Origin of the sequence: Streptomyces sp. NRRL S-646 (assembly GCF_000720765.1) — a bacterium.
Classification (GTDB): domain Bacteria; phylum Actinomycetota; class Actinomycetes; order Streptomycetales; family Streptomycetaceae; genus Streptomyces.
In genome coordinates this window covers 340005-396621 of the sequence record NZ_JODC01000013.1, presented here as the reverse complement: position 1 = coordinate 396621, position 56617 = coordinate 340005, and the positions used below count along the sequence as shown (strand labels likewise).

Here is a 56617-nt window from a genome sequence, read left to right as displayed (position 1 = left end):
GTAGCACGCGAAAGGGGCCGCCCCGAAAGGACGGCCCCTCACCGCACGAACAACGTCAGCCCAGCTTCGAAACGTCCCGCACCGCGCCCTTGTCCGCGCTGGTCGCCATCGCCGCGTAGGCCCGCAGCGCCGCCGACACCTTCCGCTCGCGGTTCTTGGGCGCGTACACGCCCCCCAGGGCCTGCTCGCGGCGGGCGAGTTCGGCGTCGTCGACCAGGAGCTCGATCGTGCGGTTCGGGATGTCGATGCGGATGCGGTCGCCGTCCTCGACGAGGGCGATGGTGCCGCCGGCCGCCGCCTCCGGGGACGCGTGGCCGATGGAGAGGCCGGAGGTGCCACCGGAGAAGCGGCCATCGGTGACCAGGGCGCAGGCCTTGCCCAGGCCGCGGCCCTTCAGGTACGAGGTCGGGTAGAGCATCTCCTGCATGCCGGGCCCGCCCTTGGGGCCCTCGTAGCGGATGACGACGACGTCGCCCTCCTTGACCTGCTGCGTGAGGATCTTCTGGACGGCCTCCTCCTGCGACTCGCAGACGACCGCCGGGCCCTCGAAGGTCCAGATCGACTCGTCGACGCCGGCCGTCTTGACCACGCAGCCGTCGACGGCGAGGTTGCCCTTGAGGACCGCGAGGCCGCCGTCCTTCGAGTACGCGTGCTCGGCGGAGCGGATGCAGCCCTCCGCCGCGTCCTCGTCCAGCGCCGCCCAGCGCTCGGACTGGGAGAAGGCCTCGGCGGAGCGGACACAGCCGGGGGCCGCGTGCCACAGTTCCACGGCCTGCGGGGAGGGGGAGCCGCCGCGCACGTCCCACGTCTTCAGCCAGTCCGCCAGGGACGGGCTGTGGACCGAGTGGACGTTCTCGTTCAGCAGGCCGGCCCGGTGCAGTTCGCCCAGCAGCGCGGGGATGCCGCCCGCGCGGTGCACGTCCTCCATGTAGTACGTGCGGTTCTTCGCCACGTTCGGGGCGACCTTCGCGAGGCACGGCACCCGGCGCGAGACCTCGTTGATCTCCTCCAGGCCGAACGGGACACCCGCCTCCTGCGCTGCGGCCAGCAGGTGCAGGATCGTGTTGGTCGAGCCGCCCATCGCGATGTCGAGGGCCATCGCGTTCTCGAAGGCCGCGAAGGTGGCGACGTTGCGCGGCAGGACCGTCTCGTCGTCCTGCTCGTAGTAGCGGCGCGTGATGTCCATGACGGTGCGGGCCGCGTCGACGTACAGCTGCTTGCGGGCCGTGTGGGTGGCCAGGACCGAGCCGTTGCCGGGGAGGGAGAGGCCGATGGCCTCGGTCAGGCAGTTCATCGAGTTGGCGGTGAACATGCCGGAGCAGGAGCCGCAGGTCGGACAGGCGTTCTCCTCGATACGGAGGATGTCCTCGTCCGAGATCTTGTCGTTCACGGCGTCCGAGATCGCGTCGACCAGGTCGAGCGTGCGGACCGTGCCGTCGACCAGTGTGGCGCGGCCGGACTCCATCGGGCCGCCGGAGACGAAGACCGTGGGGATGTTCAGGCGCAGGGCCGCGTTCAGCATGCCCGGGGTGATCTTGTCGCAGTTGGAGATGCAGATCAGGGCGTCGGCGCAGTGCGCCTCGACCATGTACTCCACGCTGTCCGCGATCAGGTCGCGGGAGGGCAGGCTGTACAGCATGCCGCCGTGGCCCATCGCGATGCCGTCGTCGACGGCGATCGTGTTGAACTCCCGCGGGATGCCGCCGGCCTCGACGATCGCCTCGCTGACGATCCGGCCGACCGGCTGCAGATGGGTGTGGCCCGGCACGAACTCCGTGAAGGAGTTGGCGACCGCGATGATCGGCTTGCGGCCGATGTCCGCGCCGGGTACACCGGAGGCGCGCATAAGGGCGCGGGCGCCCGCCATGTTGCGGCCGTGGGTGACTGTGCGGGACCTCAGCTCGGGCATCGTCGCTCGCTCCTTCGGAGAGTTCTGACTGAGTCGAGCGTACGCCCGTTGCTCCAAGGGATGGACGCCGTGTCCGGAATGCGGGATGCACGTCTCGTTCAGAGGGCGGTGGACCTCGCGTCGGGGGTCAGGGCCCGGTCAGATGCCCCTGCACCACGGGCGCCACCCGCGCGATGATCTGCTCCACGTCCGCCGACACCAGCGGCTCCACCTTGATCACGTAGCGCAGCATCGCGCACCCCACCAGCTGTGCGGCCGCCAGCTCGGCGCGCAGCTCCGCGTCCGGCCGGTCCAGCTGGGCGGCGACGCGGCGCAGCAGCTGCGAGGCGACCAGACGGCGGAAGACGGCGGCCGCGGCCTCGTTGTTGACGGCGGAGCGCACGATCGCCAGCAGGGGCGTACGGGTGGTGGGGTTCTCCCAGATGCCGAAGATGAAGCGGGTGAGCCGCTCGCCGACGCCGTCCAGCGGACCTTCGGCGAGCGCCTCCGGCGCGTTCAGCGCGGGCGCGAAGGCGACCTCGATAGCGGCCTCGAAGACCTGCTCCTTGGTGCCGAAGTAGTGGTGCACCAGCGCCGAGTCCACGCCGGCCGCCTTCGCGATGCCCCGTACGGACGTCTTCTCGTACCCGCGCTCGGAGAACTCCTCACGGGCCACGGTCAGGATGCGGTCGCGGGTGTCGGCGGACTCCGTACGGGGACGGCGGCCGCGGCGCCGAGCGGTCGGGTCGGGGGCCTCGGTCACGGTCTGGGCACCCTCACCGCGGAGGCGAGGTGGAGGCGGGTGAAGGCCAGCGCCTCCGCCAGATCGGCCTCGCGTTCGGCGCCGGACATGGCACGGCGGGTGTTGACCTCGATGACGACGTGACCGTCGAAACCGGTCAGGGCGAGACGTTCCAGCAGTTCGGCGCAGGGCTGGTTGCCGCGGCCCGGGACGAGGTGCTCGTCCTTGGCCGATCCCCTGCCGTCGGCGAGGTGGACATGGCCGAGGCGGTCGCCCATGCGGTCGACCATGTGCATCGCGTCGGAGCGGGCCGTCGCGCTGTGACTGAGGTCGATCGTGAAGTGACGGTAGTCCTCCTTCGTCACGTCCCAGTCGGGGGCGTACGCGAGCATCTCGCGGTCGCGGTAGCGCCAGGGGTACATGTTCTCGACGGCGAACCGCACGTCCGTCTCGTTCGCCATGCGCCAGATCCCGGTGACGAAGTCACGGGCGTACTGGCGCTGCCAGCGGAACGGAGGGTGGACGACGACCGTGGTCGCCCCGAGCTTCTCGGCGGCCGCCTGGGCGCGCTGGAGCTTGGTCCACGGGTCGGTGGACCACACGCGCTGCGTGATGAGCAGGCAGGGGGCGTGCACGGCGAGGATCGGGATGCGGTGGTAGTCGCTGAGTCTGCGCAGCGCCTCGATGTCCTGGCTGACCGGGTCGGTCCACACCATGACCTCGACGCCGTCGTACCCGAGGCGCGCGGCGATCTCGAAGGCCGTCGCCGTGGACTCCGGGTACACGGAGGCCGTGGACAGCGCGACCTTCGCATCCGGGATGCAGACTGGCTCCGCCATGCCGACAGGTTACGGGGTGCGGTGGGTCGTCTGCGGTGCGCCTATTCGCCGTTGTGGGGTTCGCCATAGGCGAGTGCGGGTTCCTGGGGGCTTGTCGCGCCGCGCGACGGAGTCGCTGATGTCACAGCCCCGCGCCCCTCCGGGGCGCTACACCGACCCCATGTGGTCGAGGCGACGCAGGATGACGCCTTCCCTGAGTGCCCACGGGCAGATCTCCAGGCTTTCCACTCCGAACAGGTCCATGGCGCCCTCTGCCACCAGGGCGCCTGCCAGTAGCTGGCCCGCTCGGCCCTCGCTCACGCCCGGGAGCTCTGCTCGCTGGGACGCCGACATGCCTGCGAGCTGGGGAACCCAGGCCTCCAGGGACTCGCGTTTCAGGTCGCGCTGGACGTAAAGGCCCTCCGTCGACCTCGCCGCGCCCGCGATACGAGCGAGCTGCTTGAAGGTCTTGGACGTGGCCACGACATGGTCCGGGGCGCCGAAGCGGGCGAACTCGCCGACCGTGCGGGCGATCTGGGCCCTTACGTGGCGGCGCAGAGCCCTTATGGACTCCGGGTCCGGCGGGTCGCCGGGGAGCCAGGCGGCGGTGAGTCGGCCGGCGCCGAGCGGGAGGGAGACGGCAGCGTCGGGCTCCTCGTCGATGCCGTAGGCGATCTCCAGGGAACCGCCGCCGATGTCGAGGACGAGCAGCTTGCCCGCGGACCAGCCGAACCAGCGGCGGGCGGCGAGGAAGGTGAGCCGGGCCTCCTCCGCACCGGAGAGGACCTGCAGCTCGACGCCGGTCTCGGCCTGCACGCGCGCGAGGACGTCGTCGGCGTTGCTGGCCTCGCGCACGGCGGAGGTCGCGAAGGGGAGCACGTCCTCGGCGCCCTTGTCCTCGGCGGCCTGCAGGCACTCGCGCACAACGGCGATCAGTTTGTCGACCCCCTCGGGGCCGATCGCTCCGCTCTCGTCGAGCAGTTGGGCAAGGCGCAGTTCCGCCTTGTGCGAGTGCGCGGGGAGGGGGCGCGCGCCAGGGTGCGCATCCACCACCAGCAGATGCACCGTGTTCGATCCCACGTCGAGGACACCGAGTCTCATGTACGGAACGCTACTGCCACCTGGGCGGTCCTCCGTATGGGATGGCGCTGCGAGACCCGTACGCTGGTCCTGTGCCAAAGACGAAAAGGGCGAAGAACGACAAGTCCGCCAAGGGTTCTTCGCAGGTGAAGCCACCGCAGTCGGCGAAGCTGTCGAAGAAGGCCAGGGAAGCGGACGAGAAGGGCCTCGACTTCGCGCGCGCGTGGGTGGAGTTCCCGGATCCGGCGGACGACGAGCAGGTCTTCCGCTGCGATCTGACATGGCTCACCTCTCGCTGGAACTGCATCTTCGGCAGCGGCTGCCAGGGCATCCAGGCGGGCCGCGCGGACGACGGGTGCTGCACGCTGGGCGCCCACTTCTCCGACGAGGACGACGAGAAGCGCGTCGCCGGGCATGTGGCGAGGCTCACGCCGGAGATCTGGCAGAACCATGACGAGGGCATGGCGCACGGTTGGGTCTCGGAGGACGAGGACGGCGACCGGCAGACCCGTCCCTTCCAGGGCTCGTGCATCTTCCAGAACCGGCCCGGGTTCGCGGCCGGTGCGGGCTGCTCGCTGCACATCCTGGCCCTCAAGGAGGGCCGCGAGCCGCTGGAGACCAAGCCGGACGTCTGCTGGCAGCTGCCGGTCCGGCGGACGTACGACTGGATCGACCGGCCCGACGACACCCGGGTGCTGCAGGTGTCGATCGGCGAGTACGACCGCCGGGGGTGGGGCCCGGGCGGTCACGACCTGCACTGGTGGTGCACGTCGGCGACCTCGGCGCACGGCGCGGGCGACCCGGTGTACGTGTCCTACCGGGCGGAGCTGACCGAGCTGATGGGCAAGGCCGGCTACGACCGCCTCGTGGAGTTGTGCGAGCAGCGGCTGGCCTCGCAGCTGCCGCTGGTGGCGCCGCATCCGGCCGATCCGGTCGACTAATCGCTCCGCGAGCTGCGCTGATGTGCGGCTCCGCCGCGGGGCGATTGCCCATCGACGTCGATCGTCTGGCGGCCCGTTGTGGCTGGTCGCGCCCGCGCGGCGGAGCCGCACATGTGACAGCCCCGCGCCCCTTCAGGTCGCGGCCGAACCGCAGACCGACCTGCGTGGGGCGGGCTCCGCTCACGACGCCGCAGGGCTCGTGGCTCCGCTGTCGGCGGGCGGTGGTGTCGAGCTCGGGTCGGTCGAGGCCGGGTCGGTGGGGGTGGGCTGCGGGCCCGGCGACGAGGGCGGGGCGCTCGGGGTGGGGTCCGAGGCGGTCGGGGTCGGTTCCGGGGTGGACGAGGTCGGCGGGGTGCCGGGGCTGCTCGGACCGGGGGCGGTCGGGCTGGGCGCGGTGCCGTAGCCCTCGATGGAGACGACGGCGCCGGACGGTGAGACCGCCACCTGTCCGCGCCACGGGCCGGACGGCTCGCGCAGGTGGTCGACGTACACCTTGATCGTCAACGATTCGCCGGGCGCGAGCGTTCCCGACGACTGGCTGAGGTAGAGCCAGGCGGCTCCCGTCGATGCGGACCAGTGCACGGGCGCGGGTCCGGTCGCGGTGAGCGTGACGAGCGTGGTGTCGCTGTCGTGGCCGGCCGACACCTGGAGGTGTCCGGCGCTCTTCCCGCTGATGCCGGTGACGCTGATGACCTCCACGGAGATGTCGGGCCGTCTGTGGCCTCTCCCGAAGGGGCCGCCGGGCCGGTTCCTTGCGTTGCCGGCATTCTCGTATCCGCCGCCGGAGGCCTCGCCGCCGAGGCTGATGGGGCCGTGCGCCTCGCTGGCGGTGGCGGAGCGGCCGTCCGTGCCCTCGGCCGGTGAGCCCCGGTAGGCGGCCCACAGGGCGAACACGGGGGCCGCCACCACGGTGGCGACGACCGTCGTCGTGACGGCACGCGCGCGTAGGCGGTCGCGGCGGGCGGCGCGGTCCTTGGGGTCCATCGGGAAGCCGCGCCGGTCGAACCGGGGAAGAGCGCCGCCACGCGCGCGTGGCTGATGGGTGACCGCCATGTGCAGGGCCGCCCGGGGAGCCTCGAGGACGGGCAGCTCGGCGGGGGTGATCACCGCGCCGGGCCAGCGGCCGGGGATCGCCCGCTCGGCGCTGCGGCGACATCGCGGACAGTCGTCGACGTGCCGGACGAGCTCCTTGCGCAGGGCCGAGCTGAGCACCAGCTGGTTGTCACCGGTGAGCCGGGCGACGTCCGGACAGCCGCCGGTCTCCACGACGGCGAGGGCCGCGCGCGTGCGCTCCACCTCGCAGGCGGCGGAGGCCAGCAGTTCACGGGCGGTGGCGAGGCCCAGGCCCAGTACGGCGGCGACCTCGTGGGCGGCGAGGTGGTGGCGTACGGCGAGTTCGAGTGCCTCGCGCTGCTCGGGGCTGGTGCCGGCGGCCTCCGGCCAGGCCAGCAGGGCGAGTTCGCGGCGGCGCTGCTCCTGGGTCCCGTCGGCGACGGGGGGCTCTGCCGGCCGCTGCTTCTCGGTGCTGTGCCGGCCCGCCGCGTGCATGCCCTGACGTTTCTGCTTGGCCTCCGCCAGCTTGCGCAGACAGGCCCAGCGGGCCAGCGCGTACAGCCAGGCGCGGCGGTCCCCCGGCGCCTGGGGGCCACGGCGCTTCTCGGCGAGCGCGAGGGCCTCGCCCAGGGCCGCGGTCGCCGTGTCGTGGTCGCACAGCACGGACAGGCAGTAGGTGAACAGCCCGTCCAGATACGGCTCGTAACGCCCGGGGGGCCGCTGCGCCAGCGTCTGCGCAGCGGCACGGTCACGTGCCTCCCGGCGCGCCTGGTCTGCGCCGGTGATGCGGGGCGAGGTCTCCGGGCTGCTGCTCATCCGTGGACCGTAGGCGGCTCGGGATGAACCCTTCTTCCCCCTTGAGCACTTTTAATCCATACGGGTGAAACGATCCCTCAATCGGGGACAGGAACCGCTTGTTCCATGGCTGGTTACCGACGGCGGTGGCCGGTTCGCGGAGTGTCGGATCATGTGCCCGGTCGGCGTGCGGCGGGCAGGGGGGAGCTCGGGGTCGCCGCAGAGACGGCGTTGTCAGTGGGCTCGGTTACGGTTCTCGGCATGGCTGCCCGTACCAAGTCCACCAAGGACCGCCCGTCCTACCGCTGCACGGAGTGCGGCTGGCAGACGGCCAAGTGGCTCGGTCGCTGCCCCGAGTGCCAGGCATGGGGGACGATCGAGGAGTACGGCGCGCCCGCGGTCCGTACGACGACACCGGGGCGCGTCACCACCTCCGCGGTGCCCATCGGCCAGGTCGACGGGCGCCAGGCCACCGCCCGCCCGACCGGTGTGCCCGAGCTGGACCGGGTGCTCGGCGGCGGGCTCGTGCCCGGTGCGGTGGTGCTGCTGGCGGGCGAGCCCGGTGTGGGCAAGTCGACGCTGCTGCTGGACGTGGCGGCGAAGTCGGCGAGCGACGAGCACCGCACGCTGTATGTCACGGGTGAGGAGTCGGCGAGCCAGGTGCGGCTGCGCGCCGACCGCATCAGGGCCATCCACGACCATCTGTATCTCGCCGCCGAGACCGATCTGGCCGCCGTCCTCGGCCACTTGGACGCGGTGAAGCCGTCGCTCCTCATCCTCGACTCCGTGCAGACCGTGGCCTCCCCGGAGATCGACGGCGCCCCCGGCGGCATGGCGCAGGTGCGCGAGGTGGCCGGCGCGCTCATCCGTGCCTCCAAGGAACGCGGGATGTCCACCCTCCTTGTGGGCCATGTCACCAAGGACGGGGCCATCGCCGGGCCCCGTCTCCTGGAACACCTCGTGGACGTCGTCCTGAGCTTCGAGGGCGACCGGCACGCGCGCCTCCGGCTGGTCCGCGGCGTCAAGAACCGCTACGGCGCCACGGACGAGGTCGGCTGCTTCGAACTGCACGACGAGGGCATCACGGGCCTCGCCGACCCGAGCGGACTTTTCCTGACCAGACGTGACGAACCGGTCCCGGGCACCTGCCTGACGGTCACCCTGGAGGGCCGCCGCCCCCTGGTCGCCGAGGTCCAGGCGCTCACCGTCGACTCGCAGATCCCCTCCCCGCGCCGTACCACCTCGGGGCTGGAGACCTCCCGCGTCTCGATGATGCTCGCCGTCCTGGAGCAGCGCGGCCGGATCAGCGCGCTCGGCAAGCGGGACATCTACTCCGCGACGGTCGGCGGGGTGAAGCTCTCCGAGCCCGCCGCCGACCTCGCCGTCGCCCTCGCGCTGGCGTCGGCCGCCAGCGACACCCCGCTGCCCAAGAACCTGGTCGCGATCGGCGAGGTCGGCCTCGCGGGCGAGGTCAGACGGGTCACGGGCGTCCAGCGGCGACTCGCCGAAGCACACCGCCTGGGCTTCACCCACGCGCTCGTTCCGGGCGACCCCGGCAAGATCCCTCCGGGTATGAAGGTCCTGGAAGTCGCCGACATAGGGGACGCTCTGAGAGTGCTTCCACGCTCCCGTCGCCGAGAGGCCCCACGGGACGAGGAGGACCGCCGGTAGACTTTGCCCTGGTCTCGCCCGTCCGTACGAACAGAATGTGTGACACGGGGGCGCCCCAGAACCTGCGACCGGAGGAGTGCAGTGGCAGCCAACGACCGGGCGGCAGCTCCCGGAAAGTCCGGCGGGAGTTCCGGTGCCGATGGCCTGATGCGCGCCTCACTGAGCGCCGTGGCTCCCGGCACGGGCCTGCGCGACGGGCTCGAGCGGGTACTCCGCGGCAACACCGGCGGTCTCATCGTGCTCGGCTTCGACCGGACCGTCGAAACCATGTGTACCGGCGGTTTCGTGCTGGACGTCGAGTTCACGGCCACGCGCCTGCGCGAGCTGTGCAAGCTCGACGGCGGCATCGTGCTCTCCTCCGACCTGTCGAAGATCTTGCGGGCGGGCGTGCAGTTCGTGCCCGACGCGACGATCCCGACCGAGGAGACGGGCACCCGGCACCGCACGGCGGACCGGGTCTCCAAGCAGGTCGGCTTCCCGGTCGTCTCCGTCTCCCAGTCCATGCGCCTGATCGCCCTGTACGTGGACGGTCAGCGCCGTGTCCTGGAGGACTCCGCGGCGATCCTGTCCCGCGCCAACCAGGCCCTCGCGACCCTGGAGCGCTACAAGCTCCGCCTGGACGAGGTCGCGGGCACGCTGTCCGCGCTGGAGATCGAGGACCTGGTGACGGTCCGCGACGTGTCGGCCGTGGCCCAGCGCCTGGAGATGGTGCGCCGCATCGCCACCGAAATCGCCGAATACGTGGTCGAACTGGGCACCGACGGGCGTCTCCTCGCCCTGCAGCTCGACGAGTTGATCGCGGGCGTGGAGCCCGAGCGCGAGCTGGTCGTCCGGGACTACGTTCCCGAGCCCACGGCCAAGCGCTCCCGCACGGTCGACGAGGCCCTCTACGAGCTGGACGCCCTCACCCACGCCGAGCTCCTCGAACTGCCCACGGTGGCAAGGGCGCTGGGCTACACGGGCTCGCCGGAGGCGCTCGACTCGGCGGTATCGCCCCGCGGCTTCCGCCTCCTTGCCAAGGTGCCGCGCCTCCCGGGCGCCATCATCGACCGTCTCGTGGAGCACTTCGGGGGCCTGCAGAAACTGCTCGCCGCAAGCGTCGACGACCTGCAGACGGTCGACGGCGTGGGCGAGGCCCGCGCCCGCAGCGTCCGCGAGGGCCTGTCCAGGCTGGCGGAGTCGTCGATCCTGGAGCGGTACGTCTGATAAGCAGGCCGTACAAAGCGCGCTGCGGTTCGGGCGGCGCCCCTTTAGGGGCGCGGGGCTGTGTCGATTTGCGGCACCGCCCAGCGGAGCGCCTAGTCGTCCTTCAGCATGAACGAGATCTGCGACTTCGCGAACCCCGGTGCCGACGCCTCCACCAGATAGGTACCGGCCCCGGCCGACCCCGCCGGAGGCGTGGCGCACTGGGGAGCGCTCGGCTTGCGGTCCCACTTCACCGTGTAGGTGATGCTGCTGCGGTTGGGCACCCGGAACACCAGGCTGCCGGAGCCCTGGGGGCAGTCGGCGGAGGACCAGTAGTCGTTGTCGCTGCCCGCCTCGGTGATCGTCAACACCGCGCTCTTCGGCCCGAGGTCGATCTTGCAGTCGAGGCCCGAGGTGTTCGTCGCGGTCAGCAGCAGAGCGGGCGTCTGACCGGGCGAGTAGGTGTTGTGGAGGCTGCTCACCGTCAACCTCACCGCGCTCGGCGTGCAGTTGGGGATCGTGGAACTCGCCGGAATGGTGTCGCCCCGGCCGACCCCGATGCCGGAGCCGACACCGGCCGTACCGCCGCCGGCGGCCCCGTCGGAGCCCCCGGATCCGGAGTCCGAGCCGGAACCGGACCCCGAACTGCCCCCGGAATCCGATCTGCTGGAGCCCCCGCCGCTCGACTCGTCACGGCCGCCCGGCGCTTGGCTGATCGCGGGACCCGAACTCGACGGCCCCGCAGTGATCGTGGGCGCGGGAGTGTTGCCGTTCGCCCCGTCGTCCTTCTTGCCACCGCCACCGCCCGACAGGACGATCCAAGTGATCAGCAGCGCCAACAAGGCGACCACAGACACGAGTACGGCCCTCCGTCGCCAGTAGATGGAGGAGGGGAGCGGCCCGACAGGATTGCGCAGAGATCCCACGGCGCAAACTGTACGAGAGATCGGGCGGTTCCCTGGCCCCACCCGCCGCCGGTTCGTCAACTTTTCCGGATCATCATTCCGGTCCGCACGACGCACCGCGCGCGGGACGGCGGCCCAACCGACCGGGGCCATGGCAGGATCGGAAACGCCATGACTGCGCCCACGAAGCCCCCGCACAGCAGCCCCGCCGACGGCCCGGCCGACGCCCTTGCCGGCTCCCCTCTCGGCGAGGACCTCCACGCCCCCGTCATCGACTGGTTCGACGAGCACGCCCGCGACCTGCCGTGGCGGCTCCCGGAAGCCGGCCCCTGGGGTGTGATGGTCAGCGAGTTCATGCTGCAGCAGACGCCGGTCAGCCGCGTGCTGCCCGTCTACGAGCAGTGGCTGGCCCGCTGGCCGCGCCCCGCCGACCTGGCCCGGGATGCGCCCGGCGAGGCGGTCCGCGCCTGGGGCCGGCTCGGTTACCCGCGCCGCGCCCTCAGGCTGCACGGCGCCGCCGTGGCCATAACGGAGCGGCACGGCGGGGACGTACCGACCGACCACGCCCAGCTCCTCGCGCTGCCCGGCATCGGCGAGTACACGGCCGCGGCCGTCGCCTCCTTCGCGTACGGGCAGCGCCACGCCGTCCTCGACACCAACGTCCGCCGGGTCTTCGCGCGCGCCGTGACCGGCGTCCAGTACCCGCCGAACGCGACCACAGCCGCCGAACGGAAGCTCGCCCGCGCCCTGTTGCCCGGGGACGAGCGGACCGCCGCGCGGTGGGCGGCCGCCTCCATGGAGCTCGGCGCGCTCGTCTGCACCGCCAAGAACGAGACCTGTCACCGCTGCCCCATCGCCGCGCAGTGCGCCTGGCGGCTCGCGGGCAAGCCCGAGCACGACGGACCGCCGCGGCGCGGGCAGACGTACGCGGGCACGGACCGGCAGGTGCGCGGCAAGCTGCTCGCCGTACTGCGTGAGGCCCACGCACCCGTGCCGCAGTCGGCCCTCGACCGGGTGTGGCACGAGCCGGTGCAGCGCGCGCGGGCGCTCGACGGGCTCGTCGCGGACGGTCTCGTGGAGCCGCTGTCCGGTGGTTTGTATCGGCTGCCGTTGACGTAACCCCTCGTAACGTCACGCCGCATCACACCCCATCGACCCGCCAAATCACCCCATAACCACGTGATTCGGGGTGCCCGTTTACCCCGTTCCTACGTCCGTTACACAACCGACGGACAGCCGAGTGCTAGCCGAGCGCTGCTTCGGACAGCGCCGTGACAACACCTCCGTAGCTTCATTTGCGTGCCCGGCAGAAGCGGGCTGTTACGGAACAGACCGACGGCGATCAAGCCGGCCGGGAACGGGGATCGGGAGGCGGTTCGACATGGCGCAGGGCGAGGTGCTCGAGTTCGAGGAGTATGTCCGCACGCGACAGGACGCGCTGCTGCGCAGCGCCCGCCGGCTGGTCCCGGACCCTGTGGATGCGCAGGACCTGCTGCAGACGGCGCTGGTGCGGACCTACGGCCGCTGGGAGGGCATCGCGGACAAGCGGCTCGCGGACGCCTACCTTCGTCGCGTCATGATCAACACGCGGACCGAGTGGTGGCGGGCCCGGAAGCTGGAGGAGGTCCCCACCGAGCAGCTGCCGGACGCCTCGGTCGACGACTCCACCGAGCAGCACGCGGACCGCGCCCTGCTGATGGACATCATGAAGGTGCTGGCTCCCAAGCAGCGAAGCGTCGTGGTGCTGCGACACTGGGAGCAGATGTCGACGGAGGAGACGGCCGCCGCCCTGGGCATGTCGGCCGGAACGGTCAAGAGCACGCTGCACCGGGCGCTCGCCCGGCTCCGTGAGGAGCTGGAGAGCCGCGATCTGGACGCACGCGCGCTGGAGCGTGGGGAGCAGGAGCGTTGCGCGGTCTGACCGACTCGGGCCGAGGGACCATGCAGGCGGCGTACACGGCGGTGGCCGTGCTCGCCGCCCTCGCCCTTTTCGTCTCCGCCTGCGGTACCGGCGGCACCGGCGCCCGTGACGAGGGCCCGGCGCACGCCGACTCGGTGATGGGCGCCGCTGTCTCGCCCACCGCCTCGCCCACGCCCAGCCTTTCGAAGACCGCGCATGTGGACGCGGTCAAGCTCGTCAAGGACGACCCGATGGTCTCCGCTGAGGTCAAGCACGGCCTGAAGCCGTGCGTCGCGGACGGGTACCCGATCGACGTGTCGTACGGCGAACTGACCGGCGGATACTCCGACGACATCGTGGTGAACGTGCTGACCTGCGGGGACCAGGTCGGAGTCGGCTCGTACGTGTATCGCGATCAAGGCGGTCGGTACGAGAATGTCTTCCGGGTAGAGGAACCCCCGGTCTACGCGGAGATAGACCGCGGCGACCTGGTGGTGACCAAGCAGGTGTACGAGAAGGACGATCCGATGTCGAATCCGTCCGGTGAGATCGTGACCACGTACATCTGGGCCTCGGGCCACTTCGTCAAGCGGTTCAACACGCGCAACGACTACAGCAACTCCGTCGGGGACGACGCGCCGCCGTCTTCGTGAACCGTTCGGACCGCTCGGAGCGATCACCCAGCAGCAGTGCGTACGCCACGACCGACACGAGAACTGAGAGCAGCGGGATGGCAGACCAGACCCATGTCCTGTTCGTCGAGGACGACGACGTCATCCGCGAGGCCACCCAGCTCGCCCTGGAGCGGGACGGCTTCGCGGTCACCGCGATGCCCGACGGGCTGTCCGGCCTGGAGGCGTTCCGGGCCAACCGCCCCGACATCGCGCTGCTAGACGTCATGGTCCCCGGCCTGGACGGGGTCAGCCTGTGCCGCCGTATCCGCGACGAGTCGACCGTGCCGGTGATCATGCTGTCCGCGCGGGCCGACTCGATCGACGTCGTGCTGGGCCTTGAGGCGGGCGCCGACGACTACGTGACCAAGCCGTTCGACGGCGCCGTGCTGGTCGCGCGCATCCGTGCGGTGCTGCGGCGCTTCGGGCACGCCAGCGGCGGCGACCGGGCGGACGAGGCCCCTGCCGAGGTGGCCGGCGGGGTGCTGAGCTTCGGCGACCTGGAGATCGACACCGAAGGCATGGAGGTGCACCGGGCCGGGCAGCCGGTGGCGCTGACACCGACCGAGATGCGACTCCTCCTGGAGTTCTCCTCCGCGCCGGGCACCGTCCTGTCGCGCGACAAACTGCTGGAGCGGGTGTGGGACTACGGCTGGGGCGGGGACACGCGCGTGGTGGACGTCCACGTGCAGCGACTGCGTACGAAGATCGGCCAGGACCGGATCGAGACGGTCCGCGGCTTCGGCTACAAGTTGAAGGCCTGAGCGAGGACACCAGGAACATGCGGGGGATCTTCCGACGCCCGGCCACTGCGCACGCCGCAGAGGGCACGGGCATGCGCACGGGCCTCAGATGGAAACTCAGCGCGGCCATCGCACTGGTCGGCGCGCTGGTGGCGATCGCACTGAGCCTGGTCGTGCACAACGCGGCCCGGGTCTCGATGCTGGACAACGCACGCGACCTCGCGGACGAACGCATCCGGATCGCGCAGCGCAACTACGAGAGCCCGAGCCGGACCCTCTTCCCCAACATCAAGATCGACGACCCGCAGCTGCCTTCGGCGCTGCGGGCGAAGGTCGAGGAGAGCCGGCGGGCGACATATGTGACCGACCGACCGGGCGGCGCGCCGGACATCTGGGCCGCCGTGCCGGTCAAGGACGGGCATGTGCTGTCGCTGCACACCGGTTTCACCGACCGCAGCACGGACATCCTCAAGGACCTCGACCAGGCCCTGGTGATCGGCTCCATCGCGGTCGTCCTCGGCGGCAGTGCGCTGGGCGTGCTCATCGGCGGCCAGCTCTCACGCCGGCTGCGCAAGGCGGCGGCCGCCGCGAACCAGGTCGCCAGGGGCGAGTCGGACGTACGGGTACGGGACGCCATCGGCGGGGTCGTACGGGACGAGACCGACGACCTGGCGCGCGCGGTGGACGCCATGGCGGACACGCTGCAGCAGCGGCTGGAGGCCGAGCGCCGGGTCACCGCGGACATCGCGCACGAGCTGCGCACCCCGGTGACGGGCCTGCTGACGGCGGCCGAACTGCTTCCGCCGGGCCGCCCGACGGAGCTGGTCCTGGACCGCGCGAAAGCCATGCGCACCCTGGTCGAGGACGTCCTGGAGGTGGCCCGCCTCGACAGTGCCTCCGAGCGGGCCGAGCTGCAGGACATCCTGCTCGGCGAGTTCGTCACCCGACGGGTGGCGGCGAAGGACCCGGCCGTCGAGGTGCGGGTGGTGCACGAGTCGATGCTCACGACCGACCCGCGCCGCCTGGAACGCGTGCTGTTCAACCTGCTGGCGAATGCGGCGAGGCACGGCAAACCGCCGATCCAGGTCACCGTCGAGGGCCGCGTCATCCGGGTCCGAGACCACGGCCCCGGCTTCCCCTCCGACCTCCTCGCCGACGGCCCGAGCCGCTTCCGCACGGGCAGCGCCGACCGCGCGGGCCACGGCCACGGCCTCGGCCTCACGATCGCCGCCGGCCAGGCACGTGTCCTGGGCGCCCGCCTGACCTTCCGCAACGTACGCCCGGCGGGCGCACCGGATCACGTACCGGCGGAGGGCGCGGTGGCAGTGCTGTGGCTGCCGGAGCATGCGCCCACGAACACGGGCAGTTACCCGATGCTGCCGTAGGAACTCCGGGGCCAGGCATCGTTCCCAGGGAGAGGCCCACGGCGAGCCGCCACGGCACCTTCCAGCCCGCATCTTCCAGCCCGTCCGGCGTTCGAAGACGCGGCGAGCGGCCTCTTCCAGCCCGTCCGGCGTTTGAGGACGAGGCCGTTCAGGCCGATGGGGGGTCCAGGGGGCACAGCCCCCTGGCGGGGTCGAAGGGGCGGAGCCCCTGGGGACGGGACGGGTAGGGGCGGCGGGGGCGAGGAAACAAGAAGAAGGCCCCCCGGGGCGGACACCGACCGGGGAGCCTTCAGCTCACTCGCAGATCAGACGGCCTCAACGATCGGCGCCTGCGCCACCGCCTCCGCCTCGTCCCCTGACTTGGGCGCAGCCGGCCCCGTCCCCCGCAGCGCAACCTCCTTCACGAAGACCGCCGCCACCAGCGCGCCCACGGCCACCACAGCCCCCAGCAGGAAGGCGGAGTGCGTACCCGCGGACACCGCGTGCTGGTACGCGTCCCGCACCTCGACCGGCAGCTTCGCCAGGCTCTTGGCGTCCAGCGCCGCCGACTTCTCGGTGATCTTCGCTCCCAGCCCCCCGGCCCGCTCGGCCATGACGTGCTGGACCCGGTTGTTGAACAGCGCGCCCATGATCGCGACGCCGAAGGACGAGCCGAGCGTACGGAACAGGGTGGTCGAGGAGGACGCGACACCCATGTCCTTCATCTCCACGCTGTTCTGCGCGACCAGCATGGTGATCTGCATCAGGCAGCCCATGCCGAGCCCCACGACCGCCATGAACACACCGGACGTGAACCGCGAGGTGCCGGTGTCCATCGTGGACAGCAGATAGAGCCCGACGGTCATCAGGACGCTGCCGACGACCGGGAACACCTTGTACTTGCCGGTGTTGGTGGTCACCCGCCCCGCCACCATCGAGGTGACCAGCATCGCGCCGAGCATGGGCAGCAGCAGCAACCCGGAGTTGGTCGCGGACGCGCCCTGCACGGACTGCTGGTACAGCGGCAGGTACAGCGTCGCACCGAACATCACGAAGCCGGTGATGAAGCCGATGACCGACATCAGCGTGAAGTTGCGGCTGCGGAAGATGTGCAGCGGCACGATCGGCTCCGCGGCCTTCGTCTGCCAGAACACGAACCCGATGAGGGCGGCGACGCCGATCCCGATGAGCTCCATGATCCGCGCGGACGTCCAGGCGTACTCCGTGCCGCCCCAGGTGGTGACCAGCACGGTCGAGGTGATGCCGACGGTCAGCAGCGCCACACCGAGGTAGTCGATGCCCGCCTTGGCCCGCTTCTTCGGCAGATGCAGCACGGCACTGATCAGACCGAGCGACACCACGCCGAGCGGCAGGTTGATGTAGAACGACCAGCGCCAGCCCCAGTTGTCGGTGATGGTGCCGCCGACCAGCGGGCCGCCGATCATCGCGAGCGCCATGACGCCGGCCATCATGCCCTGGTACTTGCCGCGCTCCCGCGGCGGTATCAGGTCACCGATGATCGCCATGACACCGACCATCAGACCACCCGCGCCGAGTCCCTGGATCGCGCGGAAACCGATCAGCTCGCCCATGTTCTGGGCCATGCCGCTGAGCGCGGAGCCGATCAGGAAGATCACGATCGACGTCATGAAGGCGCCCTTGCGCCCGTACATGTCGCCGAGCTTGCCCCAGATCGGGGTGGAGGCGGCGGTCGCGAGCGTGTACGCCGTGACCACCCAGGACAGATGCTCGAGTCCGCCGAGGTCGCCCACGATGGTCGGCATCGCGGTGCCCACGATCATGTTGTCGAGCATCGCGAGCATCATGGTGATCATGAGCGCGAGCAGCACGACCCGTACGCTCTTCGGCTGTTTGTCCGGCTTCGTCTCGACCGTCTGCGTGTCCGCCATCGTCCCCACTCCCCTGGGTATTTCCCCCCGGTCGGCCACTTACTTGCCGCCCGGCTAGTTGACTACACTGGGAAGGTAGACCCGTAACTAGCCGGGCGTCAAGTAAGTTTCTCGGGAGTGCGAGGATGGGCGGCACCATGGACGGCACCAAGCAGCAGCGCCGCGGAGACACCCGCCAGCGCATTCAGGACGTGGCGCTCGAACTCTTCGCGGAGCAGGGCTACGAAAAGACGTCGTTGCGCGAGATCGCCGAGCACCTCGACGTCACCAAGGCGGCGCTGTACTACCACTTCAAGACGAAGGAAGAGATCCTCGTCAGCATCTTCGAGGACCTCTCACAGCCGATCGTGGAACTGATCGAGTGGGGCAGGCAACAGCCGCAGTCGCTGGAGACCAAGCACGAGATCATCCGTCGCTACAGCGACACCCTGGCGGGCGCGACCCCGCTCTTCCGCTTCATGCAGGAGAACCAGGGCACGGTGAAGGAACTGCGCATCGGCGAGACGTTCCGCAACCGCATGATGGGCATGCGCGACATCCTCATCGACCCGGACGCCGAGCTGATCGACCAGGTGCGCTGCGTCAGCGCGATGTTCACGCTGCATGCCGGGATGTTCGCGCTGGGCGACATCGAGGGCGACCCCGAGGACAAGCGCAAGGCGGTCCTGGAGGTCGCCACCGACCTGGTGACGCGGGCGCATGAGGCCACCCACCCGTCCTAGGTGCTCAGCGCGCCTCAGACGGTCACACCCTTGGTGCGCAGGAAGGCGACCGGGTCGACGGCCGACCCGTAGTTCGCCGTCGTACGGATCTCGAAGTGCAGGTGCGGGCCACTGGAGTTACCGGTGTTCCCGGACCGGGCTATGTGCTGGCCGGTGGCGACGACCTGGCCGATCCTGACGTCGATCCGCGACAGATGGGCGTACTGCGAGTAGGTCCCGTTGCCGTGCCTGATCACGATGGCGTTGCCGTACGCGGGCCCGTCACCGGCGCCGTTGCCGCCGGCCTTGACGACGGTGCCGCCGTGCGCGGCGACGACGTCCGTGCCGCTCGCCACCGCGAAGTCCTGCCCGCTGTGGGTGGACTGCCACATGCCGCCGGCCTGGTTGAAGCTGGCGGAGAGCCGGTACTTCTTCACCGGGTGCATCCAGGAGGCGGCCTTCCTGGCGGCAGCGGCCTTGGCGGCCGCCTTCTTGGCAGCGGCCGTCTGAGCGGCCTTCTTCGCGCTCGCGGCGGCCTTGGCCTGCGCGGCGGCCTGCGCCTTGACGGCGCTCGCCGCACTGGAGGCGGAGGTGGCATCGGCGGCGGCCGCGACCCCTGCGCCCAGCACGACCGACATTCCCAGACCGGCGGCCAGGACGGCCGCACGGCTGCGCAGCAGGGACGTACGGGAAGAGCGGGACGTGACACGCGAAGACATAAGAACCTCTGTGGTCGGGGGCAGAGAAAACCACCCGACGCACAAGCGGCCACCGGATGGACCATCCCTTGGTAACCCCGGGACCCGCGAAGCCCAAAACCTGTGATCTACGACGTAAGCTAGTACTTCATCCCAAAACTTCCCCCTTCTTGACACAGCTCCAATAACGGACGAATCAATACTTGACGGATGAATTGCCCCTGAGGTTCCAGGAAAGGGACCCTTTTCCAATCCCCTCGGGCGGCCCACTACCCGCGCTAGTACCGGCCGGATGACCTGTGCGTCTTGTCACCGCCCAGCAAGATCCACCCGCTCCACGAAACAACCGTCATGTGACGCACATCTCTGGCCACTTACCGCCCAGTAACCCTACGGTTCCCCTCACGCCACCCTCGGCGCCGAACATGCACAAGACAACGGCATACGGACGTGAGAGGACCCCCCACCCATGACAAGCCGACGCCCCTGGGCGCTCCGCGCAGTGGTCACCGCAGTCTCAGCATCTGCCCTCCTGACCCTGGCCACCCCCGCCGACGCGGCGACGAGCACAGCGGACGTCGATTACGCGACCTGGCAGAAGGACTGCCAGACGGTGATGGACCAGGCCCTGCCGTACCTGAAGGAGCGGATCGCCGCGGCCCGGCCGGGCCAGAAGCAGGCGATCGTCTTCGACATCGACAACACCACGCTGGAGACGGACTTCGGCTTCAGCTTCCCGCAGCCGGCCAACAAGCCCGTCCTGAACGTCGCTCAGTACGCCCAGGAGCACGGCGTCTCGCTCTTCTTCGTCACCGCCCGCCCGGGCATCATCTACGCGCCCACCGAGTGGAACCTGGAGCACGACGGCTACGACGTCTCCGGTCTCTACGTCCGCGGCCTGTTCGACCTGTTCAAGGACGTCGCCGCCTACAAGACCTCCCAGCGCGTCGACATCGAGAACAAGGGCTACGACATCATCGCGAACATCGGCAACAGCGCCACCGACCTCTCGGGGGGCCACGCCGACAAGACCTTCAAACTCCCGGACTACAACGGGCAGTTGTCGTAACCGCGGGCAGACATGACGAAGGGGCCGGTGCTCGAAAGCACCGGCCCCTTCTGGCGTCGCCGTGAGGCCTACGCCTCCTTGCTCAGGTTCGGACCGGCACCGCCGGCCGCCTGCTCGATCGGCGGGACGTCGGGCAGCGCCGACTTCTCCTCGCCGCGGAAGGTGAAGGTCTGGGTCTCGCCCTCGCCCTCGGTGTCCACGACCACGATGTGACCGGGACGCAGCTCACCGAAGAGGATCTTCTCGGAGAGCGTGTCCTCGATCTCGCGCTGGATGGTGCGGCGCAGCGGCCGCGCACCCAGCACCGGGTCGTAACCCTTCTTCGACAGCAGCTCCTTGGCGGACTGGGAGAGCTCGATGCCCATGTCCCGGTCCTTCAGGCGCTCGTCCACCTTGCTGATCATCAGGTCGACGATCGCGAGGATGTCGGCCTGGGTCAGCTGCGGGAAGACGACCACGTCGTCCACGCGGTTGAGGAACTCGGGGCGGAAGTGCTGCTTGAGCTCGTCCGAGACCTTGTTCTTCATGCGCTCGTAGTTGGACTTGGTGTCACCCTGCGCCGCGAAGCCCAGGTTGAAGCCCTTGGAGATGTCCCGGGTGCCGAGGTTGGTCGTCATGATGATGACCGTGTTCTTGAAGTCCACGACCCGGCCCTGGGAGTCGGTCAGGCGACCGTCCTCCAGGATCTGCAGCAGCGAGTTGAAGATGTCCGGGTGGGCCTTCTCGACCTCGTCGAAGAGGACGACCGAGAACGGCTTGCGGCGGACCTTCTCGGTCAGCTGGCCGCCCTCTTCGTAGCCCACGTATCCGGGCGGGGAACCGAAGAGACGCGACACCGTGTGCTTCTCGCTGAACTCCGACATGTCGAGGGAGATCAGCGCGTCCTCGTCACCGAAGAGGAACTCCGCGAGCGCCTTGGACAGTTCGGTCTTACCGACACCGGAGGGGCCGGCGAAGATGAACGAACCACCGGGACGCTTCGGGTCCTTCAGACCGGCACGCGTACGACGGATCGCCTTCGACAGCGCCTTGACGGCGTCGACCTGGCCGATGACCCGCTTGTGGAGCTCGTCCTCCATGCGCAGCAGACGCGAGGACTCCTCCTCGGTCAGCTTGAAGACCGGGATGCCGGTGGCGGTCGCGAGGACCTCGGCGATCAGCTCGCCGTCGACCTCGGCGACGACGTCCATGTCGCCGGCCTTCCACTCCTTCTCCCGCTTGGCCTTGGCGGCCAGGAGCTGCTTCTCCTTGTCGCGGAGGGAAGCGGCCTTCTCGAAGTCCTGCGAGTCGATCGCGGACTCCTTGTCGCGGCGCACGCCCGCGATCTTCTCGTCGAACTCACGCAGGTCCGGCGGCGCGGTCATCCGGCGGATGCGCATCCGGGAGCCGGCCTCGTCGATCAGGTCGATCGCCTTGTCCGGCAGGAAGCGGTCCGAGATGTACCGGTCGGCCAGGGTGGCGGCCTGGACCAGCGCCTCGTCGGTGATGGAGACGCGGTGGTGGGCCTCGTACCGGTCGCGCAGACCCTTGAGGATCTCGATCGTGTGCGGCAGGGACGGCTCGGCGACCTGGATGGGCTGGAAGCGGCGCTCGAGGGCCGCGTCCTTCTCCAGGTGCTTGCGGTACTCGTCCAGCGTGGTCGCACCGATGGTCTGCAGCTCACCACGGGCCAGCATCGGCTTCAGGATGGAAGCCGCGTCGATGGCGCCCTCGGCGGCACCCGCACCGACCAGCGTGTGGAGCTCGTCGATGAACAGGATGATGTCGCCGCGGGTGCGGATCTCCTTGAGGACCTTCTTCAGGCGCTCCTCGAAGTCACCGCGGTAGCGGGAACCGGCGACCAGCGCGCCGAGGTCCAGGGTGTAGAGGTGCTTGTCCTTGAGGGTCTCGGGCACCTCGCCCTTGACGATGGCCTGGGCGAGGCCCTCGACGACGGCGGTCTTGCCGACGCCGGGCTCACCGATCAGGACCGGGTTGTTCTTGGTACGGCGGGACAGCACCTGCATGACCCGCTCGATCTCCTTCTCGCGCCCGATGACCGGGTCGAGCTTGGACTCACGAGCGGCCTGGGTGAGGTTCCGGCCGAACTGGTCGAGGACCAGGGACGTCGAGGGCGTGCCCTCGGCAGGCCCGCCGGCGGCGGCGGTCTCCTTGCCCTGGTAACCGGAGAGCAGCTGGATGACCTGCTGCCGCACCCGGTTGAGATCTGCGCCCAGCTTGACCAGGACCTGGGCGGCGACGCCCTCGCCCTCACGGATCAGGCCGAGCAGGATGTGCTCCGTGCCGATGTAGTTGTGGCCCAGCTGAAGGGCCTCGCGGAGCGACAGCTCCAGGACCTTCTTGGCACGGGGGGTGAAGGGGATGTGCCCGGACGGGGCCTGCTGCCCCTGCCCGATGATCTCCTCCACCTGCTGGCGGACCGCCTCGAGCGAAATCCCGAGGCTCTCAAGGGCCTTGGCGGCGACACCCTCACCCTCGTGGATCAGGCCCAGGAGGATGTGCTCGGTGCCGATGTAGTTGTGGTTGAGCATCCGGGCTTCTTCCTGAGCCAGGACGACAACCCGCCGCGCGCGGTCGGTGAACCTCTCGAACATCGTTAATCGCTCCTCAGAGCGGTCAGGCAGTGGGGGGAACTTCCCCTCCCTGTCCTTCCGCAGCTTAGTCCCGCAAGCGGGGACCGCTCATTCCAACTGCCGACACCGTCGATGGCCTCCTGACCCGTGACGCCGACATCTGCTCCAACCCGATGGTGCGAGACGATGTTCCCGCAGGCCAGGTGGTTACCCTCACCATCAGTACGCCGATGGCGAACGTGAGACCACCTTGCCTGCGTGTCGCCCCCTCCCACTAGGGATGTCTTACCCGCTGGGACTGACACTCCATGCCGCGCGCACCGGTTCCCTCCGCTATGGGCGAACAACCTTGCGCCACCCCGCACCCCCGCACGCCCCTTTTTTCGGCACTCTGCGCATCCGTCAGGACACCCAGCGTAACTTGCAAGCTCTTCGGGCGGTTGCCCTTGGCATGGTTGGCAGCCTCTCCACGGTCCCGCTCCCCCGTCGGCCGCTCGATCCGGGCGATCGGGTCAGCCGGTTCTACGAGAACGAACTGGGCTGGGCGACAGTGCCCGCGCGCGCGGGCAGCTCCGGATCTCCGGTACGGCTCCGCTTGGGCGACCGCTTCGACGTCCTGGACGTCCCGGCCGAGGCGGGCCGGGCGGGCCTGCGCCATCTCGCGCCGGCCTCTCCGGTGGCCGTACAGGGGGACCGGATGCGGCTGCTGGTGGCCGCGGGCAGCGCGGAGGAACTGCCGGGGCTGCTGGACTGGCTGGAGTGGGGCGCGCTGACGCTCGATCTGAGGGCGCTCGGCGCAGGCTGCGTCATGGACGCGCCGCTGCCGCCCGGAGCGCAGTCGGCCGGTGTACGGCCGGTGGGCCGCTCGGGCGTGCAGGGGGCCGCCGTATGGCTGCGGCCCCCCGAGCCGGGGTGCGCGGTCGAGGCCTCGCTGCCGACGCTGTCGGCCGTGAGGGGCGGTGGGGGCGCCCCCGATCTCGTGCGACTTGTGGACACGGTGGCAACGCAGTGCCACCGGCTGCGGCTGCGGCGCGCGTGCGCCCAGCCGTTGGCCCTGCCGTAGACCAGCGATCTGCCGTGGACCAGCGATCAGGCGTTGGCCTTCTCGTAGGCCTCGCGGATGGACGCGGGGACGCGGCCGCGGTCGTTGACCTCGTAACCGTTCTCCTTCGCCCATGCGCGGATCTGCGCGGTGTCCTGGCTGCCACCGGAAGCGGCACGGGCCTTTCCGCGGCCGCCCGAAGCGCGGCCTCCGGTACGACGACCACCCTTCACGTAAGGCTCGAGAAGGCCACGGAGCTTGTCCGCATTGGCAGTCGTGAGATCGATCTCGTAAGTCTTGCCGTCCAACGCGAACGTGACGGTCTCATCCGCCTCGCCGCCGTCGATGTCATCGACAAGAAGGACCTGAACCTTCTGTGCCACCGGATTTCCTTTCATCCATAACTCGAGGGCCGGGGGCCTGCGGCGTCCGCCGTTTCGCCGTCCCCTGTTATATGCAGTACTGCAGTACGTCGGAAAGCAAACCGCTTTTGAGGGAAAAACACAAACCCCTTGGAGAGACTGAGCGAGAGACCGAGCGCGAGACGCCGTGCGGGGCCGACTGCCGGGCAGAGAGCCACTCCGTCCGGAAACATACGCGTTTCGGACATAGGGAACCGGGGCAACGGCGACGGAATACGTCTCGGTGATCGGCGATCACAGATGCAGAAGCATCCGGCTGTTGCCCAAGGTGTTCGGTTTCACCCGTTCGAGACCCAGGAACTCTGCTACGCCTTCGTCATAGGAACGCAGTAGCTCCGCGTAGACATCGGTGTCGACAGGTGTCTCGCCGATCTCGACGAAGCCGTGCTTGGCGAAGAAGTCCACTTCGAAGGTCAGACAGAAAACGCGACGAACGCCCAGCCAGCGCGCGGTGTGCAGCAACTTCTCCAGCAACTGGTGCCCGACACCGGCGCCCTTCAGGCCGGGCTTCACCGCGAGAGTGCGGACTTCCGCGAGGTCTTCCCACATCACGTGCAGCGCGCCGCAGCCGACCACCTCGGCGTTGTCGTCGCGTTCGGCGACCCAGAACTCCTGGATGTCCTCGTAAAGGGTCACCGTCGCTTTGTCGAGCAGGATGCGGCCGCGTACGTACGTGTCAAGGAGACGGCGCACGGCCGGGACATCGCTGGTGCGGGCCCGCCGGACAGTGATGGCTTTAGCGCTGACTTCGGGGCCTTCGGGACCTTCGGGACTCTCTGCTGACATGAGCGGACGCTATCGCCCGTCGTCCTCCTGTGCCGACCCGGGGTTCTCGCCGGCGGTATCGCTGCCGGTATCCGGGGCCGCTTCGGGTGTTTCCGGCCCTTGGACGATGCGCACGGCGTCACTGAGGGCCCCTCGCTGTTCATCGCTCATCATCCCGAAGAAGGCGACGAGAGCGGCTGCGGGGTTGTCGCTCTGCGACCAGGCGTCGTTCATCAGAGCGGCCGCGTAGGCGGCCCTGGTGGAGACCGCCTCATATCGATAGGCCCGGCCTTCCGCCTCGCGGCGTACCCAGCCCTTCTGATGGAGATTGTCCAAAACGGTCATCACCGTGGTGTACGCGATGGACCGTTCCTGCTGAAGGTCTTCCAGGACTTCTCGAACGGTCACCGGGCGGTTCCACTTCCACACCCGCGTCATGACCGCGTCTTCGAGTTCTCCCAATGGGCGAGGCACACCTCAGCACAATAGTGGGAGAACTCCCCATTGGCGCCCCGGACGGGCACTTTCACTGTCAAACGGCAACAAAAGGGGCGTACGGCTCGAAGGCGCGGGCACGCGCGGGAGCCGTACGCCGATGGGGCGTCGTCGGGGAGGAACTCAGCCGTCGGTCCTGGCGGGGCCCTGCCGGGCCCCCTCCGCGTGCGCGATGGCGGCGTCGACGGCCGCGTCCTCCTTGGCCTTGTTGGCCCCGCCCTGGGTCTTCACGATCACCCTGATCACGCCGATGAAGAACACGGCCATGACGACCGGGGGCACAAGCGCGGAGACGTAGTCCATGCGTCCAGGGTAGCCACGGGGTGGCGGGGCGGGCGGGGCGGGGTTGGGGTGGTTCCGGACGGTTCGGGCCCGGTCAGCCGGCGGCGAGGTGCCGGGGCGGGTTGGAGCCGGACGGCGGGGTCGGCTTGCGGCGCGGGAAGACCTCGCCCGGGGTGGGGATCGGACGGGCCGGTTTCGGGGCGGCCGGCGCGGGGGCCGGCTTGGGTGCGGCCGGCTTCTCGGCGGGCTTCTTCTCGGGCTTCCTGGCGGGGTCCCGCTCGACGTCCGGCCCGAGATGCTCACCGGCGCCCTTGAGGCCGCCCTGGAGGGCCGTGAGGCGGTTGCGGGCGGCAGGGACGGTCGGGGCTGCCGCGCGGGCCGGGTCGCGCGTGAGGCGGGCGCGTACGTCCTGCTCGGCGAGCATCCGGCAGCGGCCCAGCAGGACGGAGGCGGCCGGGTTGCCGCGCAGCGCCCGGAGGGCGGCGAGGTCGTCGGGGTCCGGGCGGTACCCGGCGCCCAGCGCCTCCTCGAGGAGGACGAGGTAGTCGGCGGTGGTTCCGGGCAGGGCGGCGCGGTAGCGCGCGAGGTCGGCCACCAGGAAGGCACGCAGTCTGGCGCCCTCGCGCATCGCCTCGTCGAGCGACTCGGCGAGGCGGAGGCAGTCCTGGACGTCCCCGGCAGGAGTGGGGCCTGGCTGAAGGGCGAGGGCGAGGGCGCGGCGGAGCACACGCAGCTCCTCCACGCCGAACGCCATGCCGCCGCGTGATCCGTATGGCGTGGGCATGCGGCGACGATACGCGCTAATCAGACAAATTCGACATATTTCGCAATAGGGGGTGGGTGTGGCGTGGCCGAGCCACCCGGTTGGGCCGTGAGGCCGGCCTCACATGCGCGCCACGTTCCGCTCGTACACCAGCCGCAGCCCGACCAGGGTCAGCCAGGGCTCGTGCTCGTCGATCACCGACGACTCGCCCAGCACCATCGGTGCCAGCCCGCCGGTCGCGATCACCGTCACGTCGTCCGGGTCCTCCGCCAGCTCCCGCGCCATGCGGCTCACGACCCCGTCGACCTGTCCGGCGAACCCGTAGATGATCCCGGACTGCATCGCCTCGACCGTGTTCTTGCCGATCACGCTCCGCGGCCGGGCCACCTCGATCTTCCGCAGCTGTGCACCCCGCACGCCGAGCGCCTCGACGGAGATCTCGATACCGGGCGCGATGACGCCGCCGATGTACTCCCCGCGCGCGGAGACGGCGTCGAACGTCGTGGCCGTACCGAAGTCCACGACGATCGCCGGGCCGCCGTACAGCTCGACCGCCGCCACCGCATTGATGATGCGGTCGGCGCCGACCTCCTTGGGGTTGTCGGTCAGGATCGGCACGCCCGTCTTCACGCCCGGCTCCACCAGCACCGCGGGCACGTCGCCGTAGTACCGGCGCGTCACCTCACGCAGCTCGTGCAGCACGGACGGCACGGTCGCGCAGATCGCGATCCCGTCGATGCCGTCGCCCAGTTCGTCGCCGAGCAGCGGGTGCATGCCCATCAGGCCCTGCAGCAGCACCGCCAGCTCGTCCGCCGTGCGGCGCGCGTCGGTGGAGATGCGCCAGTGCTCGACGATGTCGTCCCCGTCGAAGAGACCCAGGACGGTGTGCGTGTTCCCTACGTCGATCGTCAGCAGCATGGCCGGTACCTACTCCGCCGCTCGCAGGTCGAGGCCGATGTCGAGGATCGGCGAGGAGTGGGTCAGGGCTCCTACGGCGAGGTAGTCGACCCCGGTGTCGGCGTACGCCTTCGCGTTCTCCAGGGTGAGCCGGCCCGACGCCTCCAGGGCTGCACGGCCGTGCACGAGGGCCACCGCCTCCTCGCACTCGCCGGGCGTGAAGTTGTCCAGGAGGATCAGGTCGGCGCCGGCGTCCACGACCTCGCGCAGCTGGTGCAGCGTGTCGACCTCGACCTCGATCGGGACGTCCGGGAAGGCCTCCCGTACGGCCTTGAAGGCCTGCGCGACACCGCCCGCGGCGACCACGTGGTTGTCCTTGACCAGGGCCGCGTCCGACAGCGACATGCGGTGGTTGACGCCGCCGCCGCAGCGGACCGCGTACTTCTCCAGGGAGCGCAGCCCAGGCGTCGTCTTGCGGGTGTCACGCACGCGTGCCTTCGTGCCCTCGAGAAGGTCCGTCCACGCGCGCGTGGCGGTCGCGATGCCCGACAGACGGCACACCAGGTTGAGCGCGCTGCGCTCGGCGGTGAGCAGGTCACGGGTGCGCGTGGTGACCGACAGGAGCTTCTGCCCGGCCGCCACCCGGTCGCCGTCCTCGACGTGCCGCTCGACCTCGAACTCGTCCGTGCAGACCACCGAGATCACCGCTTCGGCGACCCTGAGGCCGGCCACGACGCCCGCCTCGCGCGCGGTGAAGTCGGCGGTGGCGACGGCCTCCTCGGGGATGGTCGCGACGGTCGTCACGTCCACACCGTGGTCGAGGTCCTCCTGGATGGCGAGATTGGCGATGTCCTCGACCTCCACGGGGTCGAGTCCGGCGTCGGCCAGGAGCTGCGCGAGCGCGGGGTCGAGCCCGCACTCCAGGTACTCCGCGTCGGCTTCAGCGCCACAGGCACAGCCGTCGCCGCAGCCTCCGGTCGAGGCGAGGGGAAGGTCGGGGGTGCTCACTTCTGTCACTGCTCCTGGGGACGGTGCTGCTGCCGGGTCGGGGGGAAGTCTGGGGTGTCCGTGGTGTGTACGGCCAGCGTCCGGTCGGGATTGAGCCGTACGACGATGTGGCGCCGCCACGCGGTGTCGTCGCGCTCGGCGCGGTCCTCGCGCCAGTGGCAGCCGCGGGTCTCCTCGCGCAGCAGGGCGGCGGCGACCAGGACGCGGGCCACGCACAGGAGGTTGGTGGCCTCCCAGGTGTCGACGCCGGGCTCGGACGTCTTGCCGTTCTCGTCGAGGGCGTCGCGGGCCTCGGTGTGCAGCTGCTGGAGCTGTTCGGCGGCCTTGGCCAGGGAGTCGCCGGAGCGCAGGACGCCCGCTCCGTCCGTCATGATCCGCTGGATCGCGAAACGGTCCTCGGGGGCGAGGAGCGGGTGCGCGGGCACCTCGGGGTGCTCGACCGGTTCGGGCACGCGCGCGTGGAGACCGTTCTCCGCGTGCGCGGCGACGATGTCCTCCGCGATGCGCTCGGCGTAGACGAGGCCTTCGAGGAGCGAGTTGGAGGCGAGGCGGTTGGCGCCGTGCACGCCGGTGCAGGCGACCTCTCCGCACGCGTACAGGCCGGGGACGGTCGTGCGGCCCTGGGAGTCCGTGCGGACGCCGCCGGAGGCGTAGTGGGCCGCCGGGGCGATCGGGATGGGATCGGTGACCGGGTCGATGCCGTGGGCGCGGCAGGCGGCGAGGATCGTCGGGAAGCGGTGCTCCCACATGTCGGCGCCGAAGTGCCGGGCGTCCAGGAACATGTGCCCGGCGTCCTGCTCCTGCATGCGGCGCATGATGCCCTTGGCGACGATGTCCCGGGGGGCGAGCTCGGCCAGTTCGTGCCGGCCCAGCATGAAGCGCACGCCGTCGGCGTCGACCAGGTGCGCGCCCTCGCCCCGCACGGCCTCGGAGACCAGGGGCTGCTGGCCCTCCGCGCCGGCGCCCAGGAACAACACCGTGGGGTGGAACTGCACGAACTCCAGGTCGGAGACCTCCGCGCCCGCGCGCAGGGCGAGCGCCACGCCGTCGCCGGTGGACACCGAGGGGTTGGTGGTCGCGGAGAACACCTGGCCCATGCCGCCGGTCGCGAGGACGACCGAGGGGGCGTGCACGGCGCCCACGCCGTCGTGCTGGCCCTCGCCCATGACGTGCAGGCTCACGCCCGCCGTGCGGCCGTCGGGATCCGTCAGCAGGTCCAGCACGAGCGCGTTCTCGATCATGCGCACACCACGCGCTCGTGCCGCCTCGACGAGCGCCCGGGAGATCTCCGCGCCGGTCGCGTCGCCACCGGCGTGCGCGATGCGCCGGCGGTGGTGGCCGCCCTCGCGGGTGAGCTGCAGGTCGCCCTCTTCGGACTCGTCGAAGTGCGCGCCGGTCGCGATGAGGCGGCGCACGGCGTCCGGGCCCTCGGTGACGAGGATGCGTACGGCGGCCTCGTCGCACAGGCCTGCGCCCGCCACCAGGGTGTCGTCCAGGTGCTGTTCGGGGGTGTCGCCCTCGCCGAGGGCGGCGGCGATGCCGCCCTGCGCCCAGCGGGTGGAGCCGTCGTCGAGGCGGGCCTTGGTGACCACGACCGTCTTCAGGCCGGCGGCCTCGCAGCGCAGGGCGGCGGTGAGGCCGGCGACGCCGGAGCCGACGACCACCACGTCCGCGGCGATGGACCACCCGGGGGCGGGCGCGTGCAGTCGTATGCCTGTGCTGGTCACGAGGCGGCTCCGGGGGTTCCGAATACGAGTGGGATGTTGTCGATCAGGCGGGTCGTCCCGACCCTGGCGGCGACGGCGAGGACGGCCTCGCCGGTGAAGTCGTCGTCGATCTCGGTGAAGTCGGACGGGTCGACGAGGGCCAGATAGTCCAGTTCGAGCGGCGGCGACAGCCGCGCTGCATCGTCGAGGATCAGCCGGGCGGCCGCGCGGACGGCCGTCGGGGCACCCGGGAGTGCCTTCGCGACGGCGTGCGCGTCGGCGGCCGCGCGGGACTCCCCTATGGCGCTGAGCGCCTCGGCGCGCGCGTGCGTGGCGGGCACTTCGCGGGCCCGTGCGCGCAGCGCCTCCTGGGCCGCGTGCCGGTCGCTGCCCGCGAACAGCGCGCGGGAGAGGCTGAGCGCCGTGCGCCGCTGTTCGGGCGAGAGGTAGCGGTTGCGGCTGGAGAGGGCGAGGCCGTCCTCCTCGCGCACGGTGGGCACGCCGACGATCTCCACGCCGAAGTTCAGGTCCCGCACCATGCGGCGGATCAGGGCGAGCTGCTGGGCGTCCTTCTGGCCGTAAAGGGCGAGGTCGGGGCGGGTGAGGTGCAGCAGCTTGGCGACGACGGTGAGCATGCCGTCGAAGTGGCCGGGCCTCGATGCGCCCTCCAGACGCGTCCCCATGGGGCCCGCGGTGATGCGGACCTGGGGTTCGCCGCCGGGGTAGACCTCGTCCACGGAGGGCGCGAACACGGCGTCCGCGCCGGACAGTTCGGCGAGCTTGAGGTCGGTGTCCAGGGTGCGCGGGTAGCGGTCGAGGTCCTCGCCCGCGCCGAACTGCAGGGGGTTCACGAAGACGGTGACGACGACCTCGCCGTCCGGCCCGGCGAGCTCGCGCGCGGTGCGGATCAGCGTCGCGTGGCCCTCGTGCAGGGCGCCCATGGTCATCACCACGGCGCGGCGGCCGGTACGCGTGCGTGCGTGCAGTTCGTCGGCGGTGCGCAGCAGCGTGGTGGTCATCGGGCGTCTCCCTCGGCGCCGTTGGTCCCGGTGGCGAGTACCCCGAGGAGGTCCTCGGCGAGCTCCGGCTTCAGCAGCCCGTGGGCGAGCGCGCGGTCGGCGGTCGCGCGGGCCATCGCCAGATAGCCGGCGACGGTCTGCGGGGCGTACTTGCGCAGCTCTGCGACGTGCGCGGCGACCGTGCCGGCGTCCCCGCGCGCGACGGGGCCGGTCAGGGCCGCGTCGCCGGAGCGCAGGGCGTTGTCGAGGGCGGCGCCGAGCAGCGGGCCGAGCATCCGGTCGGGGGCCGCGACGCCTGCCTCGCGCAGCAGCTCCATGGCCTGGGCGACCAGCGTGACCAGGTGGTTCGCGCCGAGCGCGAGCGCCGCGTGGTACAGCGGGCGCATCTCCTCGGCGATCCACTCCGGTTCGCCGCCCATCTCGATCACGAGGGCCTCGGCGGCCAGCCGCAGCTGCTCGGGCGCCGTGACCCCGAAGGAGCACCCGGCGAGGCGCTGGACGTCCACATGCGTGCCCGTGAACGTCATCGCCGGATGCAGGGCCAGCGGCAGCGCACCCGCGCGCAGGGCGGGATCCAGGACCTTGGCGCCGTACCGCCCGGAGGTGTGCACGAGCAGCTGCCCCGGCCGTACGGCACCGGTCTCGGCGAGCCCCTCCACCAGGGCGGGCAGGGTGTCGTCCGGGACGGTCAGCAGGACCAGGTCGGCGCGCTCCAGGACCTCGGCGGGCGGCACCATCGGCACGTCGGGGAGCATCTCCGCGGCGCGCCTCCTGGAGGCGTCGGAGACTCCGGAGACGGCCACCGGACGGTGCCCGGCGAGCTGGAGGGAGGCGGCCAGCGCGGGGCCCACACGACCGGCGCCGACGACGCCTACGGTGAGCCGCGCGGGGCGGTCCCTGGGGTCTGGCTGTTGGCTTGTACTCACGCGACGGCGGCCTTCCCGTTCCAGTCCGCTCCGGGTACCGGACGATTTCTCGTCATGTTAACGCGATCGGTTCGAAGGGCGTCCGGTTGTCCACAGGCTGTGGGTTACGCCACGGCGCCGGCGCAGGGGAAAGCCTGTGGAAATCCGAGTGCTCGCCCGGACCCGCGCCAGGCATGATCCGAGGCATGAGCGATGCGGCGCAGCAGGTCGAGCGGCACTCCGACCCGACATCGGACGAAGACCAGATATCAGACGAAGAGCGGCGCAAGCGACGCCGCAAGCGACGCATCGGCGCACACCGGAGCGCGGAGCGCGTCCTCGCACGCCCCGGTTTCCTCGGCACGCTCCGGGGCGCCTGGCGCTGCTGGACGGCGCGCAGGATCTGTACGACCTGGACGAGCCGGCGGACATGTACGGCAACGGCGTCGTCGAGGCCCTGGAGGAGAAGGTCACCGGACTGCTCGGCAAGGAGGCCGCCGCGTTCTTCCCGACGGGCACGATGGCCCAGCAGGTGGCGCTGCGCTGCTGGGCGGGCCGCACCGGCAACCCCACCGTCGCCCTGCACGCCCTGGCCCACCCCGAGGTGCACGAGCGGAACGCGTTCAGCCAGGTCAGCGGGTTGCGTCCGGTCCGGGTGACGAGCGGGCCCAAGCTGCCGACCGCCGACGAGGTACGCGACTTCGAGGAGCCCTTCGGGGCGTTGATGCTCGAACTGCCCCTCAGGGACGCCGGTTTCGTGCTGCCGTCCTGGGAGGAACTCACCGAGGTCGTGGCGGCCGCCCGCGAAAGGGACGCAGTCGTGCACTTCGACGGCGCACGCCTTTGGGAGTCCACCCTCCACTTCGGCCGCCCCCTGGACGAGATCGCGGACCTCGCGGACAGCGTCTATGTGTCCTTCTACAAGTCCCTCGACGGTTTCGGCGGCGCCGCACTGGCGGGCCCGAAGACCCTGGTCGACGAGGCGAAGACCTGGCGGCACCGCTACGGCGGCCAGATCTTCCAGCAGTTCCCGACGGTGCTGTCGGCCCTCGCCGGGCTGGAGCGCGAGCTGCCCCGGCTGCCCGGGTACGTCGCCCACGCGCGCGTGGTGGCCGATGCGCTGCGCGAGGGGTTCGCGGCGGCCGGGGTGCCCTGGATGCGCGTCCACCCCGAGGTGCCGCACACCAACGAGTTCCAGGTCTGGCTGCCGTACGACCCCGACGTCCTCGCGGAGGCCGCCGTCCGGCACGCAGAGGAGACGGGCACCCTCCTGTTCGCGGACGCCTGGGACCCGAAGGGCCCGGGTCTGGCCGTCACCGAGGTGTACGTCCGGGCCGCGGGCCTGGAGTGGACGGCCGACGACGTGAAGACGGCGGTCGCCGGGTTCGTGTCCCGGCTCACCGAGGAGGCCGGCAAGGCGTAAGCGGGCCTTACGGCGGGGGACTTCAGCAAGTAGAGCGCCGTCGCAGATGCAGCCACCGGCCCAGGGCCTGCCGTATCCGCCCGTGGGCCGGACGCCCGGCGACGACCGCACGGAACTGCCGGTGGTCGCGCACCTCACGGACGACCTGCCAGTCCTCGGCCCCGGGCGCGGGCGGGTCCGGCTCGCCCAGCTTCCGGGCCCGGTAGGTGTCGAGGAGGTACTGCTGCGTGATGCTCATGTCTGTTCGCCTTCGCGGGACGTGGAGACGGGAATTCGTGGGCTCCGCGGCTGCCCCGGTGCTCCCAGGCTGCGCCGCATCGGCCGTGAAGTCGCGTCGATTGACGGCCGCCGTCAATCGGCGCCGGCGTTGTCAGTGGCGGGGTGCACCATGAGGTCATGAGCGTGCACATCGACATCACGGGGCTGCGGCCGGAGAGGGTCGCCGTCGTCCCCTCACCCCTGGCCGAGCTCGGCATGGCGCTGCACGCGCTGTCCGAGCCGGGGCACCATCCCGGCCTGCAGGGCTGGGTGACGGGGGTGACGGCCCGGCTCGACTCCCACCTCGCCGACCGGATGTGCGAGGCCGACTTCCTGTGGCGGACGACGTTCTCGGACCTGTTCCTGCCGTACGCGGGCATCCCGGGCGGCGCCGCACTCCCCGGGGCCACGCTCGCCGAGGAGCTGGACCTGCTGGACAAGCTGACGGACGAGCAGTTCGTGGACGCGGCCCTGGAGTTCAGCTGCGCGATGCCCTACGGCGACGGGCCGAGCCCCCTCGTCGACGCCGGGCTGCGCCGACGCGCCCTGGAGCTGGCCGCCGCGCGGGGGCCGGGGCAGGTGCGGTTCAGCGAGCTGCTGCTGACCGATCCGCCCAGGATCCGGGGCTGGCTGCGCCAGTTCCTCCAGGACTGCGACGAGGCGTTCTTCGCGGAGGCCTGGTCCCGGCTGCGCCACCAGCTCACGGCGGACGCCCGCCACAAGACCGACCTCCTGCGCCGCAAGGGCCTGGCGGAAGCGCTGGCCGCGGTGTCCCCGGTGATCACGCTGGACGTGGCGGCCGAACGGATCACGGTCGACAAACTGAGCGTCGGCCGTACGGCCACGCTGGACGGCGGCCTCCTCCTCGTACCGACCAGCTTCGGCTGGCCCCACCTGTCCGTCCTGTACCGGCACGGCTGGCAGCCGGTGCTGCACTACCCGGTCGGCTCCCCCGAACTCGCCGCTCCGCCCTCCGTCGAGCAGCTGGCCCTGCGCATGACGGCCCTGTCCCACCCCGTCCGGATGCGCATCTGCCGCTATCTGGCCCGCAGCGCCTACACCACGAGCGAGCTGGCGCAGACGCAGGGCATGACGGCCCCGGAGATATCCCGGCACCTGAGCGTCCTGAAGAAGGCGGGCCTGGTCACCACGCGCCGCCGCGGCCGGTACGTCCAGCACCAGCTGGACATAGCGGTGGTGGCCCGGCTCGGCAGCGACTTCCTGGAAGGGATACTCCGCTAGGGCCTGTCGTTTGGATCAGGTCGGCTGTAGGGAACGGTGCCTTGAAGCCGCCCCGAGCGGGGTCATGGGGGTCCCCCCGCTCGAGCGAAGCCGAGAGTGGGGGAGTCGGCAACCGACGACAACGCCGCTGGGCGTCCCCCCACGCCCTTAAGGCAGTGGGGGAGTCCGTGCCAGACCCCGCGACGCCGAGCTGATCCAAACGAGAGGCCCTGGGGCCCGTACGGGCCGTCAGCCGTGCCCGCCCGCGCGCACCAGACCCGTCTCGTACGCCAGGACCACCACCTGCACCCGGTCCCGGAGCCCCAACTTGGTCAGGATGCGGCCCACATGGGTCTTCACGGTCGCCTCGGACAGCACCAGCCGGGCCGCGATCTCGCCGTTGGACAGGCCCTGCGCGACCAGGATCATGACCTCGCGCTCGCGTTCGGTGAGCCGCTCCAGCTCCTTGTGCCGGGGCTCCTTCCCGACGCTCGGCAGCATCGGCGCGAACCGGTCGAGCAGACGGCGCGTGGTCGACGGGGCAACCACCGCGTCGCCGCTGTGCACGGAGCGGATGGCGGTCAGGAGTTCGCCCGGCGGCACGTCCTTGAGCATGAAGCCGGAGGCGCCCGCCTTCAGCCCCGAGAAGGCGTACTCGTCGAGGTCGAAGGTGGTCAGGATCAGCACCTTCGGCGGCTCGGGCTCCGAGCAGATGCGGCGGGTGGTCTCCACGCCGTCCAGCTTCGGCATGCGGACGTCCATGAGCACCACGTCGACGGCGGTCGAGCGCAGCACCTGGAGGGCCTCGACGCCGTCCCCCGCCTCCGCGACGACCTCCATGTCCGGCTGGGCGGCGAGCACCATCCGGAACCCGGTGCGCAGCAGCACCTGGTCGTCGACGAGCATCACGCGGATCGTCATCGGGACCTCTTCCGTTCTCTTCCGTTGCGGCGGTTTCCGTTTGCGGGGTTGCTGTCTGCGGATCGTGACAGGTGTCAACGCGGGACGTACGTAGGCGTCAGTGTGCGGGTTTCAGCGGGAGCAGCGCACTGATCCGGAATCCGCCGCCGGGGCGCGGCCCCGCGTCCAGGGTGCCGCCGACCATACCGACCCGTTCGCGCATGCCGATCAGGCCGTGGCCCTGTCCGTCGGCGCCGCCCTCCTCATACAGCTCGTGCGGGGCGCCCTTGCCGTCGTCCTCGACGAGCAGGCCGAGGCCGTCGTCGAAGTAGACCAGCCGCACGCTGGCGCCCGCGTTCGGCCCGCCGTGCTTGCGCGTGTTGGTCAGCGCCTCCTGCACGATGCGGTACGCGGTGAGCTCGACGCCGCTGGGCAGCGGGCGCGGGGTGCCCTCGACCTTGAAGTCGACGGGCAGGCCGGAGGTGCGGCACTGCTCGATCAGCTCGTCGATCTGGTCGACGTCGGGCTGCGGAACGTACTCGCCGACCTCCTGGTGCTCGCCGGTGCGCAGCACGCCAAGCAGGCGGCGCATCTCGGCGAGGGCCTGGCGGCCGGTGGAGGAGATGGTCTCCAGGGCCTTCTTGGCCTGGTCGGGCGCGGCGTCCAGGACATAGGCGGCGCCGTCGGCCTGCACCACCATCACCGACACGTTGTGCGCGACGACGTCGTGCAACTCGCGGGCGATCCGGGCGCGTTCGGCCGCGACCGCGACCTTGGACTGCGCCTCCCGCTCCTTCTCCAGCCGGGCGGCGCGCTCCTCCAGCTGCGCGAAGTAGGCGCGGCGGGTGCGGATGGAGTCCCCGAGCACCCAGGCGAGCGCGAAAGGCACGGTCAGGAAGACCGCCTTCGCGGCATTGCCCAGGGCGCTCCCGTCCAGCGGCCAGCGCATCTGCGCCATCGGCGCCGCACACAGCCCCACGGCCAGCGCGAGCCAGGAGGCCCATCGGGGAGATGTCGCGGCCACTGTGTAGACGATCACCAGCATGGCGAAGTCGGCGGCCATCGTCTGGACGTTCAGCACCAGCTGCGCCACGCCGAGCCCGATCGTCAGCAGCAGCATCTTCTCCGGCATGCGCCGGCGCAGCGCGATCACCAGGCACAGCAGAAACGCGATCGGAACGATCAGCGCCGGGGAGTCGGTGCCCCGGACCGCCGAACTGGCGGTTCCGCTCAGCAGCGAGATCCCGAACAGGAAGACGGCCCAGAAGGTGTCGACCCCTGTCGGGTGTCTGCGGAGGAAGTCATAGAGGCGCTGCACGTAACCCAGCGTAGGGAAGCCAGATGCGTGCAGGGGTCAACCGGAGGACCGATCCGCGCCCGGCGCACATACTCCCCAAGGTGGAGGCCCCCCTCTCCTGCGCGCTTAGCCTGTCCCGGTGACGGAAGTGACATCGGGCCGGTGGCAGGGCTGGCGGGCGGCGGCCGAGGCCGCGCTGTACGGGCCGGGCGGCTTCTATCGCAGGCCGGAGGGTCCGGCCGGCCACTTCCGTACGTCCGTGCACGCGTCCCCCCTGTTCGCCGAGGCCGTGGCCCGGCTGCTGTGCAGGGTCGACGAGGCTCTGGACCGGCCCGGCGCGCTGGCCTTCGTCGACATGGCGGCGGGCCGGGGTGAGCTGGTCGGCGGCGTGCTGACCGCACTGCCCGCCGAGGTGGCGGCACGCACGCGTGCGTACGCCGTCGAGATCGCCGATCGCCCGGCGGGCCTCGACGACCGGATCGAGTGGCTCACCGAGCCGCCACAGCAGGTCACCGGGCTGCTGTTCGCCAACGAGTGGCTGGACAACGTGCCGCTGGACGTCGCCGAGGTGGACTCGGCGGGCGTACCGCGGCGGGTGCTCGTCCGGCAGGACGGGACCGAACGGCTCGGGGAACCGGTCGGCGGTGCGGAAGCGGAGTGGCTCGCCCGGTGGTGGCCGCTGCCGGCCGAGGAGGGGCTGCGGGCCGAGATCGGGCTCCCCCGGGACGAGGCCTGGGCGGCCGCGGTCTCCTCACTCGACCGGGGGCTCGCGGTCGCCGTCGACTACGCGCACACCCTGGATGCGCGCCCCCCGTTCGGCACCCTCACCGGCTTCCGCGCCGGGCGCGAGACGGCGCCCGTGCCGGACGGGTCGTGCGACATCACGGCACATGTCGCCCTGGACGCGTGCGCGGCGCACGGCACGGCGCGGGCATTCTCCAGCCCGCGCCTCCTGCCGCAGCGCGATGCCTTGCGCGCCCTGGGCATCGCAGGCGCACGCCCCCCGCTTTCACTCGCGTCCACCCAGCCCGCCGCATACGTACGAGCCCTCGCGAGCGCCGGTGAAGCCGCCGAACTCACCGCACCGGGCGGCCTCGGCGACTTCGGCTGGCTGCTGCAGCCGGTGGGAATTCCGGACGCACTCCTCGGCTGACCGCGCAGCCACGGCTGCCCGGCCCGCTACTTGTCGATGTCCCCGACCACGAAGAACAGCGACCCCAGGATCGCCACCATGTCCGCGACCAGCGTTCCCGGCAGGAGTTCCACGAGCGCCTGGATGTTGTTGTACGAGGCCGAGCGCAGCTTCAGCCGGTACGGGGTCTTCTCGCCCTTGCTGACGAGGTAGTAGCCGTTGATCCCGAGCGGGTTCTCGGTCCACGCGTACGTGTGCCCCTCGGGCGCCTTCAGGACCTTGGGGAGCCGCTGGTTGATCGGCCCCGGCGGCAGCTCGGCGAGCCGGTCGAGGCAGGCGTCGGCGAGGTCGAGGGCGACATGGGTCTGCTCCAGGAGCACCTCGAAGCGGGCGAGACAGTCGCCCTCCTGCCGGGTGACGACCTTCAGGGTGTCCTGCAGCTCGCCGTACGCGAGATACGGCTCGTCGCGGCGCAGGTCGAAATCGACGCCCGAGGCGCGCGCGATCGGCCCGCTCACGCCGTAGGCGTGCACGGTCTCGGGCGCCAGCGCGCCCACGCCGCGCGTGCGCCCCCGGAAGATCTCGTTGCCGAGCACCAGGTCTTCGTACACGTCCATGCGCGAGCGCACGGAGGCGACGGCGGCACGCGCGCGTGCCGCCCAGCCCGCCGGCAGGTCCTCCTTGAGGCCGCCGACGCGGTTGAACATGTAGTGCATGCGGCCGCCGGAGACCTCCTCCATGACGTTCTGGAGGACCTCGCGCTCCCGGAAGGCGTAGAAGACCGGGGTGATGCCGCCGAGTTCCAGCGGGTACGAGCCCAGGAACATCAGATGGTTGAGCACCCTGTTGAGCTCGGCGAGCAGCGTGCGCGTCCACACCGCGCGCGTCGGCACCTCCATGCCGAGCATCCGCTCCACCGCGAGGACCACACCGAGCTCGTTCGAGAAGGCCGACAGCCAGTCGTGGCGGTTGGCGAGCATGATGATCTGGCGGTAGTCGCGCGCCTCGAAGAGCTTCTCCGCGCCGCGGTGCATGTACCCGATGACCGGCTCCGCGTGCACGATGCGCTCGCCGTCCAGCACCAGACGCAGCCGCAGCACGCCGTGCGTGGACGGGTGCTGCGGTCCGATGTTGAGCACCATGTCGGTGCTCTCCGCGGCGCCGCCGATACCGACCATGGTCTCCGTCGTAGGAGTCATGGACCCAGTCTCTCCTACGTACGCTGGCCCTATGGAGACGGGGAGCCCGCAGAGCACGGGGACGACGGGGGACGAGTCGGCGGAACCGGTGTGGATCGGGCTGCCGCCCGGTCTGCTGCGGATGCGCCGGCTGCTGCTGGTGGTGTGGCTGGGGCTGCTGGCCCTCGCCCTGGGTCTGCTGCTCGGGCTGTTCGCCGGGCCCGTCTGGGCGGCCTTCGCACTGCTGCCGCTCGCACTGGCGGCCTGGGGCTGGGTGCTGCTCGGCCGCAACTGGCGCTCCTGGCGGTACGCCGAGCGGGCCGACGACCTGCTGATCAGCCGGGGTGTGCTGTGGCGTGAGGAGACCGTCGTGCCGTACGGGCGGATGCAGCTGGTCGAGGTGACCTCGGGGCCCGTCGAGCGGCACTTCGGGCTCGCCAGCGTGCAGCTGCACACGGCGGCCGCGGCGACCGACGCGACCATCCCGGGCCTGGACCCGGCCGAGGCGGAGCGGCTGCGCGACCGGCTCACCGAGCTCGGCGAGGCCCGATCGGCGGGTCTGTGACCGCGCCGGGCGTCGACGACGCCGTAGCCGCGAAGGAACCCGTCACCGAGCGGCGGCTGCACCCCGTGACGCCCCTGAGGCGGGCCTGGGCGCCGGTGGCCGTGGTCATCGGGTGGGCCATGCACGATCCCGACCAGGCGCAGCAGCAGCTGACCAGGCTGACGACCACCACCCTCCTGGCAGCGCTCGCCGTCCTGGTCCCGGCCGCCTCCCTGTACGGCTTTTTGACCTGGTGGTTCACGCACTTCGCGGTGACCGAGACCGAGCTGCGGATACGGACCGGTCTGCTGTTCCGGCGCACCGCGCACATCCGGCTGGAACGCATCCAGGCCGTCGACATCACCCAGCCGCTCCTCGCGCGCGTGGCGGGCGTCGCCAAGCTCAAACTCGACGTCGTCGGCACGGACAAGAAGGACGAGCTCTCCTTCCTGGGGGAGCGCGAGGCGCGTGCGCTCCGCGCCGAACTGCTTGCACGCGCCGCCGGGTTCGCGCCCGAGACGGCGCACGAAGTCGGCGAGGCGCCGGTGCGCGAGCTGCTGCGCACGCCGCCGCGCGACCTCGCGATCTCCGTCCTGCTGACGGGCGCCACCTGGTGCTCCCTGGCGGCCGCGCTCGTCGTCCCGCCGGTGCTCTGGCTGGCCACCCACAGCGTGTGGACGGTCCTCGCGACCGGCGTGCCGCTGCTGGGCGCGGCGGGCGCGAGCAGCGCGGGGCGGTTCGTCGGCGAGTACGACTGGACGGTGGGCGAGTCACCGGACGGGCTGCGCATCGACCACGGCCTCCTCGACCGCACGCACGAGACGGTGCCACCCGGCCGGGTGCAGACCGTGCGGATCGTGGAGCCGCTGCTGTGGCGGCGGCTCGGCTGGGTGCGGGTGGAGCTGGATGTGGCCGGTTCGTCCAACTCCGTGCTGGTGCCGGTCGCTCCGCGGGCGGTCGCCGAGTCGGTCGTCGCGCGCGTGCTGCCCGGGGTGACCGTGCCGTCGGCCGAGGAGCTGTCCCGGCCGCCTCGGCGGGCCGGGCGGTGTGTGCCGATGTGGTGGCGGGGCCGGCAAATCGCCGTCACCGACACGGTGTTCGCGGCCCGGCACGGCCTGCTGCGTCGGAGCCTGGCGCTCGTACCGCACGCGAAGGTGCAGAGCGTGCGGCTGGTCCAGGGGCCCTGGAAGCGGCTGTGGCGGCTCGCCGACGTACATGTGGACACGGGAGCCGACAAGACCGTGACGGCCCGGCTGAGGGACGCCCAGGAGGCGGCGGAGCTGCTGCGGGGGCAGGCCGAGCGGTCACGGACGGGACGGCGGGACGCGCTGCCGGACCGGTGGATGGCGCCGTAGGGCGATGACCCGGCGGCGCCGCGAAAGCCGGCGCCCGGGAATCCGGAAGCCCGGGAAGCGAGGATCCCGGGCAAGCGAGAGCCCCGGGCCGTCCGAAACCGCCCGGGGCCGTCAGGAGACCGAAGGTCTCAGGAAACCGCGCTCCGCAGCCCCTGCACGTCGATCTGCTCGGTCTCGTCGTGCGCCGTCAGGTCGATGACCTGGCCGACACCGGAGGCCGCCTCGTCGGCAGGCTTGAACCCCGCCTCCGCCTCGGCCTTGTGGACGGCGAGCGCCTCCTGGCCGACCACATCGGCGAGGTCCTCGTTCTGCACGGCCTGCAGGGCGTCCTGCGCCCCCTCCGCCTTCGTACCGAAGAAGTCGAATCCGCCCTCGACCGTCGGACGCCGCACGGGCGCGGCCGGTACGACGGCCACCGCGGTCGGTGCGACGAAGTGACCGGCGGGCTGCTGCACGGGCTGGGCGCCCGGGACGTGCCTGGCCAAAGTGGTGGCGGCCGCGCGCTCATGCCCGTCGACCGCCTGGGGCTGCCCCTGCGACTCATCCTCCTGGGCCGCGGCCTCGGCCTCACCGGTGGCGACCTCGGTCGCGGTGGCGGCGGGCTCGGCGGCGGCGGGCTCGGTCGACTGAGCTGCCGCCGGGTCCGAACCGGCCTTCACCGTCACTGGCTCGCCCTTCGGCAGGACGTCCTTTGAAGGCTCGTCACCCTTGGGGGAGCCGCCGCCCTTGGGGAAATCGTCGTCCTCGGGGTCGGTGTCGTCCTCGGCCTCGGCGCCAGCGGCGTCCTGCGAGTCCGCTTCACCGTCCGGGCCGCCGTCGTCCTTCGGAGAACCGTCACCGTCCTCGTCGAACTTCGTCAGTGCCACCTTCGCCCGCAGGAACAGCTTGGAGCCCTCCGGGGAGAAGATCGCCGGCGCCGCCGGCTCGTCGGCGATGCCCTCGGAGAGGTCCGCCGAGGCAGCCACAGCCTCGGTCTCCTCCACCAGGGGATCCGTCTCCGCAGCCGCCGCGTCGGCCACCGGCACGGGCGGCAGCGCACGGGCCGGTGCCCCGGCCTCTATCTCGAGCAGGCGGCGGCCCTCCAGGGCGCTCGCACGCTCGGTCTCGGCGGTGGCGTACCGCCGCAGCAGCGCCGCGTGTTCGTTGCGCAGTCCCGCCAGTTCGGCGCGCTTCGCGCGCAGCCGCTGCTCCAGCTTGGCGCGCAGCTCGCGCGACTCCTCGAGGTCGGTCTCCAGCTCGGCGACCCGCTCCTCGTGCCGCCACTCGTCGCTCGCACGCGCGCGCGTGAGATCGGCGACCTGCTTGCCGGCCTGGGTGTCCCAACGGCGCATGACGGCCGCACCGACGACCGCCGTCGCCGCGGCGGCCGCGGCTATCACACGGAGCACGGCCTGTTGTGAGAACACCCACGGACCGAAGGCACAGACGAAAGAGACGCCTGCGATCGCCGACGGTGGCAGCAGTCTGTGCAAGGGCGGGGAATGGCGGTGACGTCCACGTGGCATGGCCAGAAACTTACCGCGCGTAGGCGAGTGTTGGTGCCCCGCCCCGCAAAAACACAGCCATACCGAAACGTTCACAGGGCATCAGGAATAGGCCTTTGCCGAATTCAGCAAGATCATCACCTCTGGGAACCCTGGTCACCGGTCGCTCAGCCGCCCGCTGATCCACTGCAGCGTCGCGGGAATCTCCCGCCGCCAGGTGTTGAAGTTGTGGCCGCCGCTGTCAAGGATGATCGACGAGATCCGCGTCAGGTTCGTGGCCCGCACACCCTCTATGAACTTCAGTGTCGCCTTGTAGTTGGATTCCCCGATCTTGCTGCTGGTGACGAGCAGTGAAGTGTCCGGGGAAGGCAGGTGCTTGATGCACCACCACAGGTCCGCGCGGTTGCGCAGCCGCTTGTCACCGTGGAAGAGATCGCCCGTGGTGGGGTCGATCGGCGCCTTGTAGTACGGCGACAGACCCGCCGCTGCGGCATACACCCGGGGGTGGTGCATGGCGAGCTTCAGCGCGCAGTAGCCGCCCGTGGAATCGCCGATGATGCCCCAGCTGCCCGGCTTTTTGCCCACTCGGTAGTGCGCGAGTACGGCATCGGGCAGGTCCTTGGCGAAGAACGTCTCCGTCTTCGGACCGCCCGGGATGTCCACGCATTCCGTGTCCCGCGGCGGCGCCACCGTCGGCCGCAGCATCACCAGGATCATCGGCTGCATACGGCCGTTCTTCGCAAGGCCCTGGGCCGTACTCGGATAGTGCAGTTTGTCCACGAGCGCCTGCGCGGTGCCCGGATATCCGGTGAGGACGACGGCGGCGGGGAACGTACGCGTGCGGTACTGCGGCTGGAAGTACTCCGGCGGCAGATACACATACGCGGGCGTGGCGATGTTCGTCGTACGGCCGACGATGTCGACCTTCTGGATCTGACCGCCGGCCTGCGGCTGGGAACCGCCGGCTCCACGTACGCGTGCCGTGTCGATCACCTGCAGCGGGCCGCCGGAGCCTCCGAGCGCCGTGTGGTTCACGACCACACCCTGGGCCTTCTCCTGGCCGAACAGGTCCGCCCAGCTGGCGTAGAACCCGAAGGCCTGGTTGGCGGCGAGGCCGACCGACAGGAAGAGGGCGAGCTGGGTGCCGAACAGCAGCCCGACGCGTCCGCTGACGGCCCGCCAGTTGCGCCGTGCCAGGCGGGGCCACAGCCACACCGTGCCCACGAACAGCAGTACGGCGAACATCACTGCCAGCAGCAGCACTTTGTTGCTCGTAAGACCCATGACCTGCTTCCTGCCTGCGGTTTCCACCCGGATCCCGCATACCTTCGCGAGAGCTTGTCCGGGACTTTCCTCGGCCTTTGGACCGGCTTTGAGGAGAGGTTGGAACCTTGCTCCCCGAGACACCGTCCTAGAGGGCGCAATGTCGCCGGATGCCCGAATCGGGCCCGGATCCAAGGTCTCTCGCAGAACTACGGGATGCGATGTCTGTCAGGACAGATGAGGAAATGTCGGGTGGGGTTCCCACCCGATCACGCAGCGCGCGGCGCGTATTCCGTGGTCCGCGCCCCGAGGCCGTCCCCGTCCTCGTCGCCAGAGCCTGCGCACTCGTGGGCGCTCTGGACATCGCCGCGGGCGTCTTCCCGCGCTTCAGGCACAGCCGTATGCACACGATCGCCGAAGTGCTGCCCGGGTCGTTCGGCCCGTTCGCGGCCGCGCTCTCGCTCAGCGCCGGCATCCTGCTGCTGCTGCTCGCACACGGCCTGAGGCGCGGCAAACGCCGGGCGTGGCGCGCCGCGGTGGCGCTGCTGCCGGCGGGCGCGGTGGCGCAGTTCACATACCGGCACTCCATCATCGGAGTGATCATCTCGCTGGCGCTGCTCGCACCGCTGCTGCGACACCGTGATCAGTTCCGAGCGCTTCCCGATCCGCGCAGCAGGTGGCGTGCGCTCGCGAACTTCGTCCTCATGGGCGCCGGTTCCCTCGCCCTGGGGCTGGTCATCGTCAGCGCCCACCCGAAGACCCTCGTCGGCGACCCGAGCCTGGCCGATCGCATCACCCATGTCCTCTACGGCCTGTTCGGCTTCGAGGGCCCGGTCGACTACCAGGGCAACACCTCCTGGACCGTCGGCTTCTCACTGGGCGCGCTCGGCCTGCTGACGGCGGTCACCACGATCTACCTCGCCTTCCGGCCCGAACACCCGGCCGCGCGTCTGACGGAGGAGGACGAGACCCGGCTGCGCGCCCTCCTGGAGAAGCACGGCCGCCGCGACTCCCTCGGCCACTTCGCGCTGCGCCGCGACAAGGCGGTCGTCTTCTCGCCCAGCGGCAAGGCGGCGGTGACGTACCGCGTCGTGTCCGGCGTGATGCTCGCCAGCGGCGACCCCATCGGCGACGTCGAGGCCTGGCCCGGCGCCATCGAGCGCTTCATGGACGAGGCGCGCGCGCACTCCTGGACCCCGGCCGTCATGGGCTGCTCGGAGACGGGAGGCGAGGTGTGGACCCGCGAGACCGGCCTCGACGCCCTGGAACTGGGCGACGAGGCGGTGGTGGACGTAGCGGATTTCTCCCTCGCCGGCCGCGCGATGCGCAACGTGCGCCAGATGGTCAAGCGCATCGAGCGCGCCGGTTACGAAACCCGGGTACGACGTGTACGTGACCTCGGTGAGGCGGAGCTGGAGCGGATCCGCAACGCCGCCGAGGACTGGCGCGGCACCGACACCGAGCGCGGGTTCTCCATGGCGCTGGGCCGCATCGGCGACGCCGCCGACGGCGACTGCCTGATCGCCACCGCCCACAAGGCGGACGACCAGCCCGGCGAGTACGGCGACCTGAAGGCGATCCTGCACTTCGTCCCCTGGGGCACCGACGGCGCCTCCCTCGATCTGATGCGCCGCGACCGTTCGGCCGACCCCGGCATGAACGAACTGCTCATCGTCGCGGCCCTCCAGGCGGCACCGAAACTCGGCATCACGCGCATGTCGCTCAACTTCGCGATGTTCCGCTCGGCACTCGCGCGTGGCGAGAAGATCGGCGCGGGCCCGGTGCTGCGCGCCTGGCGCGGGCTGCTGGTCTTCCTCTCCCGCTGGTTCCAGATCGAGTCCCTGTACAAGTTCAACGCGAAGTTCCAGCCGCGCTGGGAGCCCCGTTTCGTCGTCTACCGGGCATCGGCCGACCTGCCGCGCATCGGCTTCGCCGCCATGCAGGCGGAGGGCTTCGTCAACCTCGCCCTGCCGCTGCCGCGCTTCCTGCGCCGCCGCAGGCCCGCCCCGCGCGTGTGCACGCACGCCGTCGCGGAGCGCGACGTACGCGCGGCATGACCGCCTGACCGGGACACCGGACGCCGGACGCTGTGAGAAGAACAGGCCCGGACGGAAACTCCCCTCCTACAGGGGGCTTCCGTCCGGGCCGTGGCGTCTCCCGGCCACGGCCGGGGCCTACGCTGAACGTATGAGCAAGCAGAGCGGACGCGGGCGCGTCGCGGGCCTTCCGGAGTGGGACCGCTGCGCGGTCATGGGGGTGGTGAACGTCACGCCCGACTCCTTCTCCGACGGCGGCCGCTTCTTCGACACCACGAGCGCCGTCAAACACGGCCTCGACCTGGTCGCCGAGGGCGCGGACCTGGTCGACGTCGGCGGCGAGTCCACCCGGCCCGGCGCCACCCGCGTCGACGAGGCCGAGGAGCTCAAGCGCGTCATCCCCGTCGTCCGCGGCCTCGCCTCCGAGGGCGCCACCGTCTCCGTCGACACCATGCGCGCCTCCGTGGCCGAACGGGCCCTCGCCGCCGGCGCCGCCCTCGTCAACGACGTCAGCGGCGGCCTCGCCGACCCGGCGATGATCCCGGTGGTGGCAGCCGCCGGCGCCCCCTTCGTCGTCATGCACTGGCGCGGCTTCCTGGAGGGCGGCAACGTCAAGGGCGTGTACGGGGACGTCGTCACCGAGGTCGCCGACGAACTGCACGCACGCGTGGAGGCCGTCCTGGCCGGCGGCATCGCCCCCGACCGCGTCGTCGTCGACCCCGGCCTCGGCTTCTCCAAGGACGCCGAGCACGACCTGGTCCTGCTCGCCCACCTGGACCGGCTGCTCGGCCTCGGCCACCCCCTGCTCGTCGCCGCCTCCCGCAAGCGGTTCCTCGGCCGCGTCCTGGCCGGACCGGAGGGCGCGCCCCCGCCCGCGCGCGAGCGCGACGCCGCCACGGCCGCCGTCTCCGCACTCGCCGCGCACGCCGGCGCATGGGCGGTGCGCGTGCACGAGGTGCGCGCTACGGCGGACGCCGTACGGGTCGCGCGCGCCGTGGAGGGCGCGCGCGCTGCCGAAGGAGCCCGGTGAGCGCCCCCCACACCGACGTCGAGCAGGTCGAAGCCGCCAACACGGCCTTCTACGAGGCCATGGAGCGCGGCGACTTCGAGGGCCTGTCCGCGCTCTGGCTCGCCCCGTCCGATCTGGAGGTCGACGAGGAGTACCACGACCCGGCCGACACCGGTGTGATCTCGTGCGTGCACCCCGGCTGGCCGGCGCTCACCGGCCGCGGCGAGGTCCTGAGGTCGTATGCGCTGATCATGGCGAACACCGACTACATCCAGTTCTTCCTCACCGACGTGCATGTCTCCGTCACGGGCGACACCGCCCTGGTGACCTGCACCGAGAACATCCTCAGCGGCGGCCCCGCCCCCAAGGGCAGCGAGGAACTCGGTCCGCTCGTCGGGCAGCTGGTGGTCGCCACCAACGTGTTCCACCGCACCCCGGCAGGCTGGAAGCTCTGGTCCCACCACGCCTCGCCCGTGATGACCGAAAACGACGAGGACGAGGACGGCGACACACCCTCCTGAGTGGGTAGGCGCCCCCTTGAGGACCAAGAAGTGGTTGGAATCACGGACCCCTGGGTAGGGGCGGCTACCAACCCGTGAGCCGCCGGGTTCCCCAGGGGAAACACGCGATGAACCCTCCTGGTCCCGGCATGGGCCACGCCCCCGTGGCCCGGTCCTGTCAGTGCCCGCAGGTAGATTCGTTCGAGGCCGGTGTGCCGCCCGCACACGGCAGTGACCGGCCGTCACCGACGATTGCAGGAGTGATTCGCGTGGATCGTGTCGCGCTGCGCGGCCTCAAGGCCCGTGGGCACCACGGGGTGTTCCCCAAGGAGCGCGAGGAGGGCCAGACCTTCATCGTGGACCTCGTCCTCGGCCTGGACACGCGCCCGGCCGCCGCCGACGACGACCTGGCGAAGACCGTGCACTACGGCATCGTGGCGGAGGAGGTCGTGGCCGTCGTCGAGGGCGAGCCCGTCGACCTCATCGAGACGCTCGCCGAGCGCATCGCCCAGGCCTGTCTGAAGCACGACGGGGTCCAGGAAGTCGAGGTCTGCGTCCACAAACCGGACGCGCCGATCACGGTCCCCTTCGACGACGTGACCGTCACCATCACCCGGAGCCGAGTATGACCGCGTCCTTCACGCAGGGTCCCGTCGACCCGACCGTCCAGCCGGTGCCCGCCTCCGTCGTCGAGCAGGTCGACGCCGCCGACACGACCCTCCAGAACCCGAAACGGGCCGTGATCTCCCTCGGCGCCAACCTCGGCAACCGCCTGGAGACCCTCCAGGGCGCCATCGACGCCCTGGAGGACACCCCGGGCGTCCGCATCAAGGCCGTCTCTCCGGTGTACGAGACGGAGCCGTGGGGCGTCGAGCCCGGCAGCCAGCCCTCGTACTTCAACGCGGTCGTCGTCCTGAAGACCACCCTGCCGCCGTCCTCGCTGCTGGAGCGGGCGCACGCGGTCGAGGAGGCCTTCCACCGGGTACGGGACGAGCGCTGGGGCGCGCGCACTCTCGACGTCGACATCGTGGCGTACGCGGACCTCATCGACGACGACCCGCACCTCACGCTGCCCCATCCGCGCGCCCACGAGCGTGCCTTCGTCCTCGCCCCCTGGCACGACATGGAACCGGAGGCGCACCTGCCGGGCCGCGGCGCGGTCGCCGCTCTCCTCGACGCCGTCACCCGCGAGGGCGTGACACCGCGCAAGGACCTGGAACTCCACCTGCCCGAGTAGTCGTTAAGGTCAGGACGGCAAGGTCGGGACGACCACGGCCCGCAGGGCCCGGGGGAGCTGAAGGGACACCGTGAGAGAGCTGCGCATCAGGGTGCTGGTCGGCGTTTTCGTCGTAGCCGGAATCCTGTCCTGGGCGGGCGCCCGCCTCTGGAACTCGATCGGGACCCTCCCGAGCGTCCCGCTCGCCGCCCCCATCGTCCTCGCCCTGATCGCGGTGGTCCTGCTGGCCACGGCGCTCTCGCTGCGCGGCCGTTTCAAGGCCCAGCGCGAGCGCCGCCCCGAGGCCAAGGGCGTCGACCCGCTGATGGCGGCCCGCGCGGTCGTCTTCGGCCAGGCCAGCGCCCTGGTCGCCGCCCTCGTCGCCGGCATGTACGGCGGCACGGGCGTCTTCCTGCTGGAGCAACTCGACATCCCCGCCCGCCGCGACCAGGCCATCTACGCCGGCTTCTCGGTCGTGGCGGGCATCGCGGTCATAGCGGCGGCCATCTTCCTGGAGCGCGTGTGCAGGCTCCCGGAGGACGACGAGAACAACAACGGGGCGGCGTCGGCGGTCTGAGTTTGCTACCAGGGCCGGCGGGCGAGGTGCCCGTTGGCCAGGAAGCCGGCGTAGAGGTCGAGGCGGTGGCTGCGGGTTATCGCGCCATGATCAGGCTCATTGCCTCATTACGGGTGGCAGGATCGCGCAACTGACCACGCACGGCCGAGGTTATGGTCTTCGCCCCGGGCTTCCGGACACCTCTCATCGACATGCACATGTGCTCACACTCGACAACGACGATCACCCCGCGCGGCTCCAGGATCTTCATCAGCGAGTCGGCGATCTGCGTGGTGAGTCGTTCCTGCACCTGCGGGCGCCGGGCGTAGACGTCCACGAGCCGGGCCAGCTTCGACAGCCCCGTGATCTTGCCGTCGGTGGACGGGATGTATCCGACATGGGCGACCCCGACGAAGGGGACGAGGTGGTGCTCACAGGAGCTGAGCACCTCGATGTCCTTCACCAGGACCATCTCGTCGTGCCCCAGGTCGAACGTCGTCGTCAGCACGTCCTCGGGCTTCTGCCACAGACCCGCGAATATCTCCCGGTACGCCCGCGCCACCCGCGCCGGCGTCTCCCGCAGGCCCTCCCGGTCCGGGTCCTCGCCGACCGCGATCAGCAGTTCGCGTACGGCGTTCTCGGCGCGCTTCTCGTCGAACTCGCCGATCGAGCCCTCGCCGTCCAGCGTCACGGGGTCGGTCATGTGGTGCCTCGTTCCTGTGCGGGTCACGCGTGTGGGCCACGCGCCTCATCTGCGACATGGCTGAAATGCCGCGCCCCCCAGGCTAGAACCTGGGGGGCGCGGCATTCATTCCGGGCCGACGTGGCCGCCGGGAGAGCGATGGTCAGCTCTCCGGGCGGTCTTCCGGGGCCGTCTCGATCGCCGGGGCGGATTCCGTCGCCGTCGACTTGACGGTGCTGATCGCCGGGGTCGCGCCGTTGGCGCCGTTCGTCAGTGCCAGCTCCTTCGGGGAGAGCACCGGCGGGCGGGTGGACGGCGTGCGGCGGGAGGAGCCGGTCCAGGCGGGCCTGGCCGGGCGCTTGACGATGGCGGAGAAGATCTCGGCGATCTCCTCCTTGCCCAGCGTCTCCTTCTCCAGCAGCTGCAGGACGAGGTTGTCGAGGACGTCGCGGTTCTCGACCAGGATCTCCCAGGCCTCGTTGTGCGCGTTCTCGATGAGCTTCTTGACTTCCTCGTCCACCAGAGCAGCGACCTCTTCCGAGTAGTCGCGCTGGTGAGCCATCTCACGTCCGAGGAACGGCTCGGTGTTGTCGCCGCCGAACTTGATGGCGCCGAGCCGCTCGGTCATGCCGTACTGCGTGACCATCGCGCGGGCCGTGGCGGTGGCCTTCTCGATGTCGTTCGCGGCGCCCGTGGTCGGGTCGTGGAAGACGAGCTCCTCGGCCGCACGGCCGCCCAGCATGTAGGCCAGCTGGTCCAGCATCTCGTTGCGGGTCGTGGAGTACTTGTCCTCGTCCGGAAGGACCATCGTGTAGCCGAGGGCACGGCCTCTCGACAGGATCGTGATCTTGTGGACCGGGTCGGAGTTCGGGGAGGCCGCCGCGACCAGGGCGTGACCGCCCTCGTGGTACGCGGTGATCTTCTTCTCCTTGTCCGACATGATCCGGGTCCGCTTCTGCGGGCCCGCGACCACGCGGTCGATCGCCTCGTCCAGCATGGAGTTGTCGATCAGCTTCTTGTCGCTGCGGGCGGTGAGCAGCGCGGCCTCGTTGAGGACGTTGCTCAGGTCGGCGCCCGTGAAGCCCGGCGTACGGCGGGCGACGGCCGCGAGGTCGACGTCCGGAGCGACCGGCTTGCCCTTCTGGTGGACCTTGAGGATCTCCAGGCGGCCCTGCAGGTCCGGCGGGTCGACCGCGATCTGGCGGTCGAAGCGGCCGGGCCGCAGAAGAGCCGGGTCGAGGATGTCCGGACGGTTGGTGGCTGCGATGAGAATCACACCACCCTTGACGTCGAAGCCGTCCATCTCGACGAGCAGCTGGTTCAGCGTCTGCTCGCGCTCGTCGTGACCGCCGCCGAGGCCGGCGCCGCGGTGGCGGCCGACCGCGTCGATCTCGTCGACGAAGACGATCGCCGGGGCGTTCGCCTTGGCCTGCTCGAACAGGTCACGGACCCGGGAGGCACCGACACCGACGAACATCTCGACGAAGTCGGAACCGGAGATCGAGTAGAAGGGGACCCCTGCCTCGCCGGCGACGGCACGCGCGAGGAGCGTCTTGCCGGTACCGGGACGGCCGTAGAGCAGCACGCCCTTGGGGATCTTGGCGCCGACGGCCTGGAACTTCGCCGGCTCCTGCAGGAACTCCTTGATCTCGTGGAGCTCCTCGACGGCCTCGTCACAGCCCGCGACGTCCGAGAACGTCGTCTTGGGGGTGTCCTTGGTGATGAGTTTGGCCTTGGACTTCCCGAAGTTCATGACCCGGGAGCCGCCGCCCTGCATCTGATTCATCAGGAACAGGAAGACGACCACGATCAGGACGAAGGGGAGCAGGGAGAGCAGGATGCCCAGGAAGGGGTTCTGCTTGGACGGCGAAACCGTATAGCCGTCCGGGATCTGCTTGTCCTGGTACTTGGTCTGCAGCGTGTTGGCGAGGTTGACGCCCTGGTCGCCGATGTAGCTCGCCTGGATCTTAGAGCTGCCCTCGACCTTTACGCCGTCCTTGAGCTGGACCTTGACGGTCTGCTCGTCGCCGGTGGTCAGCTTGGCTGATTCGACCTTGTTGTCATTGATCGCTGCCACGACCTGGCCGGTGTCTACCGTCTTGTAGCCGCCGGACGAGCCGACGACCTGCATCAACACGACCACGGCAAGGACGGCCAGCACGATCCACATGACCGGCCCACGGAAGTATCGCTTCACGTCCATCCATACGGAGCGGTGTCGCCCCGTCCCTCCTGCCATAGTGAGTTTGATAAGACAGTTCTTCTGACGGTACCCCAGCATTGTGGCCCGAAGCCGCATGGAGCCGCTCGGACGGCTGTCGTTCCCGTCTCTGCATGCTCCAACGGCGCGAAACCCGCTGGGGTTCCCGATCGTCCTACAAAGACGGCCCTGCTGGCTCAGCCGCCGTAGACGTGGGGCGCGAGCGTACCGACGAACGGGAGGTTGCGGTACTTCTCGGCGTAGTCGAGGCCGTAGCCCACGACGAACTCGTTCGGGATGTCGAAGCCCACCCACTCCACGTCGATGGCGACCTTGGCCGCGTCCGGCTTGCGCAGCAGGGTGCACACCTTGAGCGACTCCGGCTCGCGCGAACCCAGGTTGGACAGCAGCCAGGACAGCGTCAGGCCGGAGTCGATGATGTCCTCGACGATGAGGACGTGCTTGCCCTTGATGTCGGTGTCGAGGTCCTTGAGGATCCGCACCACGCCGGAGGACTGGGTGCCCGCGCCGTACGACGACACGGCCATCCAGTCCATGGTGACCGGGGTGGACAGCGCCCGGGCGAGGTCGGCCATGACCATCACCGCGCCCTTGAGGACACCGACGATGAGCAGGTCCTTGCCCGCGTACTCCGCGTCGATCTTCGCGGCCAGCTCCACCAGCTTCGCGTCGATCTCTTCCTTGGTGATGAGCACCTGCTTGAGGTCGGTGCCCATGTCTTTCGCGTCCACCCGCATCACTTTCGGTCGTCCCACCGGCCGCCCATCACCCCCCAAAGGGGGGCAAGGTTTCAGCCTTGCCGAATCACCAGTCTGCCACCCTGGCGCTGGGCGACGACTTTGCCCGGGAGATTGATGGCTCCCTGGCCTCGCCAGCCGGTGATCAGCCGGTCGACTTCCTCGATGTGGCGGGCGAACAGCGAACCGGCGGGGGCCCCGGCCTCGATGGCCGCGCGGCGCAGGATGCGGCGGCGCACGGCGGGCGGCAGGGCGTAGAGCTTGGCGCACTCCAGGAGGCCCGCGGCGTCGCGTACGGAGGCCTCGGCCTGGCCGGCCCAGGCGTCGAGGGCGTCGGCGTCGTCGCGGGAGAGCTGAGCGGTGCGGGCGAGCGCCTCGACGACGCCCTTGCCGAGCGCCTTCTCGAGGGCGGGCAGGCCTTCGTGGCGCAGCCGGGAGCGGGTGTACGCGGGGTCCGCGTTGTGGGGGTCGTCCCAGACGGGGAGCGACTGGACCATGCAGGCCTTGCGGGCGGTCTGCCGGTCGAGCTGGAGGAAGGGGCGGCGGTAACGGCCGTCGGCCCCCGAGACCGCGGCCATTCCGGACAGGGAGCGGATGCCCGAGCCGCGGGCGAGGCCGAGCAGGACGGTTTCGGCCTGGTCGTCGCGGGTGTGCCCGAGGAGGATCGCGGCGGCGCCGTGGCGGACGGCCGCGCCGTCGAGTGCGGCGTACCGGGCGTCGCGGGCGGCGGCTTCGGGTCCCCCTTCGCGGCCCACGGTCACGGCGACGGAATCCACGGGGTCGAGCCCCAGTTCGCGCAGCCGCAGGGCGACTTCGTCGGCGCGTAGGTCGGAGCCGGGCTGCAGCCCGTGGTCGACGGTGATGCCGCCGGCCCGGATGCCGAGTTTGGGGGCCTCGAAGGCGAGGGCGGAGGCGAGGGCCATGGAGTCGGCGCCGCCGGAGCACGCCACGAGCACGAGCGGCGACGAGGGGCGCCGGTGCGGGGCCTGTTCCGAGAGCACGGGGGCCTCGGAGGTGGTCCGGTGGTCGTTGAGGATGTCGTGGAGGACGTGGCGGACCGCCAGGCGTATCGCCGCGACCGCAGGATGGGGACCCATGTCCGGTTCCCTTCATGAAGTTTTCGGGGGGTGAGCCCGGGGTCGGTCACTCAGAGTGTGTAGATGGTGACAGAACCGGGCCGTTCCCCGAGCATCGCACGCCTACCCATGGCTCACGGTCCCTCGGACGGGTGATTGGAGGGGCGTTCGCCTGCCGTCGGCCGGATTCGTTTCACGACCTTCCCACGGGGTTCACGACTCACTCTTGCGGTGCACCCGCGCGACCCAGTCCGCCGGTTTGGCGATCTCCGCCTTGGTGGGCAGGGTGTTGGGGGACGTCCACACACGGTTGAAGCCGTCCATGCCGACCTGGTCCACGACGGCTCGCACGAAGCGTTCGCCGTCGCGGTACTGCCTGAGTTTGGCATCCAGACCCAGCAGCTTGCGCAGGGCCATGTCCAGTCGGGAGGCGCCCTTCGCGCGGCGCTGCTGGAACTTCTCGCGGATCTCGGAGACGGACGGCACGACGGCCGGACCCACCCCGTCCATCACGAAGTCGGCGTGGCCCTCCAGGAGCGACATCACGGCGGTGAGGCGGCCGAGGATCTCCCGCTGCGCCGGGGTCTGCACGATCTCGACGAAGGACCGCCCGCCGTCGTCCTCCTCGCCCTCGGGGCGCCCGCCGGCAAGCGACTGGGCGGCCTCCCGGATGCGCTCCAGCACGGTCATGGGGTCGACATCGGTCTCCCCCAAGAACGACTGGATTTCGCCCTCGAGGTGGTCGCGCAGCCAGGGCACCGCGCTGAACTGGGTGCGGTGCGTCTCCTCGTGCAGACAGACCCAGAGGCGGAAGTCGTGGGGCTGTACGTCGAGTTCGCGCTCCACGTGCACGATGTTCGGGGCCACGAGCAGAAGCCGGCCGCCGCCGTTCTCACCGGCCGGGAGCTCACGCGTCGCCGGGGCGAAGGTCTCGTACTGGCCCAGCACGCGGGAGGCCAGGAACGACAGCAGCATGCCCAGCTCGACGCCGGTGACCTTGCCGCCGACGGCGCCGAGGACCGCGCCGCCCGGGGAGTTGCCGCGCCGCTCCTGCATCTTCTCCAGCAGCGGTTTGAGGATCTCCCGGAAGCCTGCGACGTTCGCCCGGACCCAGCCGGGGCGGTCGACGACCAGGATCGGGGTGTCGTGGGTCTCCTCCGTGCCCATACGGGTGAAGCCCCGGACGTGTTCCTCCGAGGCCTTGGCATGCCGACGCAGTTCCGCGACGACGGCCCGGGCCTCGTCACGGCTCACGTCGGGGCCCGGCCGCACGAGTCGGGTCGCGGTCGCCACCGCGAGATTCCAGTCGACCATCTCGGCACCACCGATGCTCGTCATGCGTCAACGGTACGTGAGCGCTGCCGCTTGGGGCAGGCCGCGAGAGGTTGCCTGGACTGGACGTCGACCTGGGCTGCACCCGGCGGTGCCGGCTGTGCCCACCCTCCCCCACTCTCGGCTTCGCTCGAGCGGGGGGACCCCCATCGCCCCAGCGGAACGACTGCCCACGGCGGTAGCAACCGGGAACGGCGTCAGGTGCAGCCGCAGGCCGCCAACGCCGTGGCCGTGCGGTCCAGCGCGGACTGGGCCTCCAGGGGGTTCGTCGTGTTCGAGGCCAGGAAAGCGAACGCCAGTAGGCGGCCGTCCTGGTCCACGACCGTGCCGGCCAGGGTGTTCACGCCCGTCAGGGTGCCTGTCTTCGCTCGTACGACTCCTGCCGCGCCGCCCGTGTAGCGGCTGGTCAGGGTGCCGGTGAAGCCCGCCACCGGAAGGCCCGTCAGGACCGGGCGGAGTTCGGGGTGGGTGGGGTCGCCGGCCTTCACCAGCAGGGCGGTGAGCAGGTCGGCCGTGAGTCTGTCGTCCCGGTCGAGGCCGCTGCCGTCATGGAACTCGGCGCCCTTGAGGGGGAGTTGGAGCTTCTTGAGTGCGCCGGCGATCGCGGACGCGCCGCCGTCGAAGCTCGCGGGCTCCCCCGAGGCGGCGGCCGTCTGGCGGGCCAGGGCCTCCGCGATGTCGTTGTCGCTGTTGGTCAGCATGCGCTCGACCAGGGACGAGAGCGGGGGCGAGGACACGGCGGCGAGGTTCTCGGCGCGAGTCGTCGCCTTGGACGGGCCGGGCGAGGTGGTCCTGATGCCGTGGGCCTCCAGGAACGAGCCGAACGTGCGGGCCGCGTCAGCCGCCGGGTCCGTCACGCGCTTGATCGGGCCACTGGTCGAGTCGTTTGTGCGGCCCTCGTCGGCCATCAGGGCGCTCACGGGCGCGAGGTTGACGTTCACGCCGATGGGGTGCAGTTCGGGCCCGGCGTACAGGGTGGTGTCGTAGGAGAGCGTGACCTCCTTGATGCCGCGCTTCTTGAGGGCCGCCGCCGTCCTGTCGGCCAGCTCCCGCAGGCTCGCCCAGCCCTCGGCGTCCTTGTGCGCCGTCAGGGTCGGGTCGCCGCCGCCGACCAGGACGAGTTCCTTGGTGTCGGGTTCCAGGGCCGCCCGGGTGGTCAGGCGGTGGTCGGCGCCCAGCGTCGACA

Annotated in this window: 53 protein-coding genes and 1 pseudogene (2 of these 54 only partly in view); 23 read left to right on the top strand and 31 right to left on the bottom strand. The window is 70.7% G+C overall.

The window, feature by feature from the left end; all coding sequences use genetic code 11:
- Positions 1-4, top strand: the 3' portion of a protein-coding gene (locus IH68_RS0134020) for a serine/threonine-protein kinase (protein ID WP_030942699.1). 2081 nt of this gene lie to the left of the window's left edge; 4 of the gene's 2085 nt are visible here — the last part of the coding sequence; its start codon lies off the left edge, out of view; it ends in the stop codon at positions 2-4.
- Between the two features lie 51 nt (positions 5-55).
- On the opposite strand, the gene ilvD is transcribed toward IH68_RS0134020, so the two are convergent.
- From ilvD to IH68_RS0134000, 4 genes are all read right to left on the bottom strand, one after another.
- The gene (ilvD, locus tag IH68_RS0134015) at positions 56-1909 is read right to left on the bottom strand and encodes a dihydroxy-acid dehydratase (RefSeq protein ID WP_030942698.1); all 1854 of its coding nucleotides are present in this window, start codon (positions 1907-1909) and stop codon (positions 56-58) included.
- 127 nt (positions 1910-2036) lie between these two features.
- Positions 2037-2651: a TetR/AcrR family transcriptional regulator gene (locus IH68_RS0134010; protein ID WP_030942696.1), complete on the bottom strand. Its 615-nt coding sequence runs from the start codon at positions 2649-2651 to the stop codon at positions 2037-2039.
- The gene (locus IH68_RS0134005) at positions 2648-3469 is read right to left on the bottom strand and encodes a sugar phosphate isomerase/epimerase family protein (RefSeq protein WP_030942693.1); all 822 of its coding nucleotides are present in this window, start codon (positions 3467-3469) and stop codon (positions 2648-2650) included. Before IH68_RS0134005 ends, IH68_RS0134010 begins: the two co-directional genes overlap by 4 nt.
- A gap of 147 nt (positions 3470-3616) precedes the next feature.
- Entirely contained in the window at positions 3617-4549 is a 933-nt protein-coding gene (locus IH68_RS0134000) for a Ppx/GppA phosphatase family protein (RefSeq protein WP_030942691.1), read from the bottom strand.
- Between the two features lie 71 nt (positions 4550-4620).
- Here IH68_RS0134000 and IH68_RS0133995 point away from each other — a divergent pair, with 71 nt between their 5' ends.
- Complete coding sequence (locus IH68_RS0133995; protein WP_030942689.1) at positions 4621-5469, top strand: hypothetical protein; 849 nt, start codon at positions 4621-4623, stop codon at positions 5467-5469.
- 180 nt (positions 5470-5649) lie between these two features.
- Here the strand turns inward: IH68_RS0133995 and IH68_RS0133990 are convergent, their stop codons facing one another.
- On the bottom strand, positions 5650-7338 hold the full coding sequence (locus IH68_RS0133990; protein ID WP_030942687.1) for a BACON domain-containing protein: 1689 nt from the start codon (positions 7336-7338) through the stop codon (positions 5650-5652).
- Positions 7339-7578: 240 nt separating this feature from the next.
- Between IH68_RS0133990 and radA the strand changes: the two genes are divergently transcribed.
- Positions 7579-8988 (top strand): DNA repair protein RadA, encoded by a 1410-nt coding sequence (gene radA / locus IH68_RS0133985; RefSeq protein ID WP_030942685.1) that lies wholly within the window; start codon positions 7579-7581, stop codon positions 8986-8988.
- 81 nt (positions 8989-9069) lie between these two features.
- Positions 9070-10194 carry a DNA integrity scanning diadenylate cyclase DisA gene (gene disA / locus IH68_RS0133980; RefSeq protein WP_030942684.1) on the top strand — a complete coding sequence of 375 codons (1125 nt, stop codon included), beginning with the start codon at positions 9070-9072 and terminating at the stop codon, positions 10192-10194.
- Between the two features lie 92 nt (positions 10195-10286).
- On the opposite strand, the gene IH68_RS0133975 is transcribed toward disA, so the two are convergent.
- Complete coding sequence (locus tag IH68_RS0133975) at positions 10287-11099, bottom strand: hypothetical protein (protein ID WP_078912737.1); 813 nt, start codon at positions 11097-11099, stop codon at positions 10287-10289.
- Positions 11100-11249: 150 nt separating this feature from the next.
- Between IH68_RS0133975 and IH68_RS0133970 the strand changes: the two genes are divergently transcribed.
- The 5 genes from IH68_RS0133970 to cseC all read left to right on the top strand — a co-directional run bounded on the left by IH68_RS0133970 (position 11250) and on the right by cseC (position 15777).
- Positions 11250-12197, top strand: coding sequence for an A/G-specific adenine glycosylase (locus IH68_RS0133970; RefSeq protein WP_030942679.1), 948 nt, complete (start codon positions 11250-11252; stop codon positions 12195-12197).
- A gap of 262 nt (positions 12198-12459) precedes the next feature.
- A complete protein-coding gene (locus IH68_RS0133965; RefSeq protein WP_030942678.1) occupies positions 12460-12999 on the top strand; it encodes a SigE family RNA polymerase sigma factor in 540 nt (179 codons plus the stop codon).
- Complete coding sequence (locus IH68_RS0133960) at positions 12987-13631, top strand: hypothetical protein (protein ID WP_030942677.1); 645 nt, start codon at positions 12987-12989, stop codon at positions 13629-13631. Before IH68_RS0133965 ends, IH68_RS0133960 begins: the two co-directional genes overlap by 13 nt.
- A gap of 77 nt (positions 13632-13708) precedes the next feature.
- A complete protein-coding gene (gene cseB / locus IH68_RS0133955) occupies positions 13709-14413 on the top strand; it encodes a two-component system response regulator CseB (RefSeq protein ID WP_030942676.1) in 705 nt (234 codons plus the stop codon).
- Complete coding sequence (gene cseC / locus IH68_RS0133950; RefSeq protein WP_420719021.1) at positions 14302-15777, top strand: two-component system sensor histidine kinase CseC; 1476 nt, start codon at positions 14302-14304, stop codon at positions 15775-15777. Before cseB ends, cseC begins: the two co-directional genes overlap by 112 nt.
- A gap of 305 nt (positions 15778-16082) precedes the next feature.
- Here cseC and IH68_RS0133945 read toward each other — a convergent pair whose 3' ends face one another.
- The gene (locus tag IH68_RS0133945) at positions 16083-17666 is read right to left on the bottom strand and encodes an MDR family MFS transporter (protein WP_030942674.1); all 1584 of its coding nucleotides are present in this window, start codon (positions 17664-17666) and stop codon (positions 16083-16085) included.
- A gap of 125 nt (positions 17667-17791) precedes the next feature.
- Between IH68_RS0133945 and IH68_RS0133940 the strand changes: the two genes are divergently transcribed.
- Positions 17792-18388 (top strand): TetR/AcrR family transcriptional regulator, encoded by a 597-nt coding sequence (locus IH68_RS0133940; RefSeq protein WP_030942672.1) that lies wholly within the window; start codon positions 17792-17794, stop codon positions 18386-18388.
- A 14-nt stretch (positions 18389-18402) separates the two neighbouring features.
- Here IH68_RS0133940 and IH68_RS0133935 read toward each other — a convergent pair whose 3' ends face one another.
- Positions 18403-19086 (bottom strand): M23 family metallopeptidase, encoded by a 684-nt coding sequence (locus tag IH68_RS0133935; protein WP_030942670.1) that lies wholly within the window; start codon positions 19084-19086, stop codon positions 18403-18405.
- Between the two features lie 448 nt (positions 19087-19534).
- Between IH68_RS0133935 and IH68_RS0133930 the strand changes: the two genes are divergently transcribed.
- A complete protein-coding gene (locus IH68_RS0133930) occupies positions 19535-20134 on the top strand; it encodes an HAD family acid phosphatase (protein WP_030942669.1) in 600 nt (199 codons plus the stop codon).
- Positions 20135-20202: 68 nt separating this feature from the next.
- Here IH68_RS0133930 and IH68_RS0133925 read toward each other — a convergent pair whose 3' ends face one another.
- Positions 20203-22728, bottom strand: a complete 2526-nt coding sequence (locus tag IH68_RS0133925; protein ID WP_030942668.1) for an ATP-dependent Clp protease ATP-binding subunit — start codon at positions 22726-22728, stop codon at positions 20203-20205.
- Positions 22729-23158: 430 nt separating this feature from the next.
- Here IH68_RS0133925 and IH68_RS0133920 point away from each other — a divergent pair, with 430 nt between their 5' ends.
- A complete protein-coding gene (locus IH68_RS0133920; RefSeq protein WP_030942667.1) occupies positions 23159-23770 on the top strand; it encodes an SCO3374 family protein in 612 nt (203 codons plus the stop codon).
- A 26-nt stretch (positions 23771-23796) separates the two neighbouring features.
- On the opposite strand, the gene IH68_RS0133915 is transcribed toward IH68_RS0133920, so the two are convergent.
- The 10 genes from IH68_RS0133915 to IH68_RS0133870 form a co-directional block, all read right to left on the bottom strand.
- Complete coding sequence (locus IH68_RS0133915) at positions 23797-24132, bottom strand: histone-like nucleoid-structuring protein Lsr2 (protein WP_030942666.1); 336 nt, start codon at positions 24130-24132, stop codon at positions 23797-23799.
- Positions 24133-24405: 273 nt separating this feature from the next.
- Positions 24406-24957, bottom strand: a complete 552-nt coding sequence (locus tag IH68_RS0133910; RefSeq protein ID WP_030942665.1) for an amino-acid N-acetyltransferase — start codon at positions 24955-24957, stop codon at positions 24406-24408.
- Between the two features lie 9 nt (positions 24958-24966).
- Positions 24967-25398 (bottom strand): BlaI/MecI/CopY family transcriptional regulator, encoded by a 432-nt coding sequence (locus IH68_RS0133905; RefSeq protein ID WP_078912735.1) that lies wholly within the window; start codon positions 25396-25398, stop codon positions 24967-24969.
- A 156-nt stretch (positions 25399-25554) separates the two neighbouring features.
- Positions 25555-25734 carry a hypothetical protein gene (locus IH68_RS0133900; RefSeq protein WP_030942641.1) on the bottom strand — a complete coding sequence of 60 codons (180 nt, stop codon included), beginning with the start codon at positions 25732-25734 and terminating at the stop codon, positions 25555-25557.
- A gap of 73 nt (positions 25735-25807) precedes the next feature.
- On the bottom strand, positions 25808-26467 hold the full coding sequence (locus IH68_RS0133895) for a hypothetical protein (RefSeq protein WP_030942639.1): 660 nt from the start codon (positions 26465-26467) through the stop codon (positions 25808-25810).
- Positions 26468-26596: 129 nt separating this feature from the next.
- Positions 26597-27394 (bottom strand): type III pantothenate kinase, encoded by a 798-nt coding sequence (locus IH68_RS0133890; RefSeq protein WP_030942637.1) that lies wholly within the window; start codon positions 27392-27394, stop codon positions 26597-26599.
- 9 nt (positions 27395-27403) lie between these two features.
- Positions 27404-28381, bottom strand: coding sequence for a carboxylating nicotinate-nucleotide diphosphorylase (nadC, locus tag IH68_RS0133885; RefSeq protein WP_030942635.1), 978 nt, complete (start codon positions 28379-28381; stop codon positions 27404-27406).
- A 5-nt stretch (positions 28382-28386) separates the two neighbouring features.
- Complete coding sequence (locus IH68_RS0133880) at positions 28387-30108, bottom strand: L-aspartate oxidase (RefSeq protein WP_030942633.1); 1722 nt, start codon at positions 30106-30108, stop codon at positions 28387-28389.
- On the bottom strand, positions 30105-31106 hold the full coding sequence (gene panC, locus IH68_RS0133875; protein WP_030942631.1) for a pantoate--beta-alanine ligase: 1002 nt from the start codon (positions 31104-31106) through the stop codon (positions 30105-30107). The genes IH68_RS0133880 and panC overlap by 4 nt, the downstream gene beginning before the upstream one ends.
- Entirely contained in the window at positions 31103-32032 is a 930-nt protein-coding gene (locus IH68_RS0133870) for a Rossmann-like and DUF2520 domain-containing protein (RefSeq protein ID WP_030942629.1), read from the bottom strand. The genes panC and IH68_RS0133870 overlap by 4 nt, the downstream gene beginning before the upstream one ends.
- A 185-nt stretch (positions 32033-32217) precedes the next feature.
- Here IH68_RS0133870 and IH68_RS50450 point away from each other — a divergent pair.
- A pseudogene (locus IH68_RS50450) lies at positions 32218-33434 on the top strand (threonine aldolase family protein).
- 22 nt (positions 33435-33456) lie between these two features.
- On the opposite strand, the gene IH68_RS0133860 reads toward IH68_RS50450, so the two are convergent.
- Positions 33457-33672 (bottom strand): hypothetical protein, encoded by a 216-nt coding sequence (locus IH68_RS0133860; RefSeq protein WP_030942627.1) that lies wholly within the window; start codon positions 33670-33672, stop codon positions 33457-33459.
- 158 nt (positions 33673-33830) lie between these two features.
- Between IH68_RS0133860 and IH68_RS0133855 the strand changes: the two genes are divergently transcribed.
- On the top strand, positions 33831-34934 hold the full coding sequence (locus IH68_RS0133855; protein WP_030942625.1) for a DUF5937 family protein: 1104 nt from the start codon (positions 33831-33833) through the stop codon (positions 34932-34934).
- A 228-nt stretch (positions 34935-35162) separates the two neighbouring features.
- Here the strand turns inward: IH68_RS0133855 and IH68_RS0133850 are convergent, their stop codons facing one another.
- Complete coding sequence (locus IH68_RS0133850) at positions 35163-35834, bottom strand: response regulator transcription factor (RefSeq protein WP_030942624.1); 672 nt, start codon at positions 35832-35834, stop codon at positions 35163-35165.
- A 97-nt stretch (positions 35835-35931) separates the two neighbouring features.
- Entirely contained in the window at positions 35932-37131 is a 1200-nt protein-coding gene (locus IH68_RS0133845; RefSeq protein WP_030942622.1) for a sensor histidine kinase, read from the bottom strand.
- A 118-nt stretch (positions 37132-37249) separates the two neighbouring features.
- Here IH68_RS0133845 and IH68_RS0133840 point away from each other — a divergent pair, with 118 nt between their 5' ends.
- Positions 37250-38263 (top strand): SAM-dependent methyltransferase, encoded by a 1014-nt coding sequence (locus tag IH68_RS0133840; RefSeq protein ID WP_030942620.1) that lies wholly within the window; start codon positions 37250-37252, stop codon positions 38261-38263.
- A 26-nt stretch (positions 38264-38289) separates the two neighbouring features.
- Here the strand turns inward: IH68_RS0133840 and IH68_RS0133835 are convergent, their stop codons facing one another.
- Positions 38290-39441 carry an NADH-quinone oxidoreductase subunit D gene (locus tag IH68_RS0133835; protein ID WP_030942618.1) on the bottom strand — a complete coding sequence of 384 codons (1152 nt, stop codon included), beginning with the start codon at positions 39439-39441 and terminating at the stop codon, positions 38290-38292.
- A 31-nt stretch (positions 39442-39472) separates the two neighbouring features.
- Here IH68_RS0133835 and IH68_RS0133830 point away from each other — a divergent pair, with 31 nt between their 5' ends.
- Entirely contained in the window at positions 39473-39985 is a 513-nt protein-coding gene (locus IH68_RS0133830; RefSeq protein ID WP_030942616.1) for a PH domain-containing protein, read from the top strand.
- Positions 39982-41319: a PH domain-containing protein gene (locus tag IH68_RS0133825; protein WP_030942614.1), complete on the top strand. Its 1338-nt coding sequence runs from the start codon at positions 39982-39984 to the stop codon at positions 41317-41319. Before IH68_RS0133830 ends, IH68_RS0133825 begins: the two co-directional genes overlap by 4 nt.
- A gap of 128 nt (positions 41320-41447) precedes the next feature.
- Here the strand turns inward: IH68_RS0133825 and IH68_RS0133820 are convergent, their stop codons facing one another.
- Both IH68_RS0133820 and IH68_RS0133815 read right to left on the bottom strand, forming a co-directional pair.
- The gene (locus IH68_RS0133820; RefSeq protein ID WP_199931961.1) at positions 41448-42824 is read right to left on the bottom strand and encodes a hypothetical protein; all 1377 of its coding nucleotides are present in this window, start codon (positions 42822-42824) and stop codon (positions 41448-41450) included.
- A 135-nt stretch (positions 42825-42959) separates the two neighbouring features.
- Positions 42960-44087 carry an alpha/beta hydrolase gene (locus IH68_RS0133815; RefSeq protein WP_030942610.1) on the bottom strand — a complete coding sequence of 376 codons (1128 nt, stop codon included), beginning with the start codon at positions 44085-44087 and terminating at the stop codon, positions 42960-42962.
- Between the two features lie 224 nt (positions 44088-44311).
- Here IH68_RS0133815 and IH68_RS0133810 point away from each other — a divergent pair, with 224 nt between their 5' ends.
- From IH68_RS0133810 to IH68_RS0133785, 6 genes are all read left to right on the top strand, one after another.
- Positions 44312-46123: a phosphatidylglycerol lysyltransferase domain-containing protein gene (locus IH68_RS0133810; RefSeq protein WP_030942607.1), complete on the top strand. Its 1812-nt coding sequence runs from the start codon at positions 44312-44314 to the stop codon at positions 46121-46123.
- Positions 46124-46253: 130 nt separating this feature from the next.
- Entirely contained in the window at positions 46254-47132 is an 879-nt protein-coding gene (gene folP, locus IH68_RS0133805) for a dihydropteroate synthase (RefSeq protein ID WP_030942605.1), read from the top strand.
- The gene (locus IH68_RS0133800) at positions 47129-47632 is read left to right on the top strand and encodes a nuclear transport factor 2 family protein (RefSeq protein WP_030942602.1); all 504 of its coding nucleotides are present in this window, start codon (positions 47129-47131) and stop codon (positions 47630-47632) included. Before folP ends, IH68_RS0133800 begins: the two co-directional genes overlap by 4 nt.
- A gap of 248 nt (positions 47633-47880) precedes the next feature.
- A complete protein-coding gene (gene folB, locus IH68_RS0133795; RefSeq protein ID WP_030942601.1) occupies positions 47881-48240 on the top strand; it encodes a dihydroneopterin aldolase in 360 nt (119 codons plus the stop codon).
- Positions 48237-48848, top strand: a complete 612-nt coding sequence (gene folK / locus IH68_RS0133790) for a 2-amino-4-hydroxy-6-hydroxymethyldihydropteridine diphosphokinase (RefSeq protein WP_030942599.1) — start codon at positions 48237-48239, stop codon at positions 48846-48848. Before folB ends, folK begins: the two co-directional genes overlap by 4 nt.
- 70 nt (positions 48849-48918) lie before the next feature.
- Positions 48919-49404 carry a DUF3180 domain-containing protein gene (locus tag IH68_RS0133785; RefSeq protein WP_030942597.1) on the top strand — a complete coding sequence of 162 codons (486 nt, stop codon included), beginning with the start codon at positions 48919-48921 and terminating at the stop codon, positions 49402-49404.
- 76 nt (positions 49405-49480) lie between these two features.
- Here IH68_RS0133785 and folE read toward each other — a convergent pair whose 3' ends face one another.
- From folE to dacB, 6 genes are all read right to left on the bottom strand, one after another.
- Positions 49481-50086 (bottom strand): GTP cyclohydrolase I FolE, encoded by a 606-nt coding sequence (folE, locus tag IH68_RS0133780; protein WP_030942595.1) that lies wholly within the window; start codon positions 50084-50086, stop codon positions 49481-49483.
- Between the two features lie 142 nt (positions 50087-50228).
- Complete coding sequence (ftsH, locus tag IH68_RS0133775; RefSeq protein ID WP_030942592.1) at positions 50229-52268, bottom strand: ATP-dependent zinc metalloprotease FtsH; 2040 nt, start codon at positions 52266-52268, stop codon at positions 50229-50231.
- Between the two features lie 194 nt (positions 52269-52462).
- Entirely contained in the window at positions 52463-53023 is a 561-nt protein-coding gene (hpt, locus tag IH68_RS0133770) for a hypoxanthine phosphoribosyltransferase (RefSeq protein WP_030942590.1), read from the bottom strand.
- A 53-nt stretch (positions 53024-53076) separates the two neighbouring features.
- Positions 53077-54120 (bottom strand): tRNA lysidine(34) synthetase TilS, encoded by a 1044-nt coding sequence (gene tilS / locus IH68_RS0133765; protein WP_030942588.1) that lies wholly within the window; start codon positions 54118-54120, stop codon positions 53077-53079.
- 192 nt (positions 54121-54312) lie between these two features.
- The gene (locus IH68_RS0133760; RefSeq protein ID WP_030942587.1) at positions 54313-55437 is read right to left on the bottom strand and encodes a zinc-dependent metalloprotease; all 1125 of its coding nucleotides are present in this window, start codon (positions 55435-55437) and stop codon (positions 54313-54315) included.
- A gap of 191 nt (positions 55438-55628) precedes the next feature.
- On the bottom strand, positions 55629-56617 hold the 3' portion of the coding sequence (dacB, locus tag IH68_RS0133755) for a D-alanyl-D-alanine carboxypeptidase/D-alanyl-D-alanine-endopeptidase (RefSeq protein ID WP_030942585.1). Its footprint extends 640 nt past the window's final position; only the last 989 of its 1629 coding nucleotides appear in the window; its start codon lies off the right edge, out of view — the gene reads right to left on this strand; it ends in the stop codon at positions 55629-55631.

Bases quoted from the DNA above. Each gene is read 5' to 3' on its own strand.
- cseB (WP_030942676.1), top strand. From the start codon at position 13,709: ATGGCAGACCAGACCCATGTCCTGTTCGTCGAGGACGACGACGTCATC.
- IH68_RS0133930 (WP_030942669.1), top strand. From the start codon at position 19,535: ATGACAAGCCGACGCCCCTGGGCGCTCCGCGCAGTGGTCACCGCAGTC.
- ilvD (WP_030942698.1), bottom strand. From the start codon at position 1,909: ATGCCCGAGCTGAGGTCCCGCACAGTCACCCACGGCCGCAACATGGCG.
- IH68_RS0133830 (WP_030942616.1), top strand. From the start codon at position 39,473: ATGGAGACGGGGAGCCCGCAGAGCACGGGGACGACGGGGGACGAGTCG.
- IH68_RS0133945 (WP_030942674.1), bottom strand. From the start codon at position 17,666: ATGGCGGACACGCAGACGGTCGAGACGAAGCCGGACAAACAGCCGAAG.
- folE (WP_030942595.1), bottom strand. From the start codon at position 50,086: ATGACCGACCCCGTGACGCTGGACGGCGAGGGCTCGATCGGCGAGTTC.
- IH68_RS0133925 (WP_030942668.1), bottom strand. From the start codon at position 22,728: ATGTTCGAGAGGTTCACCGACCGCGCGCGGCGGGTTGTCGTCCTGGCT.
- IH68_RS0133815 (WP_030942610.1), bottom strand. From the start codon at position 44,087: ATGGGTCTTACGAGCAACAAAGTGCTGCTGCTGGCAGTGATGTTCGCC.
- IH68_RS0133835 (WP_030942618.1), bottom strand. From the start codon at position 39,441: ATGACTCCTACGACGGAGACCATGGTCGGTATCGGCGGCGCCGCGGAG.
- IH68_RS0133940 (WP_030942672.1), top strand. From the start codon at position 17,792: ATGGGCGGCACCATGGACGGCACCAAGCAGCAGCGCCGCGGAGACACC.
- IH68_RS0133965 (WP_030942678.1), top strand. From the start codon at position 12,460: ATGGCGCAGGGCGAGGTGCTCGAGTTCGAGGAGTATGTCCGCACGCGA.
- folP (WP_030942605.1), top strand. From the start codon at position 46,254: ATGAGCAAGCAGAGCGGACGCGGGCGCGTCGCGGGCCTTCCGGAGTGG.
- IH68_RS0133910 (WP_030942665.1), bottom strand. From the start codon at position 24,957: ATGTCAGCAGAGAGTCCCGAAGGTCCCGAAGGCCCCGAAGTCAGCGCT.
- IH68_RS0133860 (WP_030942627.1), bottom strand. From the start codon at position 33,672: ATGAGCATCACGCAGCAGTACCTCCTCGACACCTACCGGGCCCGGAAG.
- IH68_RS0133855 (WP_030942625.1), top strand. From the start codon at position 33,831: ATGAGCGTGCACATCGACATCACGGGGCTGCGGCCGGAGAGGGTCGCC.
- radA (WP_030942685.1), top strand. From the start codon at position 7,579: ATGGCTGCCCGTACCAAGTCCACCAAGGACCGCCCGTCCTACCGCTGC.
- panC (WP_030942631.1), bottom strand. From the start codon at position 31,106: ATGACCACCACGCTGCTGCGCACCGCCGACGAACTGCACGCACGCACG.
- IH68_RS0134005 (WP_030942693.1), bottom strand. From the start codon at position 3,469: ATGGCGGAGCCAGTCTGCATCCCGGATGCGAAGGTCGCGCTGTCCACG.
- IH68_RS0133970 (WP_030942679.1), top strand. From the start codon at position 11,250: ATGACTGCGCCCACGAAGCCCCCGCACAGCAGCCCCGCCGACGGCCCG.
- IH68_RS0133850 (WP_030942624.1), bottom strand. From the start codon at position 35,834: ATGACGATCCGCGTGATGCTCGTCGACGACCAGGTGCTGCTGCGCACC.
- IH68_RS0134000 (WP_030942691.1), bottom strand. From the start codon at position 4,549: ATGAGACTCGGTGTCCTCGACGTGGGATCGAACACGGTGCATCTGCTG.
- ftsH (WP_030942592.1), bottom strand. From the start codon at position 52,268: ATGGACGTGAAGCGATACTTCCGTGGGCCGGTCATGTGGATCGTGCTG.
- IH68_RS0133895 (WP_030942639.1), bottom strand. From the start codon at position 26,467: ATGGCGTTCGGCGTGGAGGAGCTGCGTGTGCTCCGCCGCGCCCTCGCC.
- IH68_RS0133935 (WP_030942670.1), bottom strand. From the start codon at position 19,086: ATGTCTTCGCGTGTCACGTCCCGCTCTTCCCGTACGTCCCTGCTGCGC.
- IH68_RS0133990 (WP_030942687.1), bottom strand. From the start codon at position 7,338: ATGAGCAGCAGCCCGGAGACCTCGCCCCGCATCACCGGCGCAGACCAG.
- folK (WP_030942599.1), top strand. From the start codon at position 48,237: ATGACCGCGTCCTTCACGCAGGGTCCCGTCGACCCGACCGTCCAGCCG.
- IH68_RS0133900 (WP_030942641.1), bottom strand. From the start codon at position 25,734: ATGGACTACGTCTCCGCGCTTGTGCCCCCGGTCGTCATGGCCGTGTTC.
- hpt (WP_030942590.1), bottom strand. From the start codon at position 53,023: ATGCGGGTGGACGCGAAAGACATGGGCACCGACCTCAAGCAGGTGCTC.
- IH68_RS0133890 (WP_030942637.1), bottom strand. From the start codon at position 27,394: ATGCTGCTGACGATCGACGTAGGGAACACGCACACCGTCCTGGGTCTC.
- IH68_RS0133820 (WP_199931961.1), bottom strand. From the start codon at position 42,824: ATGCCACGTGGACGTCACCGCCATTCCCCGCCCTTGCACAGACTGCTG.
- IH68_RS0133920 (WP_030942667.1), top strand. From the start codon at position 23,159: ATGGTTGGCAGCCTCTCCACGGTCCCGCTCCCCCGTCGGCCGCTCGAT.
- IH68_RS0133810 (WP_030942607.1), top strand. From the start codon at position 44,312: ATGTCGGGTGGGGTTCCCACCCGATCACGCAGCGCGCGGCGCGTATTC.
- tilS (WP_030942588.1), bottom strand. From the start codon at position 54,120: ATGGGTCCCCATCCTGCGGTCGCGGCGATACGCCTGGCGGTCCGCCAC.
- IH68_RS0133760 (WP_030942587.1), bottom strand. From the start codon at position 55,437: ATGACGAGCATCGGTGGTGCCGAGATGGTCGACTGGAATCTCGCGGTG.